Genomic DNA, 56,649 nt, shown 5'->3' with positions numbered 1-56,649 from the left:
TGGGAGCTGTAAAAATGCGTAGAGGTGTAAGCATTAGTCGAATAGCTTGGTAATCAGGGCGGAGTTGTCTCTAAATATACAACTTACGGCCCTGGAACCCACTTTACCAGCCCAGAGTTTTTAGCATACCCGCCACTATCTTGGCCCACTGAAAAGGGCGTAAACTTCAGGCGCCATTTGCCCTCACTTTTCCTCCATGACGCGCTTTCTGCTTTTCTGGGTTTGCCTGCTGGTAATGGGCCATAAAGCCTCGGCGCAACGCCCTGCTTACCGCCCGGTAGCAGCCGACCTGCATGGCTCGGCGGCCCGTGGGTGCGCCGAAACGCGCTTGCGTACCAGCGTCAGGCAAGAGTTGACCACGCCGGCCCACCGTCGCCTCATGGACCGTTACGACGTGAAGTACTACAAGCTGGACCTGGCTCTGGAGAACAACACCCGCGCCGTGGCCGGCTCCGTGCGGCTGCGGGCGCGCTCTGGGGGGCAAATTTTAGATGTGCTGGCCTTCGAGCTGCACCCGGCGCTGCTGCTCGACTCGGTGCTGGTGAACGGGCGCCGCACCCCCGCGCCGCGCCGCGAGGCCGGCGATGTGAGCGTGACACTGCCGCAGGCAGTGGCGGCTAATTCGTTGTTCGACGCGGTTATTTATTACCACGGCACGGCTCCCAACGGCAGCTCAGCCGCCATCGGCAATGCCCTCGACACGCGCTATGTGCCCCGCTACGATGTGAACGTGACCTGGAGCCTGAGCGAGCCTTTTCACGCATACGAGTGGTGGCCCTGCAAGCAGGTACTCACCGACAAAGCCGACTCCACCGACGTCTGGATTACCACCAAAAATCCGAATAAAGTGGGCTCCAACGGCGTGCTGACGCGCGTGGTGCCGCTGCCCGATAACCGCAGCCGCTACGAGTGGAAATCGCGCCATCCTATTGCCTATTACCTCGTTTCGGTGGCCGTAGGGCCGTATCTGGAGTATGTGAACTTTGCCAATCTGCCTGGCGGCGTGCGGGTGCCTATCGTCAATTACGTTTACAATCAGACGGCGCTCAGCGATAACAAAACGGAAATAGACCGGACGCCTGCTTTTATGGAGAACTTCTCGGCTTTGGTGGGGCCGTATCCATTTGCCAGTGAAAAATACGGCCATAGTATGGCGCCCATCGGCGGGGGCATGGAGCACCAAACCATGACCACCCAAGACGGCTTCAACTTCACGCTCACTGCCCACGAGCTGTTTCACCAGTGGTTTGGCAATAATGTCACCTGCGCTTCCTGGGAAGATATCTGGCTGAACGAGGGCTTTGCTTCCTACGGCGAATACCTGTCGTTGCAGGCCCTTGCCACGCCCGAAGCCGCTCGACTATGGCTCGATCAGGCCCATGAGCAGGTGCAGTTTCGGATAGACCGGATAACGGGCAACCGCACGGATACGCCCGGCGGCAGCGTGCGCGTACCCGATACCACCAGCGTCGGCCGCATTTTCGATCAGCGCCTGAGCTACAAGAAAGGGGCCGCGGTGGTGCACATGCTCCGCTACCTGCTCCACGACGACGTCAAGTTCTTTCGGGCCCTGCGCACGTTTCAGACGACCTACGCTGGCCGCACCGCCCGCACCACCGATCTGCAGCGCGTGTTTGAGGCGGAGGCCGGCCGCTCGCTGGGGGGCTTTTTTGAGCAATGGTACGCCGGTGAGGGCTATCCGATATTCAGCGTTCGCTGGAATCAGGTGGGGGGCAATTTGCTGCTGCAAACCACCGAAGCTGCCTCCATGCCCACCGTGACGCCCTTTTTTGAAACTGAGCTGGACTACAAAATCACCTTCGACACGGGCAATAGCCAGGTGGTGCGGCTGCGGCATAGCAAGTTGGTTTCCGCCTATAGCGTACCCGTCGCGGGCATCGTTACCGGTATCGAGCTTGACCCGGATCAATGGGTGCTGAATGCCACCGGCCCGATTTCACGCAATACTGCTTTGGTCGACATTGGCAGCGCGGGCCGCATGCTGGCCAGCGTCAGCGCTTATCCGAATCCCTGCCGCGATTTTCTGGCGCTGGCCGATCTGCCGGAGCCGGTGGAAGCCGTGGTACTAGATGCCGTGGGCCGACGGGTGCTGCGCCAACAGTTGAGCCCGGCCGCTAGTCAGCTGAATACGCTCCCGTTAGCCAGCGGGCTATACCATTTGTTGCTAACGAGCACTATTACCGGCGAGCAGAAGCGGCTGCGCTTTGTACGCGAATAACTATAAACATCGAACAGGCAACAAAAAAGCCCCCCAGGCACACGCTGGGGGGCTTTTTTGTTGCCTATTCACGGGCGTATTCCGCAATGCGGGCTTGCACCTGCTCATCGGCGGGGGGCAGCTGGTAGACGGCCGCTATCAGCTCATCGAAGGAGTGCGCCGGGGTGAAAATGTCGTCGTGGTAGGGATTGGCAAAAAACCGGATGAACCCCGGCTGCTCATTAATACTGATCAGATCGATGGTAATGCTGCCGTAGCGCTGGTTGCACCGGCCGGTTTCCGAGCAGTCTTTAGGCTGAGGCTTCAGAAAATGCTTGTCAATCGTTTCGGTGTAGCTGGGGTGCACCAACTTGCGTTGGTCGGAGGTCGAGAGGTTGTAGCCGAGCTCCAGCACCCGTTCGCAGGTGAAGTCGAAGAAATGGCGGAAGTTACCCGGCCCGATGCTGGGGTCGAAGAAGAAAATGGCCCCCTGTCGGCCGCAGTCAGTGATCAGCTGCACCCGCAGACCCTGGCTGCTGCCTACTCCGGCTTTACGAAAGTGATACGCTTTAAAGTACGGACCAGCCCAGTTCAGGTAAACGCGGTCGGCGAGCCACTGCTCGTGCCGTTTCACCTGAGCCGGCGTGCGCACGGCCGGCTGCCAGTCGGTCCGGTTGGGAGCCGAGCGTTGACTTAAAAGCTGTTTTAAAAAAGTAAACAAGAGCGATAGCGAGGGATTATAGGGAGCAACATTACCCGTCTGAAATAGTTTTCTCGGCGCGGTGCAACGCACAGCTCAAAACAGGCATCTTTTACCTCTTTATCTCTAAGCTATTCTATGCAAATGACTGCCAAACAACGCACTGCGCTGCGTCAGCAGCTATTGGCCGAATGCCGGCGGGCCCAACAGCAAAAAGCGGATACAGCCCGCAAAGCCATGCTGCTGGTAGAAGAAAGCGCCCACGAAACCCAGGGCGCAATCGAAGATAAGTTTGAGTCGTTTCGGGAAGCCTGCCATATTCAGCGCGACCTGTTCGCTCGTCAGCTGGATGAAGCCCTTACGGGCTTACAAGTGCTACAGCGCGTTTCGGATGTGCGTCCTTCCACGGATAAGCCCAGCCTGGGCTCCGTCGTAGTCACCGATAGCCAGACCTTCTTTATCGCGCTGAGCCTAGGCGAAATCAAAGTCGAGGGGCAGCCATATTGCGTTATTTCCGCCTTTTCGCCCATTTATCAGGCTATGACGTCTGCCCGGCCCGGCGACGCTTTCACCTTCCGCGGCAAATCGTACCAGGTTCAGGCGGTGTATTAAAGGCCGTATGGCTCCGCGGAAGCTGCTCGCTTATTTAGCCCCCATGACCTGCGGCTTCACCCGCGACCAATAATGAGAGCGCCCAATTAAGGAGAAGCCGATGTAGCCCTTCACCTCCATGCGGTCTTTGCTGACCATGCTGAGGTAGCAGGAATAGGTGCGCCCATTCATGGGGTCATAAATCCGGCCGTCTTCCCAGCGGTCATCATCGGGGTCATAGCTAAGATTTTGTATGACCACAAGATTGAGCAGGGGCTGATTGCGCTTTTCTAGCTCGGGGTTGCGACGGTCGGTTTTGGGCAAATTAGTCGTCGAATCCAGCGGCTCGCTTAGCCACACCAGCCGCCCACACAGCTGCTTTGAGTTGCCGCACCGATAAATCTCGACGTGGGTTTCGCCCGCATCATCCTTCCACACGCCCAGCGGGGAATGGGTTTGGGCGGCTGCGCCCCCTATGGTTGCTAGGCACAGCAACAGCGTAAGGAAAAGGTGTTTCAAGAAAAAGAAGTTGAGAAGAAGAACCCGCCGCACATGTCAAACCTACGTTCAGGAAGCTCTAAGGTACAAAAAAGAGCGACGCCCCGGTTGGGGGCGTCGCTTTTACGTGCCAGGAGCAGGTGCAGTTTATTTTACGCGGGTCCAGGTCTGGGAGCGGCCAATCATGGAGAAGCCGATGTAGCCTTTCACCTCCATGGTGTTGGCGTTTTCCATCTTCATGTAGCAAGAGTAGGTTTTGCCCGTCTCGGGGTCATAGATCTTGCCATCGTCCCACTTGTTGCCTTCGTCGTACTCGAAGCCCTGCATGAACACGAGGCCCAGACGCGGCTTGGAGCGCAGCTTCGGATCGGGGTTCATCGAGTCGGTTTTGGGCTTGCCCGTGGCCGGATCGTTGGGTACCGTTAGCGACACAATTTTGCCGCAGAGTTTGTCGCCGTTGCATTTATAGATTTCAAACGTGGCCTTCTTTTCAGAGTTGGTCCACGTGCCCAAGGGCGAAAGTGACTGGGCCGAAGCCAATCCAGAGTAACCCAACAGTAGGGTTAGACAGAGGAACAAGGTTTTTTTCATGAGGTAAAGGGTAGGATTTGTGGGAAAAGATAGAAGAAAACTCCTGAATTATGGTAATCACCCAAGAGGTTCTGCTAATGCTGGGCTTTGCAAGTTTGAGGCCAGCCCCGTTTTCGGCTACCCCAGGTGCAAAGCCTGAATTTTATTCAATGAAAAACTGCTTGATCCTCAGCTATCTGACCAAAAATATTAGCCACTGAGCTAAAAAAAGGGTTTTTTATTTTGAACCATCCGGGGTCCTTTTAACTTTACCGATCAGTAGTGAGTGCTACGGCCTCTATCAAGGGTCCCTAAGGTGCTGGGAAACGCGAATGAGGAATGTTGGATCTAAAGAAAGGAGGTACAAAATGTCTAGTAGTCCCAACCAAATCCTGCCAAGCCTGTCGAATGTAGTCTGCTTCACCGCCGGACGCGCTTAACAACAGCTTTCGCGCGGAATTATGCCCCAACAGGGCTTTTTCCCGCATTCTGGCAAGGTCTTACACAAAGGATGACGGGGCTGAACCCCAGACTCGTCGCTTGGTAAGATTTGAAGGATTAGATGCCCGGTTCGCCCAGCAGCCTTTCAATAGGTTCTGCACAGGCGGCTGGGCATCGTTTTTTTAGTATGGTTCAATACTGTGCATTGTGTTGATGAGTTCCTTTTACAAAAAAGCCCCCCAGACTTGGTCTGGGGGGCTTTTTTGCTTTGTATTGAATAAGAAATAGTTTATTCAGCATCGAGCACGCGGCGCACGCCCATAAAGCGGCGCTCATAGCCAGTATTATCCACCGCGCTTATTTTCACGCCCGACTCGCGGCGGGCCGAGGACGAGTGAATGAAGCGGATGGGCTCGCCGGCCTTTGAGATGATAATGCCAGCGTGGCCGGGCTCGGTAGAGGTCTCTGCGGTGCCCGTAAATATCACCAGGTCGCCGGGGCGCGCCTGACTGCGCGGAATGGGGCGGCCGGTATTGATGAGCATGGCTGTAGAGTGGGGCACATCAATGCCAAAGCGGCCGTACACGTACATCACAAAGCCCGAGCAGTCGAAGCCGCTGGTAGGGGTGGCGCCTGCATACACGTAGGGAGTGCCCAACTGCTCCATGGCAAAGCGCACCACACTATCGGCGCGTGGCACGGGCTTATTGCTGACCCACACGGCGGCGCGGGCCCGAGTTTGAGAAACTGGCGAAGTGGGCGCAGCAACCGAAGCTGCCTCAACAGGAGCTTCTGAAGGCTGGCGCTGCCAAACCAACAAGCTGAGCATCAGCACAGCTAAGCCGATAAAGGTGATCCAGACGTAGCGCATAGTAGATAAGACGAGCCGTGGGGTGAACGGCCCTCCTGTGCGCCTTAACGGCGCAGGTTGGGTGTGGGTTCCGGTGAGCTGAGCATGGCCGTGTGCTAAAGGGTAAGCTGGGGGGCAAATTTCAGCGTTACTTTGCAACCTTGGAGGTATTCCTGAGTCTAGCCCTCCAACTACTGCTTCCTTCACTCACACCCCTTTACTTCATGCCTCATTTTCGCTTTCGTTTGGTGCTGGTCGCAGCACTGCTACTGTTTTTTTGTCAATTCAGCGCGGTTCTGGCGGCGCCTACGCTGCGCTACACCTTGGCTATGCCAGCTCCGCAAACCCATTTTTATGAAGTAGAAATGGCGCTGGGTGGCTTTGGTAAACAGTTCACCGATGTCAAAATGCCCGTGTGGGCGCCCGGCTCTTACTTAGTGCGCGAGTTTGCCAAGCACGTGGAAGGCTTTGAGGCCACGGCCGGCTCAAATAAGCTGCGTGCTGAGAAAATCGATAAAAACACGTGGCGCGTGTATCATCCGCGCACCAAGGACTTTACCGTTCGCTATCGCGTGTATGCCTACGAGTTGAGCGTGCGCACCAGCTTTCTGGACGCCGCCCACGGCTACCTCAATGGCACCAGCGTGTTCATGTATCCGGCCGAAGGCAAGGCCCTGGCAAGCACTATCACCGTGCAGCCCGCCCCTGGCTGGAACCAGGTGACAACCAGCCTGAAGCCAGTGGCTGGCGGTGCGCCCTTCATCTTTAGCTCCAGCAACTACGACGAGCTGGCTGACTCACCCATCGAGATAGGGACCCATAAAGTATTGTCGTTTGAAGCCAACGGCACGCCCCATACAATTGCCATGTTTGGCAATGCGCGCTACGACGAGGCCAAACTGCTGGCCGATATGAAGCGGGTGTGCGAGGAAGCACATCGGGTAGTAGGCAAAAACCCGCTGGACCGCTACGTATTCATCATCCACAACATTGAGCGCGGTACCGGTGGCCTGGAGCACCTGTTCTCGACTACCTTATCCGTTTCGCGCAATGCCTATAGCACCGATGCTGGCTACAAAGGCTTTCTGGGGCTGGTTGGCCACGAATATTTTCACCTCTGGAATGTCAAGCGCATCCGGCCCGTGGCGCTGGGACCGTTCGATTACGACCACGAGAACTACACGCGCATGCTCTGGCTGAGCGAAGGCGGCACCAGCTACTTCGGCGACATCATCGTGCAGCGGGCCGGCTTCGTGACTCCCAATGACTATCTGGCGAGCCTGAGCAACGGCATCACGCGCGTAGAAAACCAGCCGGGCAATAAGCTCCAATCAGCCAGCGAATCGAGCTTTGATGCCTGGATTAAAGGCTACCGCCCCAACGAAAACTCCGCCAACTCCACCATCAGCTACTACGACAAAGGCGAGCTGATTTGCACGGTGCTTGACCTGATGATCATCAACGAAACCAAGGGCCAGAAAAGCCTCGACGACGTGATGCGCTATCTGTACCAGCGCTACTACGAGCAGCAGCGCCGCGGCTTCACCGATGATGAGTTTCAGGACGCCGTGGAGAAAGTGGCCGGTCGCCGGTACGATGAATTTTTCCGCACTCGTGTGTACGATACTCAAACCCTCGACTACGCCACGGCCCTCGGCTACGCTGGCCTGACGCTGGCCACGGAGCCCGCGGCCACCACGGGCGCTCTGGGAGCCAATGTGAGCACCGCGGGGGGCAAACTGACCGTGACCAGCGTGCTACGCGATGGCAGCGCCTGGCAAGGTGGCCTGAATGTAAACGACGAAATCCTGGCCCTCGATGGTAACCGTCTTTCCGACGACCCCAACAAAGCCCTGACCGGCCGAGCCGCTGGCACCGAAGTGAAGCTGCTGGTAGCCCGCGACGGCCAGATGAAGGAGCTTACCTTCCCGCTTCTGGCCTCAACTGGTCGCCGCTACCGCGTGGAGAAGCTGCCAACTCCGAGCGCGGAGCAGCAGGCAGTGCTGGCCAAATGGTTGCGCACAGCCCAGTAGTATTACATTATTCGTAAGGCACAAAAAAGCCCCCCAAACAATCTCTGGGGGGCTTTTTTGTGCCTTACGAATAATGTAAGGCAAGCTGCCTGTGTTACAGCTGTGAGAACGAGGGAGAGACGCAAGATTTTGCGTCTCGTCGTTGAACGATTGACGCCAGGCTTGGTACTACTCAAGTAAACAACGACGAGACGCAAGATTTTGCGTCTCGTCGTTGTTTACTTGAGTAGTACCAACTCAATCGTATAGTTAACGGATGCGCTCTAGCTCTACCTTGCGAACGGGCGCTATAACCAGAGGTACTTTCTCTACTTTAACGGAGCTGGTTTCCAACCCGAAATACTTCTCTTCGGAAGCAATAAACTGCTTGATATAGAAATAGGTCTGCATCACTAGTTTCTCCATCAGCGGGAAATCATTCTCGACTGACAGGTACTTTTCCAGCACAATAAACCGGAAGTCGCCGGTCACGTGCTGCTTGCTCAAGGATTCGTAGCGGGACGTAATGTCCACTTCCTTATTGCGTACCAATTCCTCAATCACCTGGCGGAAATAAAGGTTGATTCGTTGCTCCACCCGAAACCCTAAGCGGAACGTGATGCGGAAGGCATCATCGGGCGCGAGCTCTACCACTTTGTATTGCATGGTATACGGCTCGTCGGTGGTGTCTACGTGCACAAACCAGTAGATATCAGCTCGTTTGGGCCGCTTCTGAAAGATGGAGTAAATGATTTTGGACTCGATTTCGGTAGCGCGCTCGGCCGAAGTCATGAACACCAGGTGCGTCGAGTATTTGGGAATTGAATCGTCGTCGCTGAGGTCCTTCAACGACTGCATATAAGGCTCTATTTTCACAAACTCCGTGAGGCGACGCTTGATATAATAGGCCCGCAGCCACACGTACATCACCCCAATCAGCGCCAGCCCGATAGCCAGCGACACCCAGCCGCCGTGCGGAAACTTGATGAGGTTGGCAATCAGAAAGGCTCCTTCAATCAGGCCGTACACTACCGCAAACAGCACCACGATAGGCATGGCCACCCGGCGCGAGCGCAGCCACACCACCAGCAGTGTGGTGGTCATGAGCATGGTGAGCGTGATGGCCAGCCCGTAGGCCGCTTCCATGTTTTCGGACCGCCGGAAGTACAATACGACCCCAATGCAGCCCAGCAGCAACAGCCGGTTCATGCTGGGCACATAAAGCTGGCCTTTTAGATCAGTTGGATAGTTAAGCTTCACTTTGGGCCACATATTCAGGCGAATAGCCTCGGCAACCAGCGTGAATGAACCCGTGATAAGAGCTTGAGAAGCAATGATGGCCGCCATCGTAGCGATACCAATACCAATGAGCAAAAACCACTCGGGCATTAGCTCATAAAATGGGTTGCGGCCACTGAGCTGCTGGCCCTGATGCTCAATCAGCCAGGCGCCTTGCCCAAAGTAATTGAGTAATAGGCAGGCTTTTACAAAAATCCAGCTGATGCGGATGTTGCCTTTGCCGCAGTGCCCAAGGTCGGAATACAGCGCTTCGGCACCAGTGGTACACAGAAAAACGGCCCCCAGCAGCCAGAATCCGCCGGGAAAGCGCACCAACAAATCGTAGGCATACGCAGGGTTGGCCGCACGCAGAATGCCAGGATGCTGCGAAATCCAGACGATACCCAGGGTGGCCAGCATGCTGAACCAGATCAGCATAATGGGCCCGAATGCTTTTCCTACTATTTGAGTACCAAAGCTTTGCATTAAAAACAAAGCCGCCAGAATCGCAATGACGATGGGTACCGTCGGGATACCCGGGTACACGGCTTCCAGTCCTTCAATGGCCGACGAGACGGAGATAGGGGGCGTAATAATGCCATCGGCGAGTAGGGCAGCACCGCCAATAATAGCGGGTATGGTAAGCCAGGCTGCCCGCCGCCGCACCAGCGCGAAGAGCGAAAAAATGCCCCCCTCACCGTTGTTGTCGGCGTTGAGGGTGAGCAATACATACTTGATGGAGGTTTGGAGGGTCAGGGTCCAGAAGACGCAGGAAATGCCGCCGTACACAAGGCGCGGATCAATATTACCCGGCACAATGGCCTTCATTACATAAAGCGGCGACGTGCCAATGTCGCCGTAGATTATACCAAGCGCGATAAGCAACCCGCCGGTAGAAACGGCGGTGTGCGAGTGCGATTTTGTGGCGTCCATGAAAGTGAGGGGGAAGAGGAAAAGTTAATGCCAGGCAAAAACGCCCAAAGGTAAGGCAAATCAACTCGTAGGATCCGGTGTATGAGCTGGGGGAGCAGGTGGCTCTGGCCAGGAGCCTGTGTCGGATTCGGTGGGGGGCAAATCCGTGGCCCAGGCAGCCACGGCCGCGGCCGCCGCTTCTTCGTGGCGCCGCTGGATGCGACGGTTGGCCTCAGCCGCCAGTTTCTGCCAGGGCAGCGGGTCGCCGGCCAACGCAAAGTGCAGCGCCTCCCGCCCCGCCCGGTACAAGCGCAGCCGATTGGTGCCTCGGCTACCATAAGCCAAAAGCAACGCTCCCGCCGTGAGGCCCAGGGCGGCGGGTACGGTGCGCAGCCAGTTTTGTAAAAAAGCTAATGCAAAGCCAGCCAGCGTAATACCGCCCAGCAAAAACCATAGCAGCCACCGAATAGGCTTAAGCTCCACCGCATCCAGTTCCAGCAGGGCAAAGCCCTGTCCGTCTACTTCCAGCGCGTCAGCCGTCAATACCAGGCGGCCGTTAGCGCTGCGCAGCGTAGGTTCTTCAGAAGGAAGCATGGTGGGAAATATAGATGTTTCTAAGGAGCTGTTTGCGTTAGCTAGAACATGGTAGAGGCACATACTTGTGTCTCCTTCTTGAACGACAACATTAAACGATTCGCAGCCAAGATGTTCAACTAAACAACGAGCAGACACAAGTATGTGTCTCTACATCGTTTTGATACATGTTAATAAGAAATGCAAAATTGCCCCCCAGCTGGCTAATACAAGCAGCTGGGGGGCAATTTTGATCAGAAGCAAAGCTTACTTATTCACCTTCAGCAGCTCCACATCGAAAATCAGCGCCGAGTCGGGGCCGATGTCGCGACCGGCACCACGCTTGCCGTAGGCTAAGTCCGATGGGATGTAGAGGCGCCACTTCGAGCCTTCGGGCATGAGCTGGAGCGCTTCTGTCCAGCCGGCAATTACGCCGTTCACGGGGAATGACGCAGGCTGGCCGCGCTGGTAGCTGCTGTCGAATACAGTGCCGTTGGTGAGCGTGCCGTGGTAGTGGGTGGTTACGTTGCTGGTGAGCGAGGGCTTGGGGCCGGAGCCTTGCGTCAGCACTTCGTATTGCAGGCCGCTGGGCAGGGTGGTTACGCCGGGCTTGTTCTTGTTTTCGGCGAGGAAGTCTTCGCCGGCTTGCTTGTTGTTCATGGCATTAGGGTCGTTTACGGTGCCGTTGCCGTCACCTTGTTGGTCGTCCTGGTCTTGCATTTGGCTCTGCAGCTGCTCCATAGCAGTGCGCATCTGGTCCTGCGTGAGGCGGCTGGGTTGTCCAGCCAGGCCTTCTTTCATGCTGCTGGCCAGCACTTCAATGTCGAGGTCAAGACCTTGCTGGGCAAAATTGCGGGCCAAATCGCGCCCAATGATGTAGCTGATTTGCTCCTTGAGGCTTTCTAAGTTCATAAATCACAGATAATGCTGATTGAGCAGATTTCACAGATTCCAACGTGAAATGAAATGCCAACGCAGCGGTGGAAGGGAAAACGAACGACCCGGCGGAGGCCGTTGCTACAGTGAAGTACCGAAAACCAGCTCGAATGGATGTGGTTTTTTTATTCTTCGCTACTAAACCCCTGATTTTGAAAGATGCTTTTTGAATGGGGCCAAACAAAACGGGTCCCGCTGTGCAGCGGAACCCGTTTCAACTAATCAAATAAACGTCGCCGTAATACGCGGCTGAGAAGCTTAGCAGTAGTAGCACTCTTCTTCGTCCCGCAGGTCGAAAAACAGGTTAAACTCCCGAACCTGCGCGGCCAAATAGCTCAGGGAACCAAGGCCCCCCAGCAATATAAGCGACGAAACGGTGGCGGTGCTTTTTTTCATGTCAATGGTGTATGTGGTACTCTATCAGTTTGTTGGGTACAAAGGTAATACGTAAATGCTATAAATATGTTATGCAAGCATAACTAATTTGTTATCAAATCAGCTCTTGTGTCATCCGCGCGGCTTGCTGGCTGCTTTGGCTTGCTGGCTGGTCTTTATCTGCTCTGCTACCTCCACCATGGGGGCCACCCAGATATTCTTTTCATTGGCCTTGAGGTAGCGCAGCAGCTGGCGATGCGCTTTCAGATCTACGTTCAGACTGTGCCCGCCGCCCACGCCGTGGAACAGAAACACCAGTACCGTGCGCGACTGCTGCGCTTTTTTTACTAGGTCAATCAAATATTCGCCCGATTGGCCATTGATCATATAGCTGTCTATGTTGGTCAGGTCTACCTGCGCGGCTGTTTGCAGACCACTGGTAACGCCCCGGGCGGCCACGAAATCGTTTTTGAGCTGGTCGTAGAATTTGACGCCGCCGATGTGCAGGTCGCCGCACGGGTAGGCAAACGTGCGGGCGGTTTTGCCGTCGATGGCCATCAGCAGCGTGTTCATCGTCCGCACTTCGCTTACCGCCCGGCTCACGGTGTACTTGCTCAGGTCGTTGTCGGGCGTTACGAAGCTGCGGCCGGGCTGGCTGCCGTCGCAGGGATGCATAAGCGCGTGGTTGCCAAGCTCATGTCCGCGCTGGGCTGCTTGTCGCCACTCATTCAGCCGCTTGCCCACCACGGGTGAGGAGCCAATCAGGTAAAATGTCCCCCGCAGCTTCAACGAGTCGAGCGCCGGAATAGCGTTGTCCAGGTCGGCGTCGATAGCATCGTCATAAGTTAGTACCACGGCGCATTGCTTGCTGTTCCAGCTGTTGGCAGACTGGGCGAAAGTGGTCGATTGACTTGCCAGTAGGAGAGAAGTCGCGAAGGTTAACGGTTTAAATAGGCGCATGCGCTGGGCAACTAGATTGACGGTGTCGGCCATTGCCTGGAGCCCCAGGACGGCCATAAGATGAGCGTATGCAAGCCTCAGCATACAGACTCAGGAGGTACTTCCAAACTTATCTGACTGCTTCCACCTCCACGCGCCGGTTGCGGGCGTCGGGTGACTTATAAAGCGGGCGTGAATCGCCGAAGCCGGCTGTGGTTATGCGTGCGGCAGCAATACCGGCTTTCACCAGGTAAGATTTCACAGCCTCGGCGCGCTGCACCGATAGTACCTGGTTTTTCTGGGGCTCCCCGATTTTGTCGGTGTGGCCAGATACGCGCAGCTTTAGTGTCGGGCGGGCCTTGAGCTCGGCGGCTAACTGATCGAGGGCCGGTATGGCGGTTGGCAGCAGCTCGGGCGTACCCAGCCTGAACAACACAGTGGGCAATACTATCGGCTTGACCGAGGGAGCCAGAATGGGCGCCGCTGGGCGCACCGTATCAGGCGGGGCGGGAGCTGGGGCAACGGCTACTGGCTTGGGAGCTTCCGTATCACCTACGGTAATAGTAATAGGTACCACCGGGCTCTGACTGGTAGCAAAATAGCCCTGCGTGAGGTAGAAGGTGGTGGTCTTACTGAGCTTGGTGCGATACGTATTGCCGGTAGCTACACGCTGTTTCAAATCAGGGTCGGCGTACCAGCGCACGTCCTGGCCCGATACGCGCAGGGTGCTTTCCGTATTGGCCGGCACTGTGGGCGACGATTTTAGCTTGATGCGGTACAAGGTAAATGTCCCCACGTCGCAGTCGCCTACCGGGCGGTAGGTCGCATTGCCCACCAGCTTTTCCTGATTCGGGTCGTAGGTAAACGTGATGGAGCCGTCGCACCAGTAAGTCCAGGGCGTCTGGCCCGTTTCGCTCAGCTTTCGGGTATGGGTCAGGCTGACCCCGTCTTCCGTACGCGCGCCCTGCATTTCAAACGTCACCGTCATGGCCGGCTCGTTGCCTACTTCCTGATACAGTACCCCAAATATCTTGGCGTCTTTATTTTGCTGCAAGCGAAGCACGGCTGGCCAGTTGCCTTCTTCTCTGGGGTCGGTTTCAACGCCCTGCCACTCGCCCGCCAGCGATTGGGCCCGCGCAGGCCCGGCAAGCACGAGGGCTAGTATGCCACACCAAAAGCTGAATTTCATGCCTGTATACCTGAGTTTAGCTTATTCATGAATGATAGATACGAAGCTTCTATAAGAAGGTGAGGGGCACCGGTAAGTTGCTTCTAACGCCCGACTACCGCAAGTTTAGTATACTGTGTCCCCGATTGTCAACAGGCTTAAACTCGTCCGGTCTTTGTTGTCTGGGGGGCTTTTTTGCCTGATTTCTCAATCCTTACTCCAACTTCAGCACTATGAAGATGATGAAATTCTGGCTGCTACTGGTGTACACTGGCCTCAGCACCAGCGGATTTGCGCAGCGCTTGGCAACGCTGGAAGTAACCCTACCGCGCTCCAACCACCAGCAAAGTGCCCCGGTTCAGGTAAATCTTGCTGGCCTCACTTCCCTCTCAGATTCAAACCTGAGCCTGGTAGAAGTGAGGGGGAATACCCGTATCTCGGTGCTTTACCAAATTGAGAAAACCAAGGAGCGTATTCTTCATTGGAACGTTGAAAATACTGATACTAAAACCACCAAGCGCACCTACGAGCTCAGGCTCGGGGTTAAGGTAAAAACGCCCCCCACCGTCAAAACCGTTGATAAAAACGGCACTTTGCAGGTGCAGGCCAACGGTAAAGACCTGCTTCAATACAACTACCGCACGGTGTACCCGCCCACCGGCATCGATACGGCTTTTAAACGCAGCGGCTTTATTCATCCACTATGGTCGCCCCGCGGGCAGGTGCTCACCCGCATTCAGGCCCCCGACCATTACCACCACTACGGCATCTGGAATCCCTGGACGCACGTGCTATTCGAGGGCGATACCGTGGATTTCTGGAACCTGAAAGACCGCAAAGGCACCGTGCGCTTCGCTGGCGTAGTTTCCAAAACCAATGGCCCCGTGTTCAGCGAGTATCAGGTAAAGCAGGAGCACGTGGCGTTTAAGAAAGGCGGCAAAGAAAAAGTAGCCTTGAACGAGTTGCAATCGGTGCGGGTATATCAGCCCGGCAATGCCGATTACTACATCGCCGACGTGACCATCAACCTCACGTGTGCCAGCGCCAGCCCGGTGCGGCTGCTCACGTATCGGTATGGGGGCTTCGGCTGGCGGGCTACCGAGAAGTGGAACAAGGACAACAGCGAAATCCTGACCTCGGGGGGAAAAACCCGCAAAGACGCCGACGGCTCCACGGCCCGCTGGTGCATGGTGCAGGGCCAGCTGGACAACGACTACGCCGGGGCCGTGATGATGTCGGCGCCCACCAACTACAACCACCCGGAGCCGCTGCGCGTGTGGCCCGAAACGCAGAATGGCAAGGGCGACGTATTCGTGAACTATTCGCCCACCAAAAACAAAGACTGGCTCCTAAGCCCCGGCCAAACTTACACGCTGCGCTACCGGCTGCTGGTGTTCAACGGCCGCTACACCCACGAGCAGGCGGAAAGCAGCTGGCAGTATTTCAGCCAGCCGCCCACCGTTTCCGTCAAGCGTAAGTAATGATATCCGATCTTAACTCCTTCTGCCAACTATCTACCTATGAAAACTGCTTTACTTATTGTAGGAGCTCTGTTAGTGGGCAGCGCCGCGCCAACTGCCGATCTGCCATCCGCGGTGTACAAAGGCATCAGCCGCCCCACGGAAAAAGGCAGAGAGCGGGTCCAGTTTATAAAAGGCAGCACCCTTGATTTGACCCAACTGGAGGTGTACACGTTCACCCTGAAAGCTGGACAGGCAAATCAGGCTCAGCCGGCGGCCACCGATGCAGAGGAATTAATAGTAGTGAAGGAGGGAAGCCTCGCCGCCACCATTCAGGACTCCACCAAAATCCTCGGCCCCGGCGGTGTCATGCTGATTGGCGCCGGCGACAAACAACGTTTGCGCAATGTGTCGGGGGCGCCTACCACGTATTATGTGCTGCGCTACAAGTCGAAAGACGGCGTAGACCGTCAGCGGGCGCAGGCGGGCGGCGGCTCCTTTATGAAGGATTGGGGCCAGTTTACAGTCGTGAAAACCGATAAGAAGGAAACGCGTCCCGTCTTCGACCGGCCATCGAGCATGTTCAGGCGGTTCGAAGTGCACGCTACCATGCTCATGCCCGGAATTGCCAGCCATCCGCCGCACACGCACCGCACCGAGGAAATCATTCTGATGACACAAGGCAGGGGCGAGATTCTGATCGATAAGAACGCGCACAAGGCCGCGGCGGGCGATGTCGTTTTTCTGGAAGCCAACGTACCTCACGCCTTCACCAATACCGGAAAAGCACCTTGCGGCTATTTTGCCATTCAATGGCACAGCAACGCGGAAAAGTAGTTGCCCCCTGACTTAGACTGCCCACAGAATGCCTTGGGGGCAAATTCAATGGATATTATTCGAATCGACTGCGCTAATCAGCTGATACTGTAACAGCACCTGATTTGCCTTGCACTGACGGTAATAGCGGGGGCCAGGCTGCACAGAAACAAGCCGAAGTGCTGGCTCTGGGAGCTATCAACGCGAAAACGGGTGCGGCTGGCGATTGTGTTGCTGACCGCAAGGTGCGGTCCGTTTAGAACCCGTGGTGGTCGTTGGGCAGGAAGCGGTGAGTCAACTAGATTAGTGCTTCCACTAGCGCCGGGGGGCAAATTTCAACTGTAATACGCCGACCACAGTGAGTCTGGGGGGCAAATCTTACTGTGTCCGCAGCCAATTCTGGGCCGCGTCTAGGTCGTCGAAAAGGTAAATGTCGAGCTGGTCGCTGATGCGGTGCTGAAGGTCTTCGATGGATAGCTGCCCGAACACATCCGGTGACACTATCTGCCCGATGGAGCGCAGTCCGGCGGCCATAATCAGTGGCGTCCAGACCTGCTGAATCCAGTCGTTGGCCTCCAGGAACGTGCCCACCAAGTCGCGGTGGTCGTTGAGCAGCTTCGGGCAAGATTGGCGGCGCATCATGTCCAGATAAGTCAGGCCGCCGTCCATCACGGTACCCAGGGTCTGACGACCAAACCAGTGCGCGTGAATCCAGTTTTCGTCCTGGTCATACCGCACCGTGAGGTAAGTGCTGCCATCGCCACGGCGCAACGTAGTTATCATAACTATAGATAGGGTAGAAGGTCACTTTTCACTTCCGCAGAGGCGCAGGCTACAATAACGCAGGAAGGTCTGGATGGTTCTGGGGGGCTTTTTTGACACCAGAAAGCGTCCGTTATCTCTAAAACGGAAGCCATAGTCGGGAAGGTGGAACTACTGAAGCTTCTTCTCTTCTGCCGGCGTGGCTGGCCGGTTAATAACCGCGCCGCGCCCGTTGCTGAATGCGTGCTTCCCACTTTTTACGGCGGGGGGCAATTTCGCCGCGCAGGTATTTCTCCATTACCAGAACAGAGTAGGGCGCGGCCGCCGTGGCCCCGAAGCCCGCATTTTCGAGGTAAACCGCCACAACTATCTCCGGATTCTCGGCCGGGGCAAAGCCCACGAAAGCGGCGTGGTCGTCGTCGCCATCATTTTCAATGGTGCCGGTTTTGCCGGCTACCGTAATGCCCACATCGGCCAGACTGGAAGTTTCGGCGGTGCCCCCGCGCTCCATCACGGCCACCATACCCGGCAGCAGCGCGGCGAAGTGAGTGCTGTCGATGAGAGTGTAGCGCTTTTCGGTAAAGCGCGGCAGCGGCCCATTATCTCCCACATTGCGCACCAGGTGGGGGGTGTAGTACCAGCCTTGGTTGGCAATAATGGCCGCCATATTCGCCATTTGCAGCCCCGTCAGGTTGATTTCGCCCTGCCCGATGCTGAGGGAATAAATAGAGCGATATGTCCACTTAGTGGTGCCGCGGGCCTTGTCGTAATACTCGGGAGTGGGCAGAAAGCCGGGTGCCTCGCGCGGCAAGTCTACGCCCATCACCGAGTCTACCCCAAACGAGCGAACATAGCGGCGCCACATGGCTAAATTGGCATGGCGGGCGGCCACGGAATCCTGGCCCAGGCTATCGGGCACGAAGTTGATGAGATTCCGCATTACCTGATAGAAATACGGGTTGCAGCTGTATTGCAGACCCATCGTCAGGTCTTTGGGCTGAGGGTGGCGATGCACGCAGCTGAGCAGGGTCTGGTCGCAGCGGAAAGCGGTGGTGGGGGTAATGGCCCCCAGCTGCAACGCCACCGCAGCATTTACCAGCTTGAATACCGAGCCGGGCGGATTGGCCAGCGTAGCCGGCCGGTTGATCAACGGCATTTTTTCGTGTTCCAGCAGCTTGGCGCGCACCAGGGCCTGATCAGGGGCGGTGATGGTGGCCGGCTTGTACACGGGGCCCGACACGTAGCACAGAATCTCGCCGGTGCGCGGGTCTAGGGCAACTAGGTAGCCTTTGCGGCGGCCCATCAGTTGTTCGGCGTAGGCTTGCAGTTTTACATCAATGGTCAGGTGCAGGTCCTGGCCTTGCTGAAAGGCTGTATCAGGCGCCCAATTGCCGTGCGTTTGGCCCAGCGAATCGACCAAGGGGTGCAGGTAGCCCCGGTTGCCGTTGAGCAGACCGTTGTAGTAGGTTTCAATACCGCCGTTGCGCAGCTCATAAAAGCGGCCGCGTCGGTAGCGCTTGGCTTGTTTAAAGAAGGCCTGTGCTTCGTCGCTTTTGTACCCCAGGAAGTGGGCGCCCACGCTGGTGGTGTAGGTACGCTGGGGGCGCTCCGTTAGGGTCAGCTGGGGCCAGTCCTTGCGCTGGCGGCGCACCCGTTTGGCTTCGCCCGCGGTGAGGGTGAGCTCAACAGGGTAGCCGGCTGGCATGTCTTCATAAGGCAGGGCATCGGCAATGCGCTTGCGGGTGGCAATTGGCCCCCAGCCAAGTAGTTGGCCAAGCGCTAGGGTATCGAGCGGGGGGCGGCGCGGCAGCTTCAGCAGATAGTGGGTGCGCGTAGCCACCAACACTGAGTCGTTGCGGTCGATAATGCGACCTCGCTGCGGCACTTCTGGCAATACCACGCGGCGCTGAATGTAGCGCACGCTCGTATCTGTTTCCTGAGTTAATACGCCAGGCTGCTGTTCTGGTGATGAACAGGCAGCCAGCGCTAATAGCACTGTTAGTAGACTCATTTCCCAAATAGAAATATTTAAAGGATTGCGCATCAGGGTGAACGTACGAATTTACCCAGCGCCTAGATGTGCGTTCCGACAAACTAAGTTCGTCGTTACTTAAACCACATCGGAAGCACCATCGGCCTTAAGGCTCACCACATTAAAAACTTAACTAACCTAAAATTTCAGGTTGAGTAATTTAGAATATTCTGCGCGTCAAGCCAACGACGAATCATTTCGCGTGGTGTTGTTGCCACAAAATAGGCGGTCATGCAGAGCGGAGCGAAGCATCTCGCGTGCTGATGTAGGATTACTAACCTCTCGTCAGCACGCGAGATGCTTCGCGTTGCTCTGCATGACGTTCGGGGGACGAGACTAGCGAGCCCGGCAACCTCTTACCTTTCACTACTACGCAGTAGCTGGCTCTGGCCGGCGACCTAATTGCGCCAACAAACCCAGCGCCGGACCAACTGCAAGAATCAGATAGAGGTCGTAGGAATTTACAAAACCAGAGAGCCAGTTTGTAAACTGTATGCTGGCAACGGTGATGGCAAATCCTATACAGTTCACGATGGTCAGGGCGGTGCCGCGGGAAGCGTCGGGCGCGTTTTGCGCCACCAGGCTGGAGAACATGGGCGAATCAGCCACGACCACCAGTCCCCAACAGAATAGAAAGCTCAGAAAAAAGCCCCCCGAATGGCTGCGCAGCACCAGCGGCGACACCAGGCAGCACAGCCCCGACAAAGCCAGCGCCGTAGTAGCTATGGTGTGGGGGGCAATTATACGCGAGAGTAGCCCGCTACCCATGCAAGCCATGCCACCCGCTCCAATCAGCAGAAACGACAGCAACGACACCGGCAAGTTGGCGCCGCGGTGGACGCTATTGTAGGTCGTCAGCATCAGCGGTAGAAAGGCCCAGAAGGTGTACAGCTCCCACATATGGCCAAAATACCCGAAGGCGGCGGCACGGAAGCGCGGCAACCGAAAGCCGCTCAGAAAAGCGGTGAGTTGCAGGCGTTGCCCGGTGCGGCGGTACGGACCGTCGGGTACTAGCAGGAGCATAGCCAGGCCACCGAGCACCGCCAGGCCCGAGGTAGCCAGCGCCACGTATTGCCACGGCAGCTGCGCCGTCACACTCTTCAGCAGATGTGGGAAAGCCGTGCCCAGCACCAGCGCCCCCACCAAAAAACCCAACCATTTGCCCAAGCCCGTCTGCGCGTAATCGGCGGCTATTTTCATCCCCACCGGGTAAATGCCCGCCAGGAAAAAGCCAGTTAAAAACCGGAAGGCGAGCAAACTGCCCGCTTCCACACTAGGGAGGTTAATGCCCAGGTTGCACAGCGCGGCCGCCAAGGCACTGAAGAAGAACACCCGCGACGGAGAGAAGCGGTCGGCAATGGCTAGCAAAGCAAATACCAGCGTGCCGGAAATAAACCCTAGTTGGACAGCGCTGGTCAGATGGGCTACAAAGGTGGGTGGCTGCTGTAAGGTGGCCGCCAAATCCGCCGCTATGGCATTGCCCGCAAACCAAAGCGAAGTGCATAAGAACTGGGCCAGCACAATGACAGGTAAAATTCGGGGCATAGGGGAGAGGGTGGAGTTTGGGGGGCTTTTTAACCAATTAGCAGCACATCTAGCAAGCCAGGCCGGTCAGCATAACTGCGGGCGCTGCTGTAAAGAAAATCCTCCGGCACGTCCACAAAACCGGCTACAACTGGGTTGCGGTGCAAGTAGCCAAGACGTTGCACTTGAAGTTGATTGGAGCGCAGCTCGATGGTGTGGTTGTCTTGCTGCCAGAACTGACATTGCTCGTTGTGCGCGTTGCGTTGCCCAGCCCGCTCAAACATCCATAGCATCCACTCACGTCGACTTTCCTGTTCATTTTCTTGAATGGCTTTGCTGCTGCTGCGGCAGTAGTGGTTCAAACTCCACTTCAAAGCTAGTCACGAGCTACAAGCTCGCGCTAGTTGGGTGAGTTATTTAAATTAATTCTCTAAAAGCCAATTGATTATAGATAGCTTTCCGAGCTGTAGAATTTCAGTTCTAGTAATTAATTCTTCATGTCTGATTGTTTGCTCAACATCTGCAAATAATAATTCGCTTTGGAGTTGTTTGCCTGTATGTACGATTTTAGATCTTAAGGCATAATATTTATTGAATTTTTTCTTATTTGACTGCGTGTCGCCGATATACTTTAATAGATAGTCTCTAAATTTTTTGGATATACTAAATCTTTGCTGTCCACACTCTCGACATCTACATGGGTCAACTCCATCGTATTCAAGATTGACCATGGTTTCTAAAGACGTAAAAGAGGATAATAAAGAAAGCGTTTTTCTTGTATTAAATAATTCAACGGCAGATGCTGTATAAGAAATAGCAGCATTAACTGAATTAGCTGCATTTCCCTCTAAATTAAAATAGGAATCAAGTAAGTAATCAAGTATAGATGGAAACTGTATATCTGTGTACCAATCAGAGTCTAAGTGAGGCTGGTCAAGATAGTAATCAGGGTAGTCTACTGTTTGAATAGGGTTAATAGTTATCTCAGTAAATCCGCTTATTTTTAAGTCATCAGGCATGCCTGGATAAAAAAATATACCCATAGACCATTTAGATGATGCGGAATTTAGATCTTCTCTTGGTATAGTGTTGTCAGTGGGCATACCCCAAGAACCATCAATTCCTTTATAGGTAAAAAATATATTGTTTGTAAAAGTGGTCAGCAAAGAAAGTATTTTCTCCTCCTTGGTAATTGTTGTAGCAGTCAAGGTTGCTAACTCATTCATTAATCCATTGTCGTCGTAATCTTCATCGTCATCACCAAATAATTTAGTGACTTTATCATTTTCATCGATCCAATATTCTAATATATTAGGGAAATGTCTTTGTAATTTATTTTTAGGAGTTCTTTCAAAATCCATTGGGAAAACTTGAAAAATATCTTGATATCTGTAATAGCCGCCCAACGGAGCTTTTGTGAAAAAAATTGATCTTCGAAAGCTTTTCATAGAAACATTAAAATAATGATAGGCTAATGCAACCGGGGGTCCGATAGTTGCATTAGCCTATAATGTATACCTAAAACGTTACGATCTTTTACATATTCCGTCGATATTGCCCCCCAACCTCAAACAGGGCATTCGTAATCTGCCCCAGCGAGCAGAACTTCACCGTTTCCATTAGCTCCTCGAACAGGTTGCCATTCTGCACGGCTACTTGTTGTAGCTGCTTCAGGCGCTGCTCCGTGGTGCCTTCGTTGCGGGCGTGGAGGTTGTTGAGCATAGCTATTTGATACTGCTTTTCCTCTTCCGTAGCACGGATAACCTCGGCGGGCAGCACCGTGGGCGAGCCTTTGGAGGAGAGGAAAGTGTTCACGCCGATGATGGGGTACTCGCCCGTGTGCTTGAGCATCTCGTAGTGCAGGCTTTCCTCCTGAATCTTGCCGCGCTGGTACATGGTTTCCATGGCGCCCAGCACGCCGCCGCGCTCCGTGATGCGGTCAAACTCCAGCAGCACCGCTTCTTCCACCAGGTCGGTTAGCTCCTCAATGATGAAGGAGCCTTGCAGCGGGTTCTCGTTTTTGGCCAAGCCCAACTCCCGGTTGATGATGAGCTGAATAGCCATGGCCCGGCGCACCGATTCCTCGGTGGGCGTGGTGATGGCTTCATCGTAAGCGTTGGTATGCAGGGAGTTGCAGTTGTCGTAAATGGCGTAGAGGGCCTGCAACGTGGTGCGGATATCGTTGAAGTCGATTTCCTGGGCGTGCAGGCTGCGGCCCGACGTCTGGATGTGGTACTTCAACATCTGGCTCCGGGCGTTGGCGTTGTACTTCAGCTTCATGGCCTTGGCCCAAATGCGGCGCGCCACGCGGCCAATAACCGCGTACTCGGGGTCGATGCCGTTGGAGAAAAAGAAGCTCAGGTTTGGCGCGAAGTCGTTCACGTCCATGCCGCGGCTCACGTAGTACTCCACGAAGGTGAAGCCGTTGCTCAGGGTCAGGGCCAACTGGGTGATGGGGTTGGCGCCGGCCTCCGCAATGTGGTAGCCCGAAATACTCACCGAGTAGAAGTTGCGAACCTTCTCCTTAATAAAGTACTCCTGCACGTCGCCCATGAGGCGCAGGGCAAACTCGGTGCTGAAGATGCAGGTGTTCTGGGCCTGGTCTTCCTTCAGAATATCGGCCTGCACGGTGCCGCGCACCTGGCTCAGGGTGCGCGCTTTAATGGTGGCGTACACATCGGGGGGCAAAACCTGGTCGCCGGTCACGCCGAGCAGCATCAGGCCGAGGCCGTCGTTGCCGGCGGGCAACTCGCCCTGGTAGCTAGGGCGTACCACGCCTTTCTCCTGATAAATCTGGTTGATCTTGGCTTCAACTTCCTGCTCCAGCCCGTGCTCCTTTATATAAAGCTCGCACTGCTGGTCGATGGCGGCATTCATGAAGAACGCGGCTAAATGAGCGGCCGGGCCATTGATGGTCATGGACACCGACGTGCTGGGGTTGGCCAGGTTGAAGCCGGAGTACAGCTTCTTGGCGTCGTCGAGGCAGCAGATGCTCACCCCGGCGTTACCGATTTTGCCGTAGATATCGGGCCGGTGGTCGGGGTCTTCGCCGTAGAGCGTCACCGAGTCGAAGGCCGTGCTCAGGCGCTTGGCGGGAAGGCCCATGCTCACGTAGTGGAAGCGCCGGTTGGTACGCTCGGGGCCACCTTCGCCCGCAAACATACGGGTGGGGTCTTCGCCCTCGCGCTTAAACGGAAACACGCCGGCCGTGTAAGGAAACTCGCCGGGCACGTTTTCCTGGAGCTGCCAGCGCAGCAAGTCACCCCAAGCCGTGAAGCGAGGCATGCTCACTTTCGGAATCTGCTGGCCCGACAAGCTTTGGGTGTGCGTCTGGATGCGAATTTCCTTGTCGCGCACCTTAAAGATGAACTCGGGGGCCTTGTAGGCGGCTACCTTCTGCGGCCAGGTCTCCAGGATTTTCCAGTTCTGACCATCGAGCCGGAGCTTGATTTCCTGGAATGTGCTCTCCAAACCGGCCACGAGTGATCCGGGGTCGGTTCCGTTGCTGCTGCTCCCGCTGCCGGCACGAGATCCGCCGGACTGGAGGCTTCTAACGGCGTTGAGGCTTTGGTCGAGGCCGTAAAGCTGCTGGGCCACTTCGGCTTGCTTCTGTACCCAAATATCATAGTTGCGGTTGGTTTCAGCGATTTCAGATAAGTAACGCGTGCGGTGGGGCGGAATGATGTAAATCTTCTCTGAATCCTCCGTGGTGGTAGCGAGCTGGGAGGCAAATGTGGCCCCCGTTTTCTTCTCCAACATGCTCAGCACGGCCCGGTACAGGCGGTTCATGCCGGGGTCATTGAACTGCGAAGCGATGGTGCCAAACACGGGCAGCGAGTCCAGGGGCTGGTCCCAGAGGCCGTGGTTGCGCTGGTACTGCTTACGCACGTCGCGCAGCGCGTCGAGGGCGCCGCGCTTGTCGAATTTGTTGAGAGCAATAACGTCGGCGAAGTCCAGCATGTCGATCTTCTCAAGCTGGGTGGCCGCGCCGTACTCCGGCGTCATTACATAGAGGCTGGCGTCGGAGTGCTCGATGATTTCGGTGTCGGACTGGCCGATGCCGCTGGTTTCGAGGATGATGAGGTCGTAGTTGGCGGCGCGCACCACGTCCACGGCATCCTGCACGTACTTGCTCAGGGCGAGGTTGCTCTGGCGCGTAGCTAGGCTGCGCATGTACACCCGCGGCGAGTTGATGGAGTTCATCCGAATCCGGTCGCCAAGCAGAGCCCCACCGGTTTTGCGCTTGCTGGGGTCTACGGAAATAATGGCAATCGTCTTCTCGGGGAAGTCCATCAGAAAGCGCCGCACCAGCTCATCTACCAAGCTCGACTTACCCGCACCACCCGTACCCGTAATACCAAGGATAGGAGCGGTGCGCGTTGCTACTTCTGTGTCGCTGCTGCCAGCTTGCTGGGTGGCGCCGTTGCCGCTGTGGGGGGCTTTTTCTTGCTGCTGAAACTCGGCGACGAGCTGACTCTTCACGCGCTCAAACTCCTCGGGGAAGTTTTCGGCGGCCGAAATCAGACGACCAATGCTGCGGGCGTCTTTTTCTTTTACGTGGCTTACCTCACCGTTCAGGTTCTGGCCCGTCGGGAAGTCGCAGCGCTGCAAGAGGTCATTAATCATGCCTTGCAAACCCATAGCGCGGCCGTCGTCGGGCGAGTAGAGGCGCTCAATTCCGTAGGCTTGCAACTCGGCAATTTCGCTGGGCAGAATCACGCCGCCGCCGCCGCCGAAGATGCGCACGTGGCCCGCGCCGCGCTCCTTCAGCAGGTCGTGCATGTACTTGAAGTACTCGTTGTGGCCGCCTTGGTAGGAGGTAATGGCAATGGCCTGAGCATCTTCCTGAATGGCGCAGTCCACAATTTCCTGCACGGAGCGGTTGTGGCCCAGGTGAATGACTTCGGCACCGCTGCTCTGAATGATGCGGCGCATAACGTTGATGGCCGCGTCGTGGCCGTCGAACAGGGCCGCCGCCGTCACAATGCGGATGTGATGCTTTGGTTTATAGGGAGCTACTGGAGCAACTTGCATAGCGGGTGGAATGGGGTGGGGTAAGAGGGGCTAAGGTACGAAAAAAGCCCCGGCGCGGTAGCGGGGGGCTCTTTGTTACCAAGGCACTTGTAAGTATTCAATCAGATCCTTAAGCGACTTTCCTACATAGATAGCATCATCAGGAAGACAACCGATATAAGGGATAAAGTAAACGCTTCCACTTTGCTTTTCGATTGCACAAGCTTCGCCACCTCCATCAGTTCCTATCAGAATAAAGTTTAGATAGAACTCATCGGCATTGTAAGCCCGATTCAGTTCAAGTACCTCAACGATTGGCCACAATTCTAAATACTTTCCGTCTTCAAAATCGAAGACAAGATCATGAGTCTTTGAAAGCTCGTTTATGTACCAATCTGGTAATTTAAAATCTAGTGTTTCCAGTACGCGAGTAACAACTTCAGGTGTAGGAGCTGAATTTGGTTCATCCATCTAGTTTTGATTCTACTTAAGAATTACGCAATGGTGGCGAACTTACCGCAGCTCCGTTAGCCGCAGCCGAAACCCCGGCAGCACGGTTTCACCGGAGAGCTCGTTGTCAAAGCCTTGTACAACATCCGGATCCGACTGGCCGGGGCGGTAGATATAGGCGGTTTCGGTTTCCGGTACAATTAGCCACGCTAGTTGGGCACCGTTGCTGAGCCAGTTCAGCATTTTGTCTTGCAGCGTTTTCGTGGAATCAGTGGCCGACTTCAACTCCACTACAAATTCCGGGCAGACCGGCGCGAATTTATCTTGTTGCTCCACGGTCAGAGCATTCCATTTGGCCGCTGAAACCCAAGAAGCATCCGGCGAGAGCACGGAGCCATCGGGGAGGGTGAATCCAGTGTTTGAGTCGAAGTATTCTCCGAGCTGGGAATGCTGTTCACACCATTTGCCCAGTAAAAAAGTGAGGCGGGCGTTGCGTTTGCCGGAGCGGCTGCCAGTGGGCGACATAATGACGATTTCGTGGTTGGCCGTGCGCTCAATGCGCAGGTCGGGGTGCTGCTGACAGAAGTCGAAAAACTCGTCGTCAGTCATGCGCTCTAGATAAGAGCCCCCCAGAAGTATGGCGCCTGATTCAAATGGATTACGCATAAGCTAAAAGTACGCAAAATGTGCGCGGAAAAAGCCCCCTGCTTACTTGGCCGCCTTCGCCTCCAGCGTTTGCAGCAGTTCGTCAGCCGCTTTTTCAATATCGGTGTAGCCTTGCTGGGCGGCGCGCTCTTTGGCCGCAATCAGGCCGTCGCGGTGCACGGTTTTGAAGTCGCCGTAGGGAAAGTGGTAGCGGCCTTTGGTGTCCTCCGCTTTACTCATATCCAGGCCCAGGTGCCACTGACCGTACTCCTCTATTTCGTGCTTGCTGAGGTAGTTATTTTGGGCGTTGGTATTAGGGTTGTGCTCACCCCAATGAGCTTGGTCGTTCTTATAATGGCCGTCTTCAATAAGGCGCTTGGCAAATTGGACGGCCGCTGGATTTAAGGTAAGGCTCATAATGGGAGTGAGGTAAAGTGAGAAAAACCAGACCATTTACCCACTTTGATACGCCACCCCAGCTGGGAGGTTAAGTTGTGCTTGCCCTCTGCTGATGTTTACTCAGCTTCCGTTTTAATAAAAAAAGCCCCCCAGAATGTATCCGGGGGGCTTTTTTAGGTGAGCTTGTGCTAACTGAACTAACCGCCTTATGCCGGGATCAGGTTGTGCGGGTTGATAACAAACTTCTTGGCCACTCCGCTGTCAAACTCGGCGTAGCCTTCCGGAGCTTGGTCGAGGGTAATAATCTCCACGTTCACGGCCTTCGCAATCTGTACTTTATCGTACAAAATAGCCTGCATGAGCTGGCGGTTGTAGCTCATTACGGGCGTTTGGCCGGTGTGGAAAGAGTGACTTTTGGCCCAGCCTAAGCCAAAGCGAATGGAAAGGCTGCCCTTTTGAGCGGCTTTGTCGGCCGCGCCGGGGTCTTCGGTTACATACAGGCCGGGAATGCCGATGGAGCCCCCGGCGCGGGTGATTTCCATGAGGGAGTTGAGCACGGCGGCCGGTACTTCCTTCTTGGAATCGGAGCCGTGGCCGCTGGCCTCAAAGCCCACGCAATCGACGGCGCAGTCAATCTCGGGCATGCCCAGAATCTGGGTGATTTGCTCCGTGAGCGTGGCGTCGAGGGTCAAGTCCACGGTTTCGCAGCCGAAGGAGCGGGCGTGGGCCAGGCGAGCTTTGTTCATATCGCCCACAATCACCACGGCCGCCCCCAACAGTTGCGCCGAAGCGGCCGCGGCTAAGCCCACCGGGCCGGCACCCGCAATGTACACCGTGGTGCCGGGCCCAACGCCAGCTTTCAAAGCACCGTGGAAACCCGTCGGGAAAATGTCGCTGAGCATGGTCAGGTCGCGGATTTTCTCCATGGCCTGATCCTTATTCGGAAACTTGAGCAGGTTGAAATCGGCGTAGGGCACCATCACGTACTCGGCCTGCCCGCCGACCCAGCCACCCATATCCACGTAGCCGTAGGCGCCGCCGGCGCGGCCTTCGTTTACGGTCAGGCAGATGCCGGTTTTCATTTCCTTGCAGGTCCGGCAGCGCCCGCAAGCCACGTTGAATGGTACCGACACCAGGTCACCTTTCTTCAGAAACTCTACATCGGCCCCGGTTTCAATGACCTCGCCGGTTATCTCATGGCCCAGCACCAGGCCGGCGGGTGCCGTGGTCCGGCCGCGTACCATGTGCTGGTCGGAGCCGCAGATGTTGGTAGATACTACTTTCAAAATCACCCCGTGAGTGATGGTGCGCCCCTTGGGGTTCTTCAGCTTGGGAAAGTCGATGCTTTGCACTTCAACTTTGCCCGGCCCCAGGTACACGACGCCGCGATTGTCTGCCATAGTTATAAAGGTTGGTTTTGGAGGTGGAGATTGGATGCCGCCGCCAGAAGCTCCGCGCCAGCTTGGAGTAATCGAACAAAGAGCAAAAAAGCCCCCCAGCGTAAGAAATACAGGCTTGGGGGGCTTTTTCGCTGATTATCAGGTCAAGGCTACGTGTTATTCCTTCACTGCCTGCACGGCGTCGGCACCGGCCTGGGCTACCGTATGATCGTTCTCCACGGTGTCGCCCGATACGCCTATAGCGCCGATTACCGCGCCTTGATTATTTCTGATCGGGATGCCGCCGGGGAAGGTTATTAGTCCATTATTGGAGTGTTCGATATTATAAAGCGGGCCGCCGGGCTGAGAAAGCTTGCCGATTTCGCCGGTGTTCATATCGAAGAAGCGGGCGGTTTTGGCTTTCTTAATCGAGATGTCGAGCGAGCCGAGCCAGGCGTCGTCCATACGCAGGAAGGTCACGAGGTTGGCGCCGCTATCCACGATGGCAATGTTCATTTTTACGTTGTGCTGCACGGCTGCTTCGTGGGCGGCGGTGAGGGCTTGTTGGGCTTGCTTGAGGGTAATGCTCATGGAGAGGTGTTGAGGTTAGAATAGTTTGACTACTCTAACAACAGTATTTCTGGGCATTTGTCATACCCAATGAACTAGAATGAGATGATGTGGGTATGAAATGAGAGGATAGTAGGGATGGATTCTGCCTGGGTGCCACTGGATTTAGCACCAATGAATCAGGCTTCAGGGTCCTGAGGCTAAATAGTCGAGCTTTCGTTATCTATTTGCCCCCTAGCTTGCTTACTGCTATCCTCGGGGCCGGTTACGGCGCTCAGATAGCTTTTCCGCCCCTCGTTGCCTACCTTTGTAGTCGTAAAACCCTCGCCAGTGAAGCATATCCGCAATTTCTGCATCATCGCCCACATCGACCACGGGAAAAGTACCCTGGCTGACCGCTTGCTCGAATTCACCAGCACTGTTTCTAAGCGCGACATGCAGGCTCAGCTACTCGACAACATGGACCTGGAGCGGGAGCGGGGCATCACCATCAAGAGCCACGCCATCCAGATGCAGTACCCCTACAAAGGGGAAGTGTACACGCTCAACCTGATTGACACGCCCGGCCACGTCGATTTTAGCTACGAAGTAAGCCGCTCCATTGCCGCCTGCGAAGGCGCTTTGCTTATCGTTGACTCGTCGCAAGGTATTGAAGCTCAAACGATTTCCAACCTGTACCTGGCTATCGGAGCCGATCTGGAAATCATTCCGGTGCTTAATAAGATCGACTTGCCTCACTCCATGCCCGAAGAGGTTAGCGACGAAATCGTGGACCTCATCGGCTGCGACCGGGCCGATATTATCCCCGCTTCCGGCAAATCTGGTATCGGCATTGAAGCTATTCTGAACGCCATCTGCGAGCGGATTCCGGCGCCCAAAGGCGACCCTGAAGCCCCGCTGCAAGCCCTTATCTTTGACTCCGTTTTCAATTCCTACCGTGGCATTGAGGTTCTGTTCCGCATCAAGAATGGCACTATGCGCAAGGGCGACAAGCTCCGCTTCATGGCCACCGGCAAGGAATACGGCGCCGATGAAATCGGAATTCTGGGCCTCAACCAGGAGCCGCGCCAGGAAATGGGTGCCGGAAACGTAGGCTACCTGATTTCGGGTATCAAAGAAGCCCGCGAGGTAAAGGTCGGCGACACGATTACGCACGTTGCTAGGCCCACGCAGGAAGCCATTCACGGCTTTGCCGACGTGAAGCCGATGGTATTTGCCGGCATTTACCCCGTGGACACCACCGAGTACGAAGAGCTGCGCTCGTGCATGGAAAAGCTCCAGCTCAATGACGCCTCGTTGGTATGGGAGCCCGAAACCTCTGCGGCTCTGGGCTTCGGTTTCCGCTGTGGCTTTTTGGGCATGCTGCACATGGAAATTGTGCAGGAGCGCTTGGAGCGGGAGTTCAACATGACCGTGATTACCACCGTGCCCAGCGTACAGTTTCACGCCACGGGTACCAAAGATCAATTGCTGACCATCAACGCGCCCTCCGAAATGCCGGAGCCGAACCTGATCAAGCACATTGAGGAGCCCTTTATCAAAGCTCAGATTATTACGGCTGCCGACTACGTGGGGGCCATTATTACGCTGTGCATGGAAAAGCGCGGCATCATTAAAGGCCAGAGCTACCTGACTTCCGAGCGGGTAGAAATGAACTTTGAGCTGCCGCTGTCGGAAATCGTGTTCGATTTCTTCGACAAGCTTAAAACCATCAGCCGCGGCTATGCTTCGCTTGACTATGAGCTGATTGGCTTCCGCGAGTCGGACATGGTAAAGCTCGACATCATGCTAAACGGTGAAAAAGTAGATGCCTTGTCGGCCATCGTGCACCGCTCCAAGAGCTACGAGTGGGGCAAGCGCATCTGCGAAAAGCTCCGTGAGCTGCTCCCGCGCCAGATGTTCGACATTGCCATTCAAGCCAGTATTGGCCAGAAGATTATTGCCCGCGAAACGGTGAAGGCCCTGCGCAAAAACGTAATTGCCAAGTGCTACGGCGGCGACATCAGCCGCAAGCGCAAGCTGCTCGAAAAGCAGAAGGAAGGCAAGAAGCGGATGCGCTCAGTGGGCTCCGTGGAAATTCCACAGGAAGCCTTCCTGGCCGTACTGAAACTCGACTGATTAAAGATTGAAACGCGCCTCATGGGGCGCGTTTTTTATGCTTGCTTACTTCATTTTTCACCCATACACTTCCTGACAAGCCGTTGTATGAAACCTTCAAACCAATGGCTAACAAACTCACCGAGAACTGTACCACTGAAGTACAGCTAGACAAGATTATCAAAGGACAAGAGCGCAAGTTCCGGTGGCGCGACGATTGGCCCACGATGGAGAAGGAGCTTCAGGAGTCCGGCGCCGCCGCTATTGCTGCCCACAACGAGTCACGCAAGACCAAGACTGTTTCACCAGAATAACCTCGCTGATATTCGCATGACCACTGCCCCCGAAGCTACGAGCTACAAACTCATCGACGGCAAGAAAACCGCCGAAGACATTAAAGTAGAAATTGCCGCCGAGGTTGAAAAGATAAAGGCCGTGGGGGGCAAAATTCCCCATTTGGCCGCTATTCTGGTCGGCCACGACGGCGGCTCCGAAACCTACGTGCGCAACAAGGTGCTGGCCTGCGAGCGAGTCGGCTTCGAGAGCACGCTGTTGCGCTATGAGGACGACATTACCGAAGCGGAGCTGCTAGCGAAAGTTGAGGAACTCAACCACGATGACCGCATCGATGGCTTCATCGTGCAACTGCCACTTCCAGCTCACATCTCTGCTGACAAGGTTATCGAAACCATTAAGCCGGAGAAGGACGTGGACGGATTTCACCCCATGAATATCGGGCGTATGGTGGCGGGGTTGCCTTCCTTGTTGCCGGCTACACCGTCAGGAATCGTAGAGCTACTCAGCCGCTACGGCATCGAAACTAGCGGCCAGCATTGCGTGGTTATTGGTCGTAGCAACATTGTGGGTACGCCTGTTAGTATTCTGCTTGCTAAAAACTTAGATACGGGAAACTGCACTGTTACTTTATGTCACTCTCGCACTCGCAACCTGGCCGAGATTGTTCGCACTGCCGACATCGTGGTGGCTGCGATTGGCCGACCTGAGTTCGTGACGGCTGACATGGTGCGGCCGGGCGCTATTGTAATTGATGTGGGTACTACCCGTGTGGCTGATGCTAGCAAGAAGTCAGGGTTTACGCTGAAGGGTGACGTCGATTTTGCTGGTGTAGCACCTAAGACCTCTTACATCACGCCCGTACCAGGTGGGGTAGGACCAATGACGATTGCTATGCTCTTGCTCAATACATTACGGGCCGCCAAAGGAGAAATATACGCCCGGTAGAATCCTATTCTGCTGAAATAAAGCTTTTAAAGTCCGGGTGGTTATACTACTTTTAAAAGTGGGTACGCGGAACGGAAGACGAGCGCAATAGCGTTTGAGCATCCGGGCCGTGGGCCTGGCTTACTTTTTATTTTACCATATTTTACTGTTTTGCTGCACACAATTCCCCTTATGGCCGGCTCGGCGTCGGTGGCGCCTATGCATGCCGCGCTGCCCTTGATGGAGCAGTTCTATACCATTCAGGGAGAAGGCTATAACACAGGCCGGGCCGCTTATTTTATTCGCCTGGGCGGCTGCGATGTAGGGTGCCACTGGTGCGATGTGAAGGAGTCGTGGGATGCTAGTCAACACCCACGCGTTGAGTTGGCTGATATGGTCGCGGCGGTGAAGCAGCACCCCGGCCGCAACGTGGTAGTGACGGGTGGCGAACCCTTGATGCACGACTTAACGCAGCTTACGGCTACGCTGAAAGAAGCCGGCTGCCAAACCTGGCTCGAAACATCAGGTGCGTATCCGCTAACCGGCGATTGGGACTGGATTTGCGTTTCGCCCAAAAAATTCAAGTCTCCATTGCCTTCAGTGCTACAATTGGCTCATGAATTGAAGGTAGTTGTGTTCAACAAGAGTGATTTTGCATGGGCTGAAGAGCACGCCGCGCAAGTAGGCACGCACACCCGCCTGTACCTGCAACCCGAATGGAGCCGCGCCGCACAGATGACCTCACTTATTGTGGACTATGTAAAGCAAAACCCACAGTGGCAGGTGTCTTTACAGACGCATAAATACCTCGATATCCCGTAGCTTCCAGCTTCTGCTTATGCGCCGTTTGCTACCTGTTTTCGTGCTGTTGATGCTGTTAGTGGGTGCTATCATTCCTACGACCGTTGCGGTGGCGCAAGCCAAACTCTCCACCACAAATACGAAGGCCCGCCACCTATTTGAGAAAGCTCAGGAACAGGCCAAAGAGCGGGATTTTACGAAAGCCCTCGAAACGCTTTCAATCCTTAATGACAAGTTTCCATCTCAGGGCGAGCCATTTGTCCTGAAAGGTTCCCTGCTCAAGGCTATGGGCGAAAACCAGGCAGCCTTCGAGGCGTACCGAGCAGGCTTGGCAAAATTGCCCCCCAGCCCCACGCGTTCCGCCGACTATTATACCCTGGGGGAACTGGCTATGACTTTTGGTGATTACCAAACAGCCTCAACTAGTTATAAGACCTACCTTAAATTGGCCCCCAAGAGCCAAAAAAACCTGGCCAGGGCCCAACGTCAGCTTAACAACTGTGACTTTGCGATAAAGGCCATGGCCAATCCGGTAGGTATGACACCGGAGCGGTTGGGCGAGCCGTTGAACACTTATAGGTTTCAGTACTTTCCGGCTCTTACTGCCGATAATCGCTTCCTGCTTTATACCATTCGGCCTACCGCTGAGGAAACGAGCGATGAGAACCTCTTTATTGCCAAGCGTAATGATGATGGGTCGTTCGGGCAGCCTGTATCTATTTCTCCGCTTATTAACACGCCTTATAACGAAGGAGCCAGCACGATTTCCGGCGATGGCAAAACGCTCGTGTTCACCTCCTGCGACCGGCCTGGCTCCGTAGGCAGCTGCGATTTGTACATCTCGCGCCGCACCGGCAACAACTGGAGCAAGCCTGTAAACCTAGGTCGCAACGTAAACTCGCCGGAGTGGGACTCGCAGCCTACGCTCTCGGCCGATGGGCGAACTTTGTACTATACCTCAACCCGCCGGGGAGGCAAAGGTCAGGAAGACATTTACGTGACTAATCTTCAGCCCGATGACACCTGGAGTGTAGCTCGGAACGTGGGAGAGCCCGTAAATACGCCCGGAAAGGATATGGCACCTTTTATACATGCCAGCGGCACTACGCTGTACTATGTTACTGATGGCCTTGTTGGTATGGGGGGCTTAGATGTGTACCGCTGTGAAATGCAAGCCCCCGGCCGTTGGAGCGAGCCCCGCAACCTGGGTTATCCGTTGAATACCTTCGAAAATGAAGCTTCCCTTTTTATTACATCCGACAACCGCCGCGGCTTTTGTTCTCGCTCCCGTGCCACAGAGCCGGGAGTAAAGCAGGAGCGCGACCGCCCGGTTGAGTTATTCGGGTTCGAAGTGCCAGCCGAAGTGCGGGCCCGCGAAACCAGCACCTACACGCAGGGCCGCGTATTCGATGCAACTACCAAAAAGCCTCTGCGGGCAGATGTACAGCTGTATGATCTGCAAACCGATGAGCTGGTGCAGTATGTAACCTCCGATAGCGAATCCGGTGACTACACTGTGGTGCTTAACGAAGGGCGCCAATACGCGATGTATGCCGTGGCAGATAAGTATCTGATGAAGAGCTTGAGCTTCGACTATACCGACAAGCGACGCTTTGATCCGCTTACTCTGGATATTTATCTGGAGCCCGTAAAGGCCGGACGTAGCATTGTGCTGAACAACTTGTTTTTCGATACCAACCAGTACAACCTCAAGCCCAAATCACGAACGGAGCTAAACCGCTTGATACAGTTTATGCGTCAGTATAAGGATATAGAAGTAGAGATTTCGGGACATACGGATGATGTAGGAGCTGACAGTGACAACATGGTTTTATCGCAAAATCGGGCAAAAGCTGTGTATAATTATTTGGTGGCAAATGAAGTGAAGGCTAGCCGGCTACGCTTTAAGGGGTATGGCGAAACGAAGCCTCTCCAACCGAACGATTCAGATATCCATCGCCAACAAAACAGACGTATAGAGTTTAGAATACTCTAAGTTTCCGGACAGAAATAGTTCAAAAATGACCCTGACTTTTATAAAAGTCAGGGTTTTTTGTGTTGCAGTATTGCTTGCTTACAGAATAATTAAATATCTGCTAATGAGATAATTAATAGATTGTAGTAAAAGTACAACAATAGAATAGTTATAAAAATTATGTTTTTTTTTAAATATTTCCATATACATTTGAGACGTGGTACTACAGTGGCCAGCCACGTATCGTAGCTGGATCACCATGTAAAACCCGCTAAATGTTCATTTTCCACTTTCACCTCATTTACCTACCATTATGAAAAAAGTATACTTTTTTGCTTGTTTAATCCTGTGCCTACAGGGAGCCTCTTCGAATGCCTCAGCAGCCGACGAATCAACAGCTATTCAAGCTCGGGCTACTACACTCACCCGCGCTATTGCCAATAAGGCACGGTTAGATGAGGGCCAGTACTTGAAAGTGAAACAGCTCAACGTAAAGATGCTCTCTGACATGGACGCCTTGAAGGTTCGCTATGCGGCCGATCCGTTGAGCTTAGATCAGAAAATGGCTGAAGTTCAGATCGAATATGATGTAGCGCTTGCCAGAGTAATGCGCTCCAATCAGTTCGCTATGTATCAGCAGTCGCGTAGTAGCATGACGGCGTTGATGAATGCTGCTGACTAATCTTGGTTTTAGACAGTTTTGCCAGCTTGAAAACAGCTTGTTATGAGTGGGCTGTTTTCAAGCTTCACTATCAAGTTTGAACATAAATCAACCGGATGGGGCAGTGTTTTCGCTGCTTCATAAACGCTAGTTATTATTAGCTAATTAATATCGTATTCGTATAAATATTAATTAAGTAAGAAAATGTGTTGATTTTAATTTAAATCGGTTTATATTTAGGTGTTCTAATAGTCAGCAGCCAAAGAGCGCTCAGCAGCATTTTGGCCCATGGCAGAATAGTCGTACTAAACCGATCTGTTTCACCTTCAAATCCCTCCTTTTATGAAAAGAATCTATACTTTGGTTTTTGTCATGATCAGCATGGCTTCAACGCTGTCTTTTACCGCGCTGGCTGACAACGGAACATCTCTGAATGCGCGGGCCACTCAGCTAACTCGTCAGATGGCTCAGAGAGTGCGCCTCGATGAAGGTCAGTATGTGAAGGTTAAGCGTTTGAACCTCCAAATGCTCGCCGAGATGGAGGAGGCCAAAACCCGCCTGTCAGCTGATCCGGCTGCTCTCGACCAGTACTTGGCTGAAGTGCAGTCGCACTATGAGTGGGACTTAGCTGCCATCCTGTGGCCTAAGCAAATGGTAGCTTACAACCAGGCTAAGACCACAATGACGGCGGTGAAGAACTAACGCTAACAGTTCTTCTTTTAAACAGTCATAAAAAAGCCCCCCAGACGATTCTGGGGGGCTTTTTTGTGAGGCTAGAATAAGTCTGGCTCAACTAGCGCTGCTCGATGCCGACATAATCGCGCTCCAGCTCGCCGGTGTAAATCTGGCGGGGGCGACCGATTGGCTCCTTGTTTTCACGCATCTCCTTCCACTGGGCAATCCAGCCGGGCAGACGGCCCATAGCAAAGAGCACGGTAAACATCTCCGTTGGGATACCGATAGCGCGGTAGATGATACCGGAATAGAAGTCAACGTTCGGATACAGCTTGCGCTCAACGAAATATGGATCGGTGAGGGCGGCTTGCTCCAGCTCCTGAGCGATTTTGAGCAGCGGATCATCAATACCCAATGCCTTGAGCACGTCATCGGCGGCTTTCTTGATGATTTTAGCGCGTGGGTCAAAGTTCTTGTACACGCGGTGGCCAAAGCCCATCAGGCGGAAGGAATCGTTCTTATCCTTGGCTTTATCCACCCACTTCTGAGTGTTGCCGCCGTCCTGCTGAATGGCCTCCAGCATCTCCATTACCTCTTGGTTGGCTCCGCCGTGCAGAGGGCCCCATAGGGCGTTCACACCGGCCGAAACAGAGCCGTATAAGCTGGCATTAGCCGAGCCTACCAGGCGCACCGTAGATGTTGAGCAGTTTTGCTCGTGGTCGGCGTGCAGGATGAGCAGTTTATTCAGCGCACTTACGACTACTGGGTTGATTTCGTACTTCTCCGTAGGGAAGGCGAACATCATGTATAGGAAGTTCGAGCAATAGTCTAGGTCGTTGCGGGGGTAGTTGAGCGGGTGACCTACCGAATTCTTATACGACCAAGCCGCAATCGTCGAGATTTTGGCAATCAGGCGAATAATATTCAGATTGGTTTCCTCAGGGCTTTGATTTGGGTCAAGGCTCTTTGGGTAAAAAGCAGTCAAGGAGCAAATCAGGCTGGACAGGATGCCCATAGGGTGGGCCGCCGACGGAAAGCCGTCGAATATCTTGCGCACGTCTTCATGCACCAGCGTGTGAGTCGTGATCTGGTGAGCAAAGTTGTCCAGCTCCGTTTGCGTCGGTAAAGAGCCGTAGATCAGCAAGTAAGCTACTTCCAGGAAGTTGGACCGCTCGGCCAGCTGCTCAATTGGATAGCCACGGTAGCGCAGGATACCTTCTTCGCCATCGAGGAAGGTAATGGCGCTCTTGGTGGCGCCGGTGTTCTTGTAGCCTGAATCGAGGGTTACATAACCCGTCTGATCACGCAGCTTGCCAATATCAAATGCTTTTTCGTTCTCGGTGCCTTCAATGACGGGTAAAGAAATGGATTTACCGTCGAGGATAAGTTCAGCAGACTCTGCCATAAGCGTGGGTTAGAGGGTGGTTGCGGGGCGAAACTAAAGAATAACTAGCAAGCCGGAAAGGATAATCGGTGTTTCAACACTATACTACAACTCGGCGACTTATGTTGTTCAGTTCAAAACAGGCAATTTGCCCCCCAGACGCGGTTTTATCCGATTCAGAGGCTTGGAACCCGAAAGCGCAGAAATAATCAGCTATTTTCCGATACAGAACTGAGTGAAAATGCTGGTCAGTAAATCATCTGAAGATATTTCGCCCGTAATCTCACCCAGCGCCGCTAGGGCCTGACGCAGATCAGCGGCCACCAACTCAGTCCCCGCGCCGGTAGCCAGTCCAACCAAAACGGCATCCAGGGCAGCATTGGTTTTTTCGAGACTGCGGGCATGTCGCAAATTAGTGACGATGGTTGACGCGCCCGTTTGGTCGAGGCCAGTGCCGCGGGCGTGGGCCAGCAGATCCGCGCGCAGCTCGTCAAGGCCTTCGCCCTTATTGGCGGCAATAAGCACGGTATTCGGCTGGTGGCTGAAAGCATGTAATTGGGCCTCGGAAGCAACGTCACGTTTATTGCCAACAGCGAGCATCGGAATTTGCCCCCCAGGGTTTAGAGCTTCAATCTCTGCTTTAACTTCGGTTGGGGTACTGGTCGTTAAATCAAACAGATAAAGCAATAGTGCCGCTTGCTTTACCCGCTGGCGAGTGCGCTCTACTCCGATAGATTCAACCTCGTCCGTTGTCTCACGCAGACCAGCCGTATCCACGAAGCGGAAGCGAATGCCTTCGATGCTGACCTCATCTTCGATCAGGTCGCGGGTGGTGCCGGCCACTGCCGATACGATGGCGCGTTCCTCATTTAGCAAGGCGTTGAGCAGGGTAGATTTGCCCGCGTTGGGCCGGCCGGCAATGACCGTGATAACCCCGTTTTTGATAACGTTGCCCAGCTCAAATGAACGAAGCAGCCGACGTACCAATGCCTGCACTTCTTCCAGCAGCGCGACCAGACCAGTGCGGTCGGCAAACTCCACGTCTTCTTCGCCGAAGTCCAACTCCAGTTCCAGCAGGGCCGCAAACTGAACCAGTCGGGCGCGCAGGTCGCGCAGTTCCCGCGAAAAGCCCCCCCGCATCTGCTGCATGGCTACCTGATGCGACAAAGCCGAGTCGGCCGCAATCAGATCAGCAACAGCCTCGGCCTGGGCCAGATCGAAGGCACCGTTCAGGAAGGCGCGCTTGGTGAACTCGCCGGCCTCGGCTAAGCGGGCGCCGCGCCGCGTGAAGGCGGCCAGTACCTGCTGCACGATGTAGTCGGAGCCGTGGCAGCTTATCTCTACCACATCCTCGCGGGTATAGGAATTTGGGCCCCGAAATAAGGAAACGACTACCTCATCAAAGATGCGGCCATCGGACTCGCGTAAGGTGCCATAGTGCAGGGTGTGGCTAGGTTGATCAGCGAGAGTTTTGCCGCGAAATAAGCCGTCGGTAAGTGAGAATGCCGCCGGTCCGGAGAGGCGAATGACTGCAATAGCCCCCGCGCCCGGCGGCGTCGACAAGGCAATGATGGTATCGGAAAGGGCGGGAGGCAGCAACATAAATGGGAGTACTGGGGGGCAAATTTACAGCGCCGGTTTCCGCAGCCTGATGCCGGATTTAACTTAGTCAGCTACGAATAAGTTGCAGCTTATCTCGTTGGATATTAGCGTTACCTTGTTGTTGTTTATTCTGATTTCCAATGAATTATCAAAGGTTACTTTATCCAGTACTTCAATTCTCGCTCCTAAGCTCAGGCCTGCTTTGTCGAGGTATTGCAGGAAGGGCACGGAAGTGTTTTTGACGGCCATAACGGTACCTTCTTCGCCGGGCTTCAAGTCTGACACGAGTCGGTGCTGCGGCCGAATAATCGCGCCGTCTTCGGCAGGGATGGGGTCACCATGCGGATCGAGTTGAGGAAAGCCTAGGAACTCGTCGAGGCGGCGCATAAGCAGCGGGGACTGCAGGTGTTCCATCTCCTCGGCCACGTCGTGCACCTCATCCCAATTGAAGCCGAGCTTATTCACCAGGAAAACTTCCCAAAGCCGGTGCTTGCGGATGGTGAGCAGCGCCACTCGCCGCCCATCGTGGGTGAGCGATACGCCACGGTAGCGCTCGTAGTGCAACAGTCCTTTTTCGCCGAGGCGGCGCAGCATATCGGTCACCGAGGCAGGGCGTGTCTGAAGCACTTCGGCGATGCGGTTGGTGCTCACCTCCACGCCGGGCTGTGCTTCCGACAGCTTATAAATGGCTTTCAAATAATTTTCCTCGGTGTGACTGGGCACTTTGATTTAATTAGTAATGAGCAATTAGTAATTAATAATGAGCATCAGCCAACAGTGACTTTCCCGCTGATTGCTCATTACTAATTGTTAATTGTTAATTGTTAATTGAAAACCAGCTTACCAGCGAATCAGGGCGGAGGCCCAGGTAAAGCCGCTTCCGAAAGCAGCCAGGCACACCAGGTCGCCGCGCTTGATTTTGCCTTCGCCTACGGCCTCGCTCAAAGCAATAGGCACCGAAGCGGCGGTAGTGTTGCCGTAGCGCTGAATATTGCTGTACACTTTGCTATCGGGCAGCTGCATTTTCTGCTGCACAAACTGCGTGATGCGCAGGTTGGCCTGGTGCGGAATCAGCATGTCGATGTCCTGAGGCTGGTAGCCATTCTGAGCCAGAGCTTCGCCGATAACCTGCGGGAAGCGCACGACGGCGTGCTTAAACACGTTGGTGCCGTTCATATAAGGATACATCTCCTCCTGATTTTCCATGGCCACCCGAACGCGGTCTTCGCGGTTCGAGCCGGGCTCTTTCACGATGAGCTCCTCGGCAAATTCGCCCTGGGCATGCAGGTGAGTGCTCAGAATTCCGTGGCCCTCGCGCGTGCAGGGGCGCAGCACTACCGCGCCGGCGCCATCACCGAAAATGACCGATACGGCCCGCCCACGGGTGCTTTTATCCAGACCGGAGGAATGGATTTCGGAGCCGACCACTAGCACGGTATCATACATGCCGGTGCGAATGAACTGGTCGCCGACCGAAAGCGCATAGACGAAGCCGGAACACTGATTGCGCACGTCGAGCGCTGGAATATTGTCCTTGATGCCCAATTCGCGCTGCAAAAGCACGCCGGAGCCGGGGAAAATATAGTCGGGGGAGAGGGTGGCGAAAATGATGAGCTGCACGTCGTCGGGCTGAAGGCCGGCCTGCTCAAGGGCGCGGCGGGAGGCCTGAGCACCCATGTTAGCGGTAGTGTCTTTGCCTTCCTCGAACCAACGGCGCTCCTTGATGCCCGTACGCTCCTGAATCCAGGCGTCGGTGGTATCCATGAGTTGTTCAAGGTCAGCGTTCATTACCACACGATCGGGTACGTAGTGGCCGACGCCGGCAATTTCGGTTTGGCGGAGGGTGCTCATAGAAAGGGGGATTTTGGGCGAGGAACGGAGAAAAAGGGGCCGAAGTTAGAAAAAATAGGTCCCGGTTCCATAAACGGGGCGCAAAGGTCAGCAGTTACTAAATAGAATCTATCACCCGATTTAGTTTATGGGCTTCGCTATTCCAAAATACTTCGGTCGGAATGCCATTCGGATAAAACTGATGACCGGCCAGAGCACCACACGCCGCAGCCACGGTAGCCGCAGTCAGCCGATCAAAATCGAGTACTAAGCCGGCGTGGTGCTTACTCACCAACTCTTCCCAGAGCGGATTGGGCGGAATCAGAACGGGCAGCCCATGGGCCAGATACTCAAACAACTTGGTTGGGCGGCAGCGCCAGGTGCTGGCATGGGGGCGGTAAGGAAGCAGCCCTATGTGGCTTTGGCGGATAGCATCCACAATTTGCTCGTGGGGCACCAGCGTTTCGCCGCCAATCAGCGTTACTACGTTGTTGCTGGCAGCCATAGCATTATGCAGGCGGCGCAGCAGATCCGGCTGCTGGCAAAACCCGATAATCGTAAGCCGGACCTGGGGCCAGACGGCTTGCAACAAACGTGTCAGCTCCAAGGCTTCAAATACGCCATTCAGCTCGGAAATAGTGCCCGAGTACAGCAGGCGCAGCTCCTGACCGGGCTGGGGTAGGGCCTGGGGGGCAAATTCGGCTCGCTCGTGTTGGTCAGGCTGGTATTTGTTTTCGAGAATGAAGGTGCGCTCTGACTTGCCAAATGGCAGCTCATCGGCGTAGCTGCGCTCCGCCAGCACAACGGCGGCAGCTTGCCTAGCGGCCCAGGTTTCTACCCGGCGTACGAGGCCGGCCAACGTATTGCGGATCCAGGCTGGATATACGGCCTGCGTTTGGATGTTGAGAGCGTAATTTTCGCGCACATCATAGATAAAATGCCCCCCAGACGTTGTTTTTTGCCACAATAAAGTAAGCGGCAGCAGCTCCGGGGCGTGCACAAAAACAAGATCGGGGTGGAGGCGGCGCAGGAGCTGCCAGTAGCGCCATTGCGCTCCCAGCCGCTGCCAGCTCAGGCGCGAACCAGCCAGCAACTCGTGGGTTTGCAGGTTGTGGGGGGCATTTTTGGGAGTAGATGCCCGTCGGCCCGCCACGTGCACCACCACGTTGGGGCGGGCCAGTAGGGTACGAGCAAACTTGCCCAGCATTCGGGTGTCGTTCAGCGGCTTAAGTACCGATGCCAGCAGCACCACCCGGCCGCTTGAGGTAGGAGTGGGCATCAGCGCAGCGCCTGGGCAGCTTCGAGGGGGCGGTCGGTGGCCAGAATGTCGGCGCCGGCCTGCACGAAGGTGCGATAGTGCTCGTCGCCGCGCGCCTCGGCCTGCTTGTCGAGGTTGCCCAAGACGCCCAGAATGCAGGCAATTCCTTTGGTATGCAAAAACTGATACAGGGCCGGATCGGGCTCGGCGGTACCTACGAAGGCTATCATGTTCTGGTCGGGCACACCGGCCGCACGGAGCCGCTCGTAGTCTTCCTGGCCTCCAATGGACACGGAAATCATAAGCTGAGGATCGAGCCGATGCACCGTGGCCGCATCAGGGGCATTGTAAGTAATAACGGCCGCATAGCTGGCCGCGTCGGTGCGATGAATCATGTCTACTACTTTGGCAAAGGGCACTCCGCGCTTCACATCCAGGGTGAACAGGCATTTGTCTTTGCCCCAACGCAGAGCCTGCTCGAGGGTAGGAATGCGGAAGTTGGTAGGGGTGCCGAAGTTGTCCTCCAGCCGGTATTCCTGGCATTCGGCCCACGTTTTATTGATGAGCGGACCGGTGCCGGTGGTCGTGCGGTCCAGGGTTTTATCGTGTAGCAGCACCAGCACACTGTCGCGGGTCAGGTCGATATCGCACTCAATGATAGTGGATATCTGGCTGGTGAGATAAGCGAAAGATTCCACCGCATTTTCGGGGTAGCCGGGGTAGTTGCCGCCGCCTCGGTGGGCGCTCACCCGCGCCGGCAGGCCCGGCCGGTACCGAAAGGCCTGCGGGGTTTCGGTCGGGGTGAAGCGACCGGCAAAGGTGTCGGCTTTGGGCTGACAGCCAGCCAGCAGCGCACTAATACCGAAAACAAACAGGCTGATTTTTTTCATGATCTGTAGTAGAGGAGCTCTAAACGCAGGGAATGTTTACTTTCCTGAACGTCGAACTACTGCCCAAATATGTAGTTTTACCGGCTAGAATTCATCTTCTCTACTTTCATGACCGACCTGCAAAGTACCATCGAAGCCGCCTGGGACAACCGCGACCTGCTACGCGAATCTACCACCACCGACGCCATTCACACCGTAATCGAAGAGCTGGATAAAGGCCGCCTGCGCGTGGCCCAGCCCACCACCGACGGCCAGTGGCAGGTAAACGACTGGGTGAAAAAAGCCGTCATCCTGTATTTTCCCATTCAGCAGATGGAAACCCTGGAGCTGAAGCCCTTCGAGTACCGCGACAAAATGCGCCTCAAAACCGGCTACGAAGCCCAGGGCGTACGCGTAGTGCCGCCCGCCACGGCTCGCTACGGCAGCTTTTTGGCCCCCGGCGTTATCCTGATGCCCAGCTACGTGAACATTGGCGCCTGGGTAGGCGAGGGCACCATGGTGGACACATGGGCGACGGTGGGTTCCTGCGCCCAGGTGGGCGCACACGTGCATTTGAGTGGCGGTGTGGGTCTGGGGGGCGTTTTGGAGCCCGTACAGGCGGCGCCCGTTATCATTGAAGATGGCGCTTTTATCGGCTCGCGCAGCATTCTGGTGGAAGGCTGCCACATCGGCAAGGAAGCCGTAATCGGTGCGGGGGTTACCATTACCGGCAGCACCAAAATTATCGACATAACCGGCTCCGAGCCCAAAGAGTACCGCGGCCACGTGCCGGCGCGCTCGGTGGTTATTCCGGGCTCTTATGCCAAGCAGTTTCCGGCCGGTGAGTTTCATGTGCCCTGCGCCCTGATTATCGGTCAGCGCAAGCCGAGCACGGATTTGAAAACCTCCCTGAATGACGCCCTCCGCGAGCACAACGTAGCTGTTTAGCTTATTACAACTAGCTTTCTTCCGTAGTGAAGAAGGCACAAAGCCCGCCTTTGGCTTGATTTACAGCGCTGTAAATCAAGCCAAAGGCGGGTTTTGTGCTTTATATCAAAGCTGCCAATGATTTACGTCAGAGACAGGAAGAGTCGGATGCCGTAACTTTCTTGCCGGCTGCTTACTCACGGCAGTACTCAGCTGATTCTTAAGAATTTGCTTATGCTGGCTCCGCTCCAAACTGCTTCCGCTACCAAAGCGCCCCGGTCCGAAATCATACCTGAAGGGTTGAGTGCCGACGAGGTGCTTTTTCAAAGACAGCGCTTCGGGCAAAACGTGATGGCACCAGCCACTCGCCACCGATTTTGGGGCATTGTGCGGGGCATTGCAACCGAGCCGATGTTTGTGCTGCTGGTCGTTACGGCGGGCATTTACCTCATTATTGGCAGCTATTCCGAAGCCTACGTTCTGCTGGCAGCCACCGCAATTGTGGCGGGCATCTCCCTGTATCAGGAGGCCCGCAGCGACCGGGCTTTGCTTGCTTTGCAACAGCTGGCGCAGCCGCTGGCGCGCGTGCGCCGGGCCGGGCAGGACGTAGCGCTACCCGCCGCCGAGCTTGTGGTCGGCGATATACTGCTGGTGGCGGAAGGTGAGCAGGTGGGGGCCGATGGCGTATTGCTGGAAGCCCATGACCTGGAAGCCGACGAGTCGTTTTTGACGGGAGAGTCGTTGGCGGTGAGCAAAGCGGCCGCCGGTGAGCAGCAGCTGTTTGCGGGCTCGTCGGTGGTTGGCGGCACGGGCGTCGTACAGATAACGGCAGTGGGCAGCCAGACCCGGCTTGGCCTTATTGGGGGGCTAATTTCACAGGTGAAAACGCCGCCCACACCGCTTCAGCAGCAGGTGCGCTCCTTCGTGCGCCGCATGGCGATGGTGGGCGGCGTTGCTTTTATAGTTGTGTGGGCCTACAACTGGTGGGAATCGGGCAGCCTAGCGCATGGGCTGTTGCATGGGCTAACGATTGCTATGGCCGTGTTGCCGGAGGAAATTCCGGTGGCGCTGTCGTCTTTTATGGCCTTGGGCGCGTGGCGGCTAATGCAGCAGCGCCTGCTCACCAAGCAGCCGCAAACGGTAGAAACGCTGGGTTCGGCCACCGTTATCTGCGTCGATAAAACCGGAACGCTCACCCAGAATCGAATGGCGCTGAGCCAGCTTTACTGCCCGGGCCAGACAGGGCCAATCCCTTTTGAGGAGCAAAAAGAGCTTCCGGCGCCGCTGTCTGACTTACTGGCAACCGCAATGTGGGCCAGCGAGCCTTCGCCCTTCGATCCGATGGAGCAGGCATTGCATCGGGCCTATACCCAAACAACTTCCCGCGACCAGCGCCCGGCTTACCGCATGGTGCACGAGTATCCGCTGGGAGAAAAGCCCCCCATGATGACGCATATATTTGCGCATGCCGATGGCCGCCTGATCGTTGCCTGCAAGGGCGCACCCGAAGGTATTATTGCCCGGTGCCAGCTGCCCGAAGCGGAGAAGGCTCAGGCGTTGGCAGCGCTTACGCAGCTGGCGGCGGCGGGCCTGCGGGTGCTGGGGGTAGCCCGCTGCACGGATATCCCTGAGGTGTATCCGGCCTCTCAGGAAGATTTTGCCTGGGAATTTAAGGGCCTGGTTGCTTTCACTGATCCACCGAAGCCGACAGCAGCGGCCGTGCTCCGCCAGCTTTACGAAGCAGGCCTACAGGTGAAAATGATAACCGGTGATAATGCCCTGACTGCTGAGGCCATAGCCCAACAGGTCGGACTTCGACATAAAGAGCCTGTGCTAACCGGAGCTGAAGTAATGGCGCTGGAACCTGCGGCCTTGGAACAGCAGGTAGGAAAGGTCGATTTGTATGCCCGCATGTTTCCTGAAGCCAAGCTGCGCGTGATCGAAGCGCTAAAAGCAAATGGCCAAGTGGTGGCAATGACTGGCGACGGGGTCAACGATGGGCCAGCTCTCAAGGCGGCCCACATTGGGGTAGCCATGGGCCACCGCGGCACCGAGCTGGCCCGGCAAGCCGCCGATCTGGTGTTGCTGGATGATGATCTGGGTGGAATGGTTACGGCCATCAGCTACGGCCGCCGGATTTATGACAATCTGAAAAAGGCAGTGCAGTACATCATCGCCATCCATATTCCGCTGATTCTCACGGTGCTGGTGCCTTCCTTGCTGGCGTGGCAGTATCCGGTGCTGCTGGGGCCGGTGCACGTCATCTTTCTGGAGCTTATCATGGGACCCACCTGCTCCATTATTTTCGAGAATGAGCCGATGGAAGCCGATACCATGCAGCGCCCGCCCCGGCCCGCCACGACTACTTTTCTGCAACTTGGGGAGCTGGGCGGCAGCCTTTTGCAGGGCCTTATAATTGCCGCAGGAGTGCTGGGTGTGGCCGCTTACGCCCTGATGCAGGGCTATTCCGAGCCGCTGACCCGCACCCTCACCTTTACCACCCTGGTGCTGGCCAATGTGCTGCTCACGCTCGTCAGCCGCTCGCGCCACCACACGCTGCGCCGCTCGCTGCATTATCATAATCCGCTTCTGCCTGCTATGCTGGCCCTCACGCTGGTATTGTTGGCGCTTTGCCTCACGGTGCCTGCTCTTCAGCAACTGTTTCAGCTACAATCGCTTACCTGGCTGCAATTAGTAACATGCGCCGGCGTTGCGGCTCTGAGCACGGGCTGGTTTGAGGTTTATAAAGCACTTAGAAGCCCTGAGAGCAAGGGTATGACTAATGAGCCGCAACAAACCACACCCACCGACCACCCGGCAACTGCGAATAAATGAGTAACTGGCTTTAGTCGTTTGAAGCAGGGAATGGGCGCTTAGCCCTCTCGGGGTCGTAGTGGGTGCCGCCGAAGAAGTACAGCATCACGGCGCGGGAGTAGCGCAGCAGCACAGGCGTAAACAGCAGCACAGCAATAGACACCGTCACAATGTACACCCACGTATCCGGGTCGCCGAAAAAGTTGTAGAGCAGCACCCCAACCATAATCACAATGCCCGTTGAGAAGGCGTAGCTGATGTACATGGCGCCCCAGTAAAAACCGGTTTCGGGCTCGTATTGCAGCCCGCAGACCGGGCAGCTGGCGGGCATGTCCGTGAACTTGCTCAGGTTGAAAGCCGAGTGCGTAAAAAGGTTGCCCCGATGACAGCGCGGACATTTTTGGGCCAGCAAGGCTAGGAGGGCTGAGTCGTTGGCGGCCATATTGGGAGTAGAAATCAGGTGAAAAAGAGGCGGTAGACCAACGCCCGCCAAGTGAAACCGAATGTAAGGCTAACCCCGGAATTGGTGGTGCAGCGCCCGGTTATCAGTTGGTAGGCTTAAAATAATAGTTTTTTGTCGTGTTGGCCTAAAAAAGCCCCCCCAGAACTGTTCTGGGGGGCTTTTTTGTTCAGTGCTGAAAACGCGCTCTTTAAGCAGTTGCTTTTTTGAGCTTTTCGCCAAATACCGCTTTCACCTTGTCTACTTTCGGCTTCACTACAAACTGGCAGTAAGGCTGGCTGCCGTTCAGGTTAAAGTAGTTCTGGTGGTAGTCTTCGGCCCGATAAAACGTGCCTAAAGGCAGAATTTCCGTCACGATGGGCTTGGGGAAAGCGTGGGCATCGTTGAGCTTCTGTTTGTACTCCTCAGCCAAGCGCTTTTGCTCCTCGTTGTGGTAATAAATGCCGGAGCGGTACTGGTCGCCTACGTCGTTGCCCTGGCGGTTGAGGGTCGTCGGGTCGTGGGTTTTCCAGAATACTTCGAGCAGCTCTTCAAACGTTATCTTCTGCGGATCGAAGGTGATTTGCGTTACCTCGTTATGACCCGTCAGGCCGCTGCAAACTTCTTTGTAGGTCGGGTTGGCAATGCGTCCGCCGGTGTAGCCCGACACGACTTTCTCCACGCCTTCCAGGTTCTGAAAAACGGCCTCTACGCACCAGAAGCAGCCGGCGCCAAATGTTGCTTGTTCCATTATCAAGGGTTGGTCTAGGTTAAGTACTGACGGTTATTTAGCAATGAAGGCCCAATTGCCATCAGCAGATTTGTTCTACGCTAAAAAGGGAATCCGGGCCCGAAAAGTTTAAAACCCTACCTGTCACCTCTAAAGAACAACTCAGCGGCTTCTGCGGGAACTGTCGTTCAACGAAATTAGCCCGCAGAGGGCCCTGAAGGTTAGCGCAGAAGCCGCTGAGTTTAGGCGCAGAAAAAGCCCCCCAGGCACTTTCTGGGGGGCTTTTTTACAACAAAAACTTATTTCTGAAACCGAGAAGCTACCACAAGGTCCTTGCTGCCCGGTGTGTGCGTGTAGAAGCCTTCGCCCGATTTTACGCCCAGGCGGCCGGCCATTACCATATTCACCAGCAGCGGACACGGAGCGTATTTAGGATTACCCAGACCATCGTGCAGTACCCGCAGAATAGCAAGGCACACATCAAGGCCAATAAAGTCGGCAAGCTGCAAAGGGCCCATGGGGTGGGCCATACCTAGTTTCATTACCGTGTCGATTTCCTCCACACCGGCCACGCCCTCAAACAGGCTATAGATAGCTTCATTGATCATGGGCATCAGAATGCGGTTGGCCACGAAGCCAGGGTAATCATTGACTTCCGTGGGTGTTTTGCCGAGCTGGCGCGAAATGTCCATCACCTGCTGGGTCACGGCATCGGAGGTGGCGTACCCGCGAATGACTTCCACGAGCTTCATTACCGGCACCGGATTCATAAAGTGCATCCCGATTACCTGCTCGGCACGCTTGGTGACGGCGGCAATGCGCGTAATGGAAATGGAAGAGGTGTTCGAAGCCAGAATGGCTCCCTCGGGCGCGTACAGGTCGAGGTCGCGGAAAATTTGCAGCTTCAAATCCACGTTTTCAGTGGCCGCTTCCACCACAAGCTGGGCGTTGGTGACACCTTCAGCAATGCTGGTGTGAGTAGTGATGCGGCTTAAAGTGGCCGTTTTATCGTCTTCGCTGAGGCTGCCTTTGGCTACCTGGCGGTCCAGATTTTTGCCAATCGTACCTAAAGCTTTATCCAGAGCGGGCTGCGAAATATCAATAAGGGTAACGGGAAATCCGTGCTGGGCAAAAACGTGGGCAATGCCATTGCCCATAGTGCCCGAGCCAATAACGGCGACGTGGAGCATACGAAAGAGAAGTGGGTGGGAAGATGGATGTGCAAGCCAATAGGCCGACGCGCAAAACTAATCTGAAATGCAGCCAGCCCCAACTGTAAGCGCTAATGGTCAGCCTAGAGAATACTATTCGCTACCTAATAAGTCAATTAAGTACAATCTGAAAAAAATAAACCGAACTAATAAATGCGCATTACAGCCTGTGAGGGCGCTTTTAGTTGATATTTAAGTGTCCTAATAAATTAATTGCGCTATTGAGATATATCTTTTTTGAAAAGCGGCGCGTACAAAACCGCAAATCGCTTGCTAATTGGTTTCCTAACCACAATCAACTAGCTTCCGATGAATTTGTTTTTCCCTCACCCTACACCTCAACCCTAATACCATGGGAAATCTCCTGTACATCATTGCCGTCATCCTCGTTATTATTTGGCTGCTCGGCTTCCTGGGCTTCAATAGCTTTGGCTTAGGCAACTTGATTCACATTTTGCTAGTCATTGCCATCATCGCTGTAGTATTGCGTTTGGTTCGGGGCGGCACAGTTTAAATGCCCCTACGTGAGTAGCTGTTAGGTGCTGCTCAGCTTGATAAGTATCTAAAAACAAAAAGAGCCGCTGTTCCAGATGGAACAGCGGCTCTTTTGCGTTCAAGCCCCGCTGGGGGGCTTTTTAGCTTACTTCAGGTCGAACAGGAAGCTGAAACGAATAACAGGCTGACCATAGATATCGTCGAGGCCGTCGTTGAAGTTGTAGAGCACTACAATATCGGCGGCAGCCCGGTCGCTGAAGCGGCTGCGGTAGCCAACGCCTGCCAGCGGTGTATTCACGGTTATTTTGCCGGTCGAAATAACGCCCGTATTCTGGTCCTGAAATAGCACTTCCGCACGTGTTACTTCATATTCACCGTGCACAAAAAAGTCTTTGTAGAAGATGAACTGAGCAAAGCCCTTCAACCCAATATTATTGGTTTGATAGCTTGAAGGCGTGCCCGGAGCCCGAAACTGAGCCGGAATAGAGTAGTTGTTGAAAGCATACGATATGCCCGGGCCCACCGCAAATCGCTCATTGATACGGTAGCCAATAGCGGGCGCTATGCTGGCGCTGAACTGGCTGCCGTAAGCTGAGCTGCCATTGTAGCCGAGGCCAAAGTTGGCGTACAAAAAGTACTTACGTAGTGGCTTCGGCTGCTCCGAAGCCCGGCTACCTTCCGGAAACTCCAACCCCGATGGGCTGTCCGGGTTGGGGCGAGTCTGAGTAGGCAAGGGCTGATCTACGGGTGGCGGGGCCGGTACGGGTACGCTGGGGCGCGCCTCGTACTCTTTCTGTGGAGCAGGCGTGGGCGTAGTAGGTACCGGTGCGGCTGGAGGAGCCGTATTCAACTGCGGCTTGGCCGGAGCAGGCCGGGCCGTAGTGTCAGTTTGGGCCAAAGCAGCGGCCGGAGCCATAAACAGGGCGGCCCCAGCCAGGGCCCACGGGAGCAAGGTGCGTTTCATAGATAGCTACAACGAGCTTAAGACACAAGTTGGTACATACGTTGGCGTTGAGCCTTAATGGTCTCGTCGGCCAGGTATTCTTCGTAGCTCATACGCCGGTCGATGATGCCGTCGGGCGTAAGCTCGATAATGCGATTGGCAATCGTTTCAATAAACTGTAAGTCGTGGGATACGAACATCATCGAGCCGGTATAATCACGCAGGCTGTTGTTGAGCGCCGTAATGCTTTCCAGATCGAGGTGGTTCGTTGGGTCGTCGAGCACGAGTACGTTGCCGCTCTCCAACATCATTTTGGACAACATGCAGCGCACCTTTTCGCCCCCGCTTAGCACGTTCGACTTCTTCAGCGACTCTTCACCCGAGAACAGCATGCGGCCCAAAAAGCCGCGAATAAAGCTCTCATCCTTCTCCGTAGAGTACTGACGCAGCCAATCCACCAGGTTCAGGTCGGTATCGAAGAACTCGTGGTTTTCGCGCGGAAAGTAGGATGGCGTAATGGTGGTGCCCCATTTGAAGTTGCCCGTGTCCGGCCGGATCTGCTCGAACAGGATATCAAATAGGAGGGAAGGCGCGCGGTCGTCGCGGCTGATGATGGCTACTTTATCCTTTTTATCCAGCGAGAAGGTAACGTTGCGGAATACCGTTTGGCCGTCCACCTTTTTGCTCAGATTCTCTACCGTTAGCAACTGGTTGCCGGCCTCACGATCCGCTTTGAAAGCGATATACGGATAGCGACGCGAGCTAGGCTTAATGTCTTCCAGCGTCAGCTTTTGCAGCAGCTTCTGGCGCGACGTAGCTTGCTTGCTTTTGCTGGCGTTGGCCGAGAAGCGACGCACGAACTCTTCGAGCTCTTTGCGCTTGTCGTCGGTCTTCTTGTTGGCATCCTGCTTCTGCTTCATCACCAGCTGGGAGCTTTCGTACCAGAAGGAGTAGTTGCCGGGAAACATCGTGAGTTTCGAGAAATCCAGATCGGCCATGTAGTTACACACGGCATCGAGGAAGTGGCGGTCGTGGCTGACCACAATCACTGTATTCTGAAACGAGTCGAGGAAGTTTTCCAGCCACAGCACCGTTTCGGCATCCAGGCCGTTGGTAGGCTCGTCAAGCAGCAGCACATCGGGGTTACCGAATAAGGCTTGGGCCAGCAGCACCCGCACTTTGTCGGAGCCGCCGAGGTCGGCCATCATTGTATAGTGCTTGTCTTCGCCAATACCCAGGCCCGACAGCAATTCAGCCGCTTCGTACTCAGCATTCCAGCCTTCTAGGTCAGCAAATTCGCCTTCCAGCTGCGCAGCCCGTTCGCCATCAGCGTCTGTGAAGTCGGCCTTGGCATAGAGTGCGTCTTTCTCCTCCATTACCTTCCACAGGCGCGTGTGGCCCATGATAACGGTTTGGAGAACGGGGTATTGGTCGTAAGCAAACTGATCCTGGCGCAGCACTGAGAGGCGGGCGCCGGCAGGCATGTTCACCGAGCCCGTGTTAGGCTCAATTTCGCCCGATAATATCTTTAGAAACGTGGATTTGCCGGCTCCATTCGCTCCAATGAGGCCATACACGTTGCCGGGCATGAACTTAATGGTAACATCTTCAAACAATATGCGCTTACCGTAGCGCAGACTTACATTGGAGGTACTAATCATAGAGGTGTAGATGCTGAAAACGAAAAATCGTTGGTGCCAACCTTGGAATAAGGACAATTCGGCGCGCAAAAGTACGCAAAATGCCCCGCGCACGTGCTGTCCGGATTACCTTATAAGGTAAATTAGACAATCAGGTGAAGACAGCGGACTGCTCATACTCAATAATTTGGCTCGAAAAAAAGCCCCTTGCGGTGCCAGAAACCAAAAAAATATATGGCTTGCACAACATCCCACCGGGTAAAAGAGTATAAAAAGCAAATGGAAATGCTAATCTTAGGCGACTGACTAACAGTTATCGTTGCCCTGGCAGTTCCTCTACATCACTGATTCACCTTTTCACATTTTCCCCTTTACCTGTATGGGTGCGTTTCGACTAACCGCTGAAAACAATGGAGTTCGCGTAGGCCTGATCACGGGCGTTGCGATGATGGCTTACTTCCTGATCGCCAATCTGCTGGGCTTTGTTCGCATCGAATACAGCTTCCTGAATGCCGGTATTCTGGCCATAGGTGCCTGCGTGGCAATTGCGCGCCTCAAGCGTGAGAAAGGCGACAAGCTGCCGTATTTACAGGGTTTTGGTACGGGCATCGTAACTGCGCTCGTGGCCTCCGTCGCTTTCGGTTTGTTCTTTATTATCTATTCCTCCATTAATCGCGATTTTATGGAGCAGACGCAGGCGCAAGATCTGTTTGGCTTTGACTTATCGGTTACCATTGCCTTCCTCGCCATTGTATTGCAAGGTGCAATGGGCGGCATGATTGTCTCGCTCATCGCCATGCAGTACTTTAAAAGCCCTGATCATAAGCCCATGAAGGGAATTGAATAATAGATGCCTATACAAAAAGGCACATAAAAAAGCCCCTCAGAACTATTCTGGGGGGCTTTTTCTGTCTGACCGTAGCTGGTTGTAAAGAATAAATAACTGGTTCTGGTAAGCTCATTTGGACTCAGCAAACAAAAAATTGCAAATCTTTTGTTTGTTATACTAATGGCATATATATTTGTACTATAAGTAAGAGGGGATAAACAAAACCTTTTTATTATCCACTCGTTACAGCGTTAGTTTTCAGGATAAGCTTACCATTCATGACTCCTTCACTTTTTATGAAATCAATACTTTTACTCGCACTTATTTTAGGTTGTTTTTGCGGTACTGCCACCGCCCAAAAGCGTGACGTTTATGCAGAGCGTCCGGGCAGCCTGATGCCTTCTTTAACTCGCGTCGATGATCTTACGCGTGGTATGAGCAGCAACCTTCGCCTGAATGAAGATCAGTACATCCGGTTACGCTCCGTCAATCAGATTAAGCTTGCCCGTCTGGATGAGATTGAGTACGAATACACGGATGCTGAGCAGCGCCGTCAGAAAGCCGCTGAGCTGGAGGCGCAATACGAAGCTGAGTGTAGCCGCATTCTAACTCCCACTCAGTTAAGTGTCTTCCGCGCTGAGCAAAACCAACAGCCCGATCAACCCAATAAAAACGATTCCAACGAAGGCGGATTAGGCTAAACAGCTTTAACTATTTATTGAACAAGATATTTTCAACCACAAAAAAGCCCCCCGGAAACATCTCCGGGGGGCTTTTTTGTGGTTGGTTTTCCGCTTATTGCCTTGCTGCCATAAATATCCTTTCACGGTATTCTATGATGCCGGCACTGCTAAGGGACGTTCATACAAAACCTCTGTTACTACTCCCAAGGGGCCGAAGCGTAAGGTAAGCTTATTGGCCGAGGAACGCTGATGGCTTGGCTCGCACTGCGTACCGGGCTCCACATAATAGAAGTAAGTTTTCTCCGTCTGAGCGCTCAGTTCTTCCTCATCGGGGCGGCCGAGTAAGTTGTCAATGCTGGCGATGCGCGCGCCATAGAGCTGGTCGCGGTAGCGATTCAGAGCGGGCAGCTGCGCGGCTCGCTTATTTTGGCAGGCGTAGGGGTCGCTGCGCCATGCCGCATCATCAAACCCTTCTATTTTGGGCAACGCATGCCCACAGGCAGTCAGCAGAAAGGTAGCCGCTCCGGCTGCAAAAAATCGAAATAGGTGCATATACTGCCAAGCGCCAAGATAAGGCAATAGGTCGGCCGTTGACGGACTGGGTTTTCGACGCTAAGCCGCTAAGCTACTTGTTTGAAACCGGTCGAAAGAAAATTAGTTGCTTAGAATAAGTCAGTGGGCGGGGCAGACGGCTTAAAATCCGAAATAGCTTTCTCCTGCTCCCAATACTCAAACTGATCGGCAGTAAGGCGAGCCGCCATAAACTCGCGTAGATAGATACCACGCCGCTCCAGACAAAAAAGCTGAAACTGCGGAAGCAGACAGGTCATATCCAGACCTTGCTGTTTGTATCGGCGACGGTTGTCTGCGTCCAGCGTATCGAGCCAGTCGTTAAAGTCAGTTTCAGTAGGATAAAGCTCACGGGCCTGTCGGTAATAGGCAGCCGTAGCACGCGCGATTAAGTGCGGCAAGGAAGACATGAATAAGAGAAATGCAAAGGCGGAAGCAGGGAGCGGGGCGAGGTACTGGTAAGCGTAATCGTAAGCGAATGGGGGCCAGATGGAGGGGTCAGAAGTAAGAAATAATTGAAGCTGATCAGTAGGCTGGAAATAACTTGCCGTCTAATCTGCTGAAATTACACCCTAATTCTGCTCAAATGCTACTTCTAAAGGTCAGAGAGTTAGTTTTGATGCGAAAGAAAACCAATATGCAAGTATCTATTTGCTTTATTGTTGCTTAGCAAAAGACAATTTAACGCCTAAATTTAAGGATAATTTCTACATAAACAACAAGCAGACCATCTTATACGTGACGCCGCTTTAAAATGTAATTCTTTAAGTCAGATTACATTCTGCTAATAGGTTTCGCTTATAATTCTTATTGATGCTTTCAAGCATACAATAGGGTAAAAGCTCTAAGTATAAAACCTGATTGGTGGCTTGATAAGGCAAGATTAAACTATGCTGCGTGTTCTTCTAAGCGCTACGGTTGCAGTAAGTATCAAACACGCGTCCCATTTCCCAGCTGTAACAAGCTTTTTGTATTAATTGCCGACCACGCTGCTGCAAGGTTACCATCGTATCATAAAGTTTTTCGGTCGCGGGCGCTAATGCTCGGGTATGGCGCGTAAGCAGCGTGATCTGCTGGCCGTTGGTGTAATAAAGCGTCAACTCAGCACCTTCCAGAGGTTGGGGCACTCGAACACTGAGCGTAGCTGGTGGCTGGCGCGAAGTGAAAAGCAGGAACAATGTCAGACGAGCCAACAGCTGCTGCTGAATCTGGGGTGAAATTTCAGCCGCATGCATCAGCGGCCGCAACTCACAGTGCAGTTGTTTCGATAAAATGCTAAACGTTGTCATAAGAGGCTGTATGACAAGAGTAAATCATGAACCCGCTTACTCAAGCGAATCAGATGCAGTAGGTGGGAGGGGCGGAGGGTAAGAGAATTTTATAACGCGAAAGCAACTATATTGTATAATACAGTGAAAAAAATAGAATGTTTCATTGTATTTCATTAATTTTTGTAGTAGCAATTTGTGCCTTAAATGGTAATCAGTCATGCTTAAATGCGAGTTGACGACTTCCGGATACTGAAATCAAACACGATTTTCTGCTATTCAGGTAATTGAGTATCAGCAGGCACAAAGCGATTTTTGAGTTCTTTAGGCAATAATTAATGCATCATGCTGTTAGGGTTGAAGGGCCCGACTTTTGCGTAAGCCCTGTTTTACCCTATTTCCGCAACACAAGTTCCAGCCGATAATGCGTACACCGACTGCCTTCGCTTGCCTTTCCTTGAGTCTTTTATCCCTTTTTTGCCCCCCAGAAGCCGTTCCTGCCGCGAAACCTAACTCAGCTGCCGATAACGCCCCGGAATCGGTTTTGAGCGAAAATCGGCGGGCTACTTACTTGGCGGCTTTTGAGCAGCATACGCTGCATACGTACGCTTTGGCG

54 protein-coding genes (2 of these 54 running past the window's edge) are annotated in these 56,649 nt (G+C 54.5%); 18 read left to right on the top strand and 36 right to left on the bottom strand.

The features are described 5' to 3' along the window. A protein-coding gene (locus IEW06_RS08390) for a T9SS type B sorting domain-containing protein (RefSeq protein ID WP_188548038.1) crosses the window boundary here: on the bottom strand, positions 1 to 34 show its beginning. Its footprint begins 2,210 nt before the window's first position; the window shows 34 of its 2,244 coding nt (coding positions 1-34); its start codon is at positions 32 to 34; the stop codon falls past the left edge of the window. Between the two features lie 162 nt (positions 35 to 196). On the opposite strand from IEW06_RS08390, the gene IEW06_RS08385 reads away from it, so the two are divergent. Next, positions 197 to 2,239 (top strand): M1 family metallopeptidase, encoded by a 2,043-nt coding sequence (locus tag IEW06_RS08385; protein WP_188548036.1) that lies wholly within the window; start codon positions 197 to 199, stop codon positions 2,237 to 2,239. 64 nt (positions 2,240 to 2,303) lie between these two features. On the opposite strand, the gene IEW06_RS08380 is transcribed toward IEW06_RS08385, so the two are convergent. Next, complete coding sequence (locus tag IEW06_RS08380; RefSeq protein WP_188548033.1) at positions 2,304 to 2,939, bottom strand: hypothetical protein; 636 nt, start codon at positions 2,937 to 2,939, stop codon at positions 2,304 to 2,306. A gap of 123 nt (positions 2,940 to 3,062) precedes the next feature. Between IEW06_RS08380 and IEW06_RS08375 the strand changes: the two genes are divergently transcribed. Beyond that, entirely contained in the window at positions 3,063 to 3,530 is a 468-nt protein-coding gene (locus IEW06_RS08375) for a hypothetical protein (RefSeq protein ID WP_187732131.1), read from the top strand. Between the two features lie 30 nt (positions 3,531 to 3,560). Here IEW06_RS08375 and IEW06_RS08370 read toward each other — a convergent pair whose 3' ends face one another. From IEW06_RS08370 to IEW06_RS08360, 3 genes are all read right to left on the bottom strand, one after another. Beyond that, positions 3,561 to 4,028: a DUF2147 domain-containing protein gene (locus IEW06_RS08370; protein WP_188548030.1), complete on the bottom strand. Its 468-nt coding sequence runs from the start codon at positions 4,026 to 4,028 to the stop codon at positions 3,561 to 3,563. A 126-nt stretch (positions 4,029 to 4,154) separates the two neighbouring features. After that, a complete protein-coding gene (locus IEW06_RS08365) occupies positions 4,155 to 4,598 on the bottom strand; it encodes a DUF2147 domain-containing protein (protein ID WP_187732129.1) in 444 nt (147 codons plus the stop codon). A gap of 709 nt (positions 4,599 to 5,307) precedes the next feature. Further along, positions 5,308 to 5,889, bottom strand: a complete 582-nt coding sequence (locus IEW06_RS08360; protein WP_187732128.1) for a C40 family peptidase — start codon at positions 5,887 to 5,889, stop codon at positions 5,308 to 5,310. A gap of 203 nt (positions 5,890 to 6,092) precedes the next feature. On the opposite strand from IEW06_RS08360, the gene IEW06_RS08355 reads away from it, so the two are divergent. Continuing rightward, entirely contained in the window at positions 6,093 to 7,901 is a 1,809-nt protein-coding gene (locus tag IEW06_RS08355) for a M61 family metallopeptidase (protein WP_223284552.1), read from the top strand. A 249-nt stretch (positions 7,902 to 8,150) separates the two neighbouring features. On the opposite strand, the gene IEW06_RS08350 is transcribed toward IEW06_RS08355, so the two are convergent. The 6 genes from IEW06_RS08350 to IEW06_RS08325 form a co-directional block, all read right to left on the bottom strand. After that, on the bottom strand, positions 8,151 to 10,091 hold the full coding sequence (locus tag IEW06_RS08350; protein WP_188548028.1) for a KUP/HAK/KT family potassium transporter: 1,941 nt from the start codon (positions 10,089 to 10,091) through the stop codon (positions 8,151 to 8,153). 60 nt (positions 10,092 to 10,151) lie between these two features. Then, positions 10,152 to 10,664, bottom strand: a complete 513-nt coding sequence (locus tag IEW06_RS08345) for a hypothetical protein (RefSeq protein ID WP_187732127.1) — start codon at positions 10,662 to 10,664, stop codon at positions 10,152 to 10,154. Positions 10,665 to 10,910: 246 nt separating this feature from the next. Then, the gene (gene bamJ / locus IEW06_RS08340; RefSeq protein ID WP_187732126.1) at positions 10,911 to 11,555 is read right to left on the bottom strand and encodes a BamJ family beta-barrel-assembly machinery protein; all 645 of its coding nucleotides are present in this window, start codon (positions 11,553 to 11,555) and stop codon (positions 10,911 to 10,913) included. A gap of 282 nt (positions 11,556 to 11,837) precedes the next feature. Beyond that, on the bottom strand, positions 11,838 to 11,975 hold the full coding sequence (locus IEW06_RS08335; RefSeq protein ID WP_187732125.1) for a hypothetical protein: 138 nt from the start codon (positions 11,973 to 11,975) through the stop codon (positions 11,838 to 11,840). Positions 11,976 to 12,086: 111 nt separating this feature from the next. Continuing rightward, positions 12,087 to 12,998: a polysaccharide deacetylase family protein gene (locus IEW06_RS08330; protein ID WP_223284551.1), complete on the bottom strand. Its 912-nt coding sequence runs from the start codon at positions 12,996 to 12,998 to the stop codon at positions 12,087 to 12,089. A 25-nt stretch (positions 12,999 to 13,023) separates the two neighbouring features. After that, on the bottom strand, positions 13,024 to 14,082 hold the full coding sequence (locus IEW06_RS08325; protein ID WP_187732124.1) for an OmpA family protein: 1,059 nt from the start codon (positions 14,080 to 14,082) through the stop codon (positions 13,024 to 13,026). Positions 14,083 to 14,300: 218 nt separating this feature from the next. Between IEW06_RS08325 and IEW06_RS08320 the strand changes: the two genes are divergently transcribed. Together IEW06_RS08320 and IEW06_RS08315 are read left to right on the top strand one after the other, a co-directional pair. Next, positions 14,301 to 15,542, top strand: coding sequence for a DUF6807 domain-containing protein (locus IEW06_RS08320; RefSeq protein WP_223284550.1), 1,242 nt, complete (start codon positions 14,301 to 14,303; stop codon positions 15,540 to 15,542). A gap of 39 nt (positions 15,543 to 15,581) precedes the next feature. Further along, entirely contained in the window at positions 15,582 to 16,358 is a 777-nt protein-coding gene (locus tag IEW06_RS08315) for a cupin domain-containing protein (protein WP_187732123.1), read from the top strand. A gap of 357 nt (positions 16,359 to 16,715) precedes the next feature. On the opposite strand, the gene IEW06_RS08310 is transcribed toward IEW06_RS08315, so the two are convergent. The 11 genes from IEW06_RS08310 to IEW06_RS08260 form a co-directional block, all read right to left on the bottom strand. Further along, on the bottom strand, positions 16,716 to 17,120 hold the full coding sequence (locus IEW06_RS08310) for a hypothetical protein (protein ID WP_187732122.1): 405 nt from the start codon (positions 17,118 to 17,120) through the stop codon (positions 16,716 to 16,718). Between the two features lie 190 nt (positions 17,121 to 17,310). After that, positions 17,311 to 19,110 (bottom strand): peptidoglycan D,D-transpeptidase FtsI family protein, encoded by a 1,800-nt coding sequence (locus IEW06_RS08305; protein WP_188548026.1) that lies wholly within the window; start codon positions 19,108 to 19,110, stop codon positions 17,311 to 17,313. Positions 19,111 to 19,500: 390 nt separating this feature from the next. Next, positions 19,501 to 20,676 (bottom strand): MFS transporter, encoded by a 1,176-nt coding sequence (locus IEW06_RS08300; protein WP_188548024.1) that lies wholly within the window; start codon positions 20,674 to 20,676, stop codon positions 19,501 to 19,503. Positions 20,677 to 20,705: 29 nt separating this feature from the next. Further along, positions 20,706 to 21,029 (bottom strand): transposase, encoded by a 324-nt coding sequence (locus tag IEW06_RS08295; protein ID WP_187732118.1) that lies wholly within the window; start codon positions 21,027 to 21,029, stop codon positions 20,706 to 20,708. Positions 21,030 to 21,077: 48 nt separating this feature from the next. After that, entirely contained in the window at positions 21,078 to 22,103 is a 1,026-nt protein-coding gene (locus tag IEW06_RS08290; RefSeq protein WP_187732117.1) for a HEPN domain-containing protein, read from the bottom strand. A gap of 88 nt (positions 22,104 to 22,191) precedes the next feature. Continuing rightward, on the bottom strand, positions 22,192 to 25,689 hold the full coding sequence (locus tag IEW06_RS08285; RefSeq protein ID WP_187732116.1) for a methylmalonyl-CoA mutase family protein: 3,498 nt from the start codon (positions 25,687 to 25,689) through the stop codon (positions 22,192 to 22,194). A gap of 75 nt (positions 25,690 to 25,764) precedes the next feature. After that, complete coding sequence (locus tag IEW06_RS08280; protein ID WP_187732115.1) at positions 25,765 to 26,139, bottom strand: SMI1/KNR4 family protein; 375 nt, start codon at positions 26,137 to 26,139, stop codon at positions 25,765 to 25,767. A 42-nt stretch (positions 26,140 to 26,181) separates the two neighbouring features. Beyond that, entirely contained in the window at positions 26,182 to 26,784 is a 603-nt protein-coding gene (locus tag IEW06_RS08275; protein ID WP_223284549.1) for a Uma2 family endonuclease, read from the bottom strand. A gap of 42 nt (positions 26,785 to 26,826) precedes the next feature. Next, entirely contained in the window at positions 26,827 to 27,180 is a 354-nt protein-coding gene (locus IEW06_RS08270) for a hypothetical protein (RefSeq protein ID WP_187732114.1), read from the bottom strand. A gap of 188 nt (positions 27,181 to 27,368) precedes the next feature. Next, entirely contained in the window at positions 27,369 to 28,562 is a 1,194-nt protein-coding gene (gene fdhA, locus IEW06_RS08265) for a formaldehyde dehydrogenase, glutathione-independent (RefSeq protein ID WP_187732113.1), read from the bottom strand. A 156-nt stretch (positions 28,563 to 28,718) separates the two neighbouring features. After that, the gene (locus IEW06_RS08260; protein WP_187732112.1) at positions 28,719 to 29,132 is read right to left on the bottom strand and encodes a GlcG/HbpS family heme-binding protein; all 414 of its coding nucleotides are present in this window, start codon (positions 29,130 to 29,132) and stop codon (positions 28,719 to 28,721) included. A gap of 309 nt (positions 29,133 to 29,441) precedes the next feature. On the opposite strand from IEW06_RS08260, the gene lepA reads away from it, so the two are divergent. The 7 genes from lepA to IEW06_RS08225 all read left to right on the top strand — a co-directional run bounded on the left by lepA (position 29,442) and on the right by IEW06_RS08225 (position 36,568). Next, on the top strand, positions 29,442 to 31,229 hold the full coding sequence (gene lepA / locus IEW06_RS08255) for a translation elongation factor 4 (RefSeq protein WP_187732111.1): 1,788 nt from the start codon (positions 29,442 to 29,444) through the stop codon (positions 31,227 to 31,229). Between the two features lie 104 nt (positions 31,230 to 31,333). Then, positions 31,334 to 31,522 (top strand): hypothetical protein, encoded by a 189-nt coding sequence (locus IEW06_RS08250; protein ID WP_187732110.1) that lies wholly within the window; start codon positions 31,334 to 31,336, stop codon positions 31,520 to 31,522. A 16-nt stretch (positions 31,523 to 31,538) separates the two neighbouring features. Continuing rightward, positions 31,539 to 32,450 carry a bifunctional 5,10-methylenetetrahydrofolate dehydrogenase/5,10-methenyltetrahydrofolate cyclohydrolase gene (locus IEW06_RS08245; protein ID WP_188548022.1) on the top strand — a complete coding sequence of 304 codons (912 nt, stop codon included), beginning with the start codon at positions 31,539 to 31,541 and terminating at the stop codon, positions 32,448 to 32,450. Positions 32,451 to 32,648: 198 nt separating this feature from the next. Further along, entirely contained in the window at positions 32,649 to 33,251 is a 603-nt protein-coding gene (locus tag IEW06_RS08240; RefSeq protein WP_223284980.1) for a 7-carboxy-7-deazaguanine synthase QueE, read from the top strand. A 16-nt stretch (positions 33,252 to 33,267) separates the two neighbouring features. Next, positions 33,268 to 35,226: an OmpA family protein gene (locus IEW06_RS08235; RefSeq protein ID WP_187732109.1), complete on the top strand. Its 1,959-nt coding sequence runs from the start codon at positions 33,268 to 33,270 to the stop codon at positions 35,224 to 35,226. Between the two features lie 292 nt (positions 35,227 to 35,518). Next, positions 35,519 to 35,887: a hypothetical protein gene (locus IEW06_RS08230; RefSeq protein ID WP_187732108.1), complete on the top strand. Its 369-nt coding sequence runs from the start codon at positions 35,519 to 35,521 to the stop codon at positions 35,885 to 35,887. Positions 35,888 to 36,208: 321 nt separating this feature from the next. Continuing rightward, positions 36,209 to 36,568: a hypothetical protein gene (locus IEW06_RS08225; RefSeq protein ID WP_187732107.1), complete on the top strand. Its 360-nt coding sequence runs from the start codon at positions 36,209 to 36,211 to the stop codon at positions 36,566 to 36,568. Between the two features lie 91 nt (positions 36,569 to 36,659). Here the strand turns inward: IEW06_RS08225 and IEW06_RS08220 are convergent, their stop codons facing one another. From IEW06_RS08220 to IEW06_RS08195, 6 genes are all read right to left on the bottom strand, one after another. Further along, entirely contained in the window at positions 36,660 to 37,946 is a 1,287-nt protein-coding gene (locus IEW06_RS08220) for a citrate synthase (RefSeq protein WP_133272990.1), read from the bottom strand. Between the two features lie 192 nt (positions 37,947 to 38,138). Continuing rightward, entirely contained in the window at positions 38,139 to 39,527 is a 1,389-nt protein-coding gene (gene mnmE / locus IEW06_RS08215; RefSeq protein WP_187732106.1) for a tRNA uridine-5-carboxymethylaminomethyl(34) synthesis GTPase MnmE, read from the bottom strand. Between the two features lie 63 nt (positions 39,528 to 39,590). Then, the gene (locus IEW06_RS08210) at positions 39,591 to 40,250 is read right to left on the bottom strand and encodes a metal-dependent transcriptional regulator (protein ID WP_187732105.1); all 660 of its coding nucleotides are present in this window, start codon (positions 40,248 to 40,250) and stop codon (positions 39,591 to 39,593) included. A gap of 117 nt (positions 40,251 to 40,367) precedes the next feature. Continuing rightward, positions 40,368 to 41,378 carry a 3-oxoacyl-ACP synthase III family protein gene (locus IEW06_RS08205; protein WP_187732104.1) on the bottom strand — a complete coding sequence of 337 codons (1,011 nt, stop codon included), beginning with the start codon at positions 41,376 to 41,378 and terminating at the stop codon, positions 40,368 to 40,370. A 97-nt stretch (positions 41,379 to 41,475) separates the two neighbouring features. Further along, complete coding sequence (locus IEW06_RS08200) at positions 41,476 to 42,636, bottom strand: glycosyltransferase (protein WP_188548020.1); 1,161 nt, start codon at positions 42,634 to 42,636, stop codon at positions 41,476 to 41,478. After that, on the bottom strand, positions 42,636 to 43,505 hold the full coding sequence (locus IEW06_RS08195; protein WP_187732101.1) for a glycerophosphodiester phosphodiesterase family protein: 870 nt from the start codon (positions 43,503 to 43,505) through the stop codon (positions 42,636 to 42,638). Before IEW06_RS08195 ends, IEW06_RS08200 begins: the two co-directional genes overlap by 1 nt. Before the next feature lie 108 nt (positions 43,506 to 43,613). On the opposite strand from IEW06_RS08195, the gene IEW06_RS08190 reads away from it, so the two are divergent. Next, positions 43,614 to 44,432, top strand: coding sequence for a 2,3,4,5-tetrahydropyridine-2,6-dicarboxylate N-succinyltransferase (locus IEW06_RS08190; protein WP_187732100.1), 819 nt, complete (start codon positions 43,614 to 43,616; stop codon positions 44,430 to 44,432). A gap of 213 nt (positions 44,433 to 44,645) precedes the next feature. Next, entirely contained in the window at positions 44,646 to 47,246 is a 2,601-nt protein-coding gene (locus tag IEW06_RS08185; RefSeq protein WP_188548018.1) for a cation-translocating P-type ATPase, read from the top strand. A 10-nt stretch (positions 47,247 to 47,256) separates the two neighbouring features. On the opposite strand, the gene IEW06_RS08180 is transcribed toward IEW06_RS08185, so the two are convergent. The 3 genes from IEW06_RS08180 to IEW06_RS08170 all read right to left on the bottom strand — a co-directional run bounded on the left by IEW06_RS08180 (position 47,257) and on the right by IEW06_RS08170 (position 49,584). After that, positions 47,257 to 47,667 (bottom strand): DUF983 domain-containing protein, encoded by a 411-nt coding sequence (locus IEW06_RS08180; RefSeq protein WP_223284547.1) that lies wholly within the window; start codon positions 47,665 to 47,667, stop codon positions 47,257 to 47,259. 208 nt (positions 47,668 to 47,875) lie between these two features. Beyond that, entirely contained in the window at positions 47,876 to 48,415 is a 540-nt protein-coding gene (msrA, locus tag IEW06_RS08175; protein ID WP_187732099.1) for a peptide-methionine (S)-S-oxide reductase MsrA, read from the bottom strand. Between the two features lie 278 nt (positions 48,416 to 48,693). Beyond that, positions 48,694 to 49,584: a 3-hydroxyacyl-CoA dehydrogenase family protein gene (locus tag IEW06_RS08170; protein ID WP_187732098.1), complete on the bottom strand. Its 891-nt coding sequence runs from the start codon at positions 49,582 to 49,584 to the stop codon at positions 48,694 to 48,696. A 373-nt stretch (positions 49,585 to 49,957) separates the two neighbouring features. Here IEW06_RS08170 and IEW06_RS08165 point away from each other — a divergent pair, with 373 nt between their 5' ends. Further along, the gene (locus tag IEW06_RS08165) at positions 49,958 to 50,119 is read left to right on the top strand and encodes a lmo0937 family membrane protein (RefSeq protein WP_133272977.1); all 162 of its coding nucleotides are present in this window, start codon (positions 49,958 to 49,960) and stop codon (positions 50,117 to 50,119) included. A 126-nt stretch (positions 50,120 to 50,245) separates the two neighbouring features. Here IEW06_RS08165 and IEW06_RS08160 read toward each other — a convergent pair whose 3' ends face one another. Next, positions 50,246 to 51,064 (bottom strand): hypothetical protein, encoded by an 819-nt coding sequence (locus IEW06_RS08160; RefSeq protein ID WP_187732097.1) that lies wholly within the window; start codon positions 51,062 to 51,064, stop codon positions 50,246 to 50,248. A 17-nt stretch (positions 51,065 to 51,081) separates the two neighbouring features. Continuing rightward, positions 51,082 to 52,704 carry an ABC-F family ATP-binding cassette domain-containing protein gene (locus IEW06_RS08155; protein WP_187732096.1) on the bottom strand — a complete coding sequence of 541 codons (1,623 nt, stop codon included), beginning with the start codon at positions 52,702 to 52,704 and terminating at the stop codon, positions 51,082 to 51,084. 358 nt (positions 52,705 to 53,062) lie between these two features. Here IEW06_RS08155 and IEW06_RS08150 point away from each other — a divergent pair, with 358 nt between their 5' ends. Next, on the top strand, positions 53,063 to 53,530 hold the full coding sequence (locus IEW06_RS08150) for a DUF4199 domain-containing protein (RefSeq protein WP_187732095.1): 468 nt from the start codon (positions 53,063 to 53,065) through the stop codon (positions 53,528 to 53,530). Between the two features lie 377 nt (positions 53,531 to 53,907). Further along, positions 53,908 to 54,213 carry a hypothetical protein gene (locus tag IEW06_RS08145; protein ID WP_187732094.1) on the top strand — a complete coding sequence of 102 codons (306 nt, stop codon included), beginning with the start codon at positions 53,908 to 53,910 and terminating at the stop codon, positions 54,211 to 54,213. Positions 54,214 to 54,345: 132 nt separating this feature from the next. On the opposite strand, the gene IEW06_RS08140 is transcribed toward IEW06_RS08145, so the two are convergent. The 3 genes from IEW06_RS08140 to IEW06_RS08130 form a co-directional block, all read right to left on the bottom strand. Beyond that, positions 54,346 to 54,747, bottom strand: a complete 402-nt coding sequence (locus IEW06_RS08140) for a hypothetical protein (protein ID WP_187732093.1) — start codon at positions 54,745 to 54,747, stop codon at positions 54,346 to 54,348. Between the two features lie 110 nt (positions 54,748 to 54,857). Beyond that, positions 54,858 to 55,175, bottom strand: a complete 318-nt coding sequence (locus IEW06_RS08135; protein ID WP_187732092.1) for a hypothetical protein — start codon at positions 55,173 to 55,175, stop codon at positions 54,858 to 54,860. A gap of 495 nt (positions 55,176 to 55,670) precedes the next feature. After that, positions 55,671 to 56,054 (bottom strand): hypothetical protein, encoded by a 384-nt coding sequence (locus IEW06_RS08130; protein WP_188548016.1) that lies wholly within the window; start codon positions 56,052 to 56,054, stop codon positions 55,671 to 55,673. 436 nt (positions 56,055 to 56,490) lie between these two features. Here IEW06_RS08130 and IEW06_RS08125 point away from each other — a divergent pair, with 436 nt between their 5' ends. After that, positions 56,491 to 56,649 carry the 5' portion of a murein L,D-transpeptidase catalytic domain family protein gene (locus IEW06_RS08125; RefSeq protein WP_188548014.1) on the top strand. The gene runs 609 nt beyond the window's last position, so 159 of the gene's 768 nt are visible here — the first part of the coding sequence; the start codon lies at positions 56,491 to 56,493; the stop codon falls past the right edge of the window.

This window comes from Hymenobacter qilianensis, assembly GCF_014638675.1.
In the GTDB taxonomy this organism is placed as follows: Bacteria; Bacteroidota; Bacteroidia; order Cytophagales; family Hymenobacteraceae; genus Hymenobacter; species Hymenobacter qilianensis.
Note: the sequence above shows the minus strand (reverse complement) of the source record. Positions and strands in the feature narration are given on the sequence as shown.

Excerpts from the sequence above, each read along its gene's own strand:
- IEW06_RS08385 (WP_188548036.1), top strand. The coding sequence starts at position 197 with ATGACGCGCTTTCTGCTTTTCTGGGTTTGCCTGCTGGTAATGGGCCAT.
- IEW06_RS08375 (WP_187732131.1), top strand. The coding sequence starts at position 3,063 with ATGACTGCCAAACAACGCACTGCGCTGCGTCAGCAGCTATTGGCCGAA.
- IEW06_RS08365 (WP_187732129.1), bottom strand. The coding sequence starts at position 4,598 with ATGAAAAAAACCTTGTTCCTCTGTCTAACCCTACTGTTGGGTTACTCT.
- IEW06_RS08360 (WP_187732128.1), bottom strand. The coding sequence starts at position 5,889 with ATGCGCTACGTCTGGATCACCTTTATCGGCTTAGCTGTGCTGATGCTC.
- IEW06_RS08355 (WP_223284552.1), top strand. The coding sequence starts at position 6,093 with ATGCCTCATTTTCGCTTTCGTTTGGTGCTGGTCGCAGCACTGCTACTG.
- IEW06_RS08350 (WP_188548028.1), bottom strand. The coding sequence starts at position 10,091 with ATGGACGCCACAAAATCGCACTCGCACACCGCCGTTTCTACCGGCGGG.
- IEW06_RS08345 (WP_187732127.1), bottom strand. The coding sequence starts at position 10,664 with ATGCTTCCTTCTGAAGAACCTACGCTGCGCAGCGCTAACGGCCGCCTG.
- bamJ (WP_187732126.1), bottom strand. The coding sequence starts at position 11,555 with ATGAACTTAGAAAGCCTCAAGGAGCAAATCAGCTACATCATTGGGCGC.
- IEW06_RS08335 (WP_187732125.1), bottom strand. The coding sequence starts at position 11,975 with ATGAAAAAAAGCACCGCCACCGTTTCGTCGCTTATATTGCTGGGGGGC.
- IEW06_RS08330 (WP_223284551.1), bottom strand. The coding sequence starts at position 12,998 with ATGCTGAGGCTTGCATACGCTCATCTTATGGCCGTCCTGGGGCTCCAG.
- IEW06_RS08325 (WP_187732124.1), bottom strand. The coding sequence starts at position 14,082 with ATGAAATTCAGCTTTTGGTGTGGCATACTAGCCCTCGTGCTTGCCGGG.
- IEW06_RS08320 (WP_223284550.1), top strand. The coding sequence starts at position 14,301 with ATGATGAAATTCTGGCTGCTACTGGTGTACACTGGCCTCAGCACCAGC.
- IEW06_RS08315 (WP_187732123.1), top strand. The coding sequence starts at position 15,582 with ATGAAAACTGCTTTACTTATTGTAGGAGCTCTGTTAGTGGGCAGCGCC.
- IEW06_RS08310 (WP_187732122.1), bottom strand. The coding sequence starts at position 17,120 with ATGATAACTACGTTGCGCCGTGGCGATGGCAGCACTTACCTCACGGTG.
- IEW06_RS08305 (WP_188548026.1), bottom strand. The coding sequence starts at position 19,110 with ATGAGTCTACTAACAGTGCTATTAGCGCTGGCTGCCTGTTCATCACCA.
- IEW06_RS08300 (WP_188548024.1), bottom strand. The coding sequence starts at position 20,676 with ATGCCCCGAATTTTACCTGTCATTGTGCTGGCCCAGTTCTTATGCACT.
- IEW06_RS08290 (WP_187732117.1), bottom strand. The coding sequence starts at position 22,103 with ATGAAAAGCTTTCGAAGATCAATTTTTTTCACAAAAGCTCCGTTGGGC.
- IEW06_RS08285 (WP_187732116.1), bottom strand. The coding sequence starts at position 25,689 with ATGCAAGTTGCTCCAGTAGCTCCCTATAAACCAAAGCATCACATCCGC.
- IEW06_RS08280 (WP_187732115.1), bottom strand. The coding sequence starts at position 26,139 with ATGGATGAACCAAATTCAGCTCCTACACCTGAAGTTGTTACTCGCGTA.
- IEW06_RS08275 (WP_223284549.1), bottom strand. The coding sequence starts at position 26,784 with ATGCGTAATCCATTTGAATCAGGCGCCATACTTCTGGGGGGCTCTTAT.
- IEW06_RS08270 (WP_187732114.1), bottom strand. The coding sequence starts at position 27,180 with ATGAGCCTTACCTTAAATCCAGCGGCCGTCCAATTTGCCAAGCGCCTT.
- fdhA (WP_187732113.1), bottom strand. The coding sequence starts at position 28,562 with ATGGCAGACAATCGCGGCGTCGTGTACCTGGGGCCGGGCAAAGTTGAA.
- IEW06_RS08260 (WP_187732112.1), bottom strand. The coding sequence starts at position 29,132 with ATGAGCATTACCCTCAAGCAAGCCCAACAAGCCCTCACCGCCGCCCAC.
- IEW06_RS08250 (WP_187732110.1), top strand. The coding sequence starts at position 31,334 with ATGGCTAACAAACTCACCGAGAACTGTACCACTGAAGTACAGCTAGAC.
- IEW06_RS08245 (WP_188548022.1), top strand. The coding sequence starts at position 31,539 with ATGACCACTGCCCCCGAAGCTACGAGCTACAAACTCATCGACGGCAAG.
- IEW06_RS08240 (WP_223284980.1), top strand. The coding sequence starts at position 32,649 with ATGCATGCCGCGCTGCCCTTGATGGAGCAGTTCTATACCATTCAGGGA.
- IEW06_RS08235 (WP_187732109.1), top strand. The coding sequence starts at position 33,268 with ATGCGCCGTTTGCTACCTGTTTTCGTGCTGTTGATGCTGTTAGTGGGT.
- IEW06_RS08230 (WP_187732108.1), top strand. The coding sequence starts at position 35,519 with ATGAAAAAAGTATACTTTTTTGCTTGTTTAATCCTGTGCCTACAGGGA.
- IEW06_RS08225 (WP_187732107.1), top strand. The coding sequence starts at position 36,209 with ATGAAAAGAATCTATACTTTGGTTTTTGTCATGATCAGCATGGCTTCA.
- IEW06_RS08220 (WP_133272990.1), bottom strand. The coding sequence starts at position 37,946 with ATGGCAGAGTCTGCTGAACTTATCCTCGACGGTAAATCCATTTCTTTA.
- mnmE (WP_187732106.1), bottom strand. The coding sequence starts at position 39,527 with ATGTTGCTGCCTCCCGCCCTTTCCGATACCATCATTGCCTTGTCGACG.
- IEW06_RS08205 (WP_187732104.1), bottom strand. The coding sequence starts at position 41,378 with ATGAGCACCCTCCGCCAAACCGAAATTGCCGGCGTCGGCCACTACGTA.
- IEW06_RS08200 (WP_188548020.1), bottom strand. The coding sequence starts at position 42,636 with ATGCCCACTCCTACCTCAAGCGGCCGGGTGGTGCTGCTGGCATCGGTA.
- IEW06_RS08195 (WP_187732101.1), bottom strand. The coding sequence starts at position 43,505 with ATGAAAAAAATCAGCCTGTTTGTTTTCGGTATTAGTGCGCTGCTGGCT.
- IEW06_RS08190 (WP_187732100.1), top strand. The coding sequence starts at position 43,614 with ATGACCGACCTGCAAAGTACCATCGAAGCCGCCTGGGACAACCGCGAC.
- IEW06_RS08185 (WP_188548018.1), top strand. The coding sequence starts at position 44,646 with ATGCTGGCTCCGCTCCAAACTGCTTCCGCTACCAAAGCGCCCCGGTCC.
- IEW06_RS08180 (WP_223284547.1), bottom strand. The coding sequence starts at position 47,667 with ATGGCCGCCAACGACTCAGCCCTCCTAGCCTTGCTGGCCCAAAAATGT.
- msrA (WP_187732099.1), bottom strand. The coding sequence starts at position 48,415 with ATGGAACAAGCAACATTTGGCGCCGGCTGCTTCTGGTGCGTAGAGGCC.
- IEW06_RS08170 (WP_187732098.1), bottom strand. The coding sequence starts at position 49,584 with ATGCTCCACGTCGCCGTTATTGGCTCGGGCACTATGGGCAATGGCATT.
- IEW06_RS08165 (WP_133272977.1), top strand. The coding sequence starts at position 49,958 with ATGGGAAATCTCCTGTACATCATTGCCGTCATCCTCGTTATTATTTGG.
- IEW06_RS08160 (WP_187732097.1), bottom strand. The coding sequence starts at position 51,064 with ATGAAACGCACCTTGCTCCCGTGGGCCCTGGCTGGGGCCGCCCTGTTT.
- IEW06_RS08155 (WP_187732096.1), bottom strand. The coding sequence starts at position 52,704 with ATGATTAGTACCTCCAATGTAAGTCTGCGCTACGGTAAGCGCATATTG.
- IEW06_RS08150 (WP_187732095.1), top strand. The coding sequence starts at position 53,063 with ATGGGTGCGTTTCGACTAACCGCTGAAAACAATGGAGTTCGCGTAGGC.
- IEW06_RS08145 (WP_187732094.1), top strand. The coding sequence starts at position 53,908 with ATGCCTTCTTTAACTCGCGTCGATGATCTTACGCGTGGTATGAGCAGC.
- IEW06_RS08140 (WP_187732093.1), bottom strand. The coding sequence starts at position 54,747 with ATGCACCTATTTCGATTTTTTGCAGCCGGAGCGGCTACCTTTCTGCTG.
- IEW06_RS08135 (WP_187732092.1), bottom strand. The coding sequence starts at position 55,175 with ATGTCTTCCTTGCCGCACTTAATCGCGCGTGCTACGGCTGCCTATTAC.
- IEW06_RS08130 (WP_188548016.1), bottom strand. The coding sequence starts at position 56,054 with ATGACAACGTTTAGCATTTTATCGAAACAACTGCACTGTGAGTTGCGG.